This is a genomic window from Paracoccus sp. (in: a-proteobacteria) (genome assembly GCF_030538755.1).
Classification (GTDB): domain Bacteria; phylum Pseudomonadota; class Alphaproteobacteria; order Rhodobacterales; family Rhodobacteraceae; genus Paracoccus.
Genome location: NZ_JAUNTJ010000015.1, coordinates 1 through 52,910, shown reverse-complemented (window position 1 = coordinate 52,910; position 52,910 = coordinate 1). Strand labels below are relative to the sequence as shown.

68 protein-coding genes, 1 tRNA gene and 1 pseudogene (1 of these 70 running past the window's edge) are annotated in these 52,910 nt (G+C 63.3%); 41 read left to right on the top strand and 29 right to left on the bottom strand.

The annotated features are described in order from the left end of the window. On the bottom strand, nt 1-282 hold the beginning of the coding sequence (locus tag Q4G14_RS10465; protein WP_303361688.1) for a 4-aminobutyrate--2-oxoglutarate transaminase. Its footprint begins 987 nt before the window's first position; the window shows 282 of its 1,269 coding nt (coding positions 1-282); its start codon is at nt 280-282; the stop codon falls past the left edge of the window. 102 nt (nt 283-384) lie between these two features. Between Q4G14_RS10465 and Q4G14_RS10460 the strand changes: the two genes are divergently transcribed. The 9 genes from Q4G14_RS10460 (at nt 385) to Q4G14_RS10420 (ending at nt 8,023) form a co-directional block, all read left to right on the top strand. Then, nucleotides 385-1,116, top strand: a complete 732-nt coding sequence (locus tag Q4G14_RS10460) for a rhomboid family intramembrane serine protease (RefSeq protein WP_303361687.1) — start codon at nt 385-387, stop codon at nt 1,114-1,116. Nucleotides 1,117-1,156: 40 nt separating this feature from the next. Continuing rightward, entirely contained in the window at nt 1,157-1,726 is a 570-nt protein-coding gene (locus tag Q4G14_RS10455; protein ID WP_303361686.1) for a thymidine kinase, read from the top strand. A 53-nt stretch (nt 1,727-1,779) separates the two neighbouring features. Next, a complete protein-coding gene (locus Q4G14_RS10450; protein WP_303361685.1) occupies nt 1,780-2,457 on the top strand; it encodes a DUF2270 domain-containing protein in 678 nt (225 codons plus the stop codon). 134 nt (nt 2,458-2,591) lie between these two features. Next, the gene (locus Q4G14_RS10445) at nt 2,592-3,749 is read left to right on the top strand and encodes a D-alanyl-D-alanine carboxypeptidase family protein (RefSeq protein WP_303361684.1); all 1,158 of its coding nucleotides are present in this window, start codon (nt 2,592-2,594) and stop codon (nt 3,747-3,749) included. Then, on the top strand, nt 3,749-4,345 hold the full coding sequence (gene tmk / locus Q4G14_RS10440) for a dTMP kinase (RefSeq protein ID WP_303361683.1): 597 nt from the start codon (nt 3,749-3,751) through the stop codon (nt 4,343-4,345). Before Q4G14_RS10445 ends, tmk begins: the two co-directional genes overlap by 1 nt. Then, entirely contained in the window at nt 4,342-5,433 is a 1,092-nt protein-coding gene (locus Q4G14_RS10435) for a DNA polymerase III subunit delta' (protein WP_303361682.1), read from the top strand. The genes tmk and Q4G14_RS10435 overlap by 4 nt, the downstream gene beginning before the upstream one ends. Before the next feature lie 17 nt (nt 5,434-5,450). Continuing rightward, nucleotides 5,451-6,266, top strand: a complete 816-nt coding sequence (locus Q4G14_RS10430; protein ID WP_303361681.1) for a TatD family hydrolase — start codon at nt 5,451-5,453, stop codon at nt 6,264-6,266. Then, a complete protein-coding gene (locus Q4G14_RS10425) occupies nt 6,263-7,066 on the top strand; it encodes an MBL fold metallo-hydrolase (RefSeq protein WP_303361680.1) in 804 nt (267 codons plus the stop codon). The genes Q4G14_RS10430 and Q4G14_RS10425 overlap by 4 nt, the downstream gene beginning before the upstream one ends. Before the next feature lie 12 nt (nt 7,067-7,078). Beyond that, the gene (locus Q4G14_RS10420) at nt 7,079-8,023 is read left to right on the top strand and encodes an AEC family transporter (RefSeq protein ID WP_303361679.1); all 945 of its coding nucleotides are present in this window, start codon (nt 7,079-7,081) and stop codon (nt 8,021-8,023) included. 194 nt (nt 8,024-8,217) lie between these two features. Here the strand turns inward: Q4G14_RS10420 and Q4G14_RS15070 are convergent, their stop codons facing one another. Further along, nucleotides 8,218-8,349, bottom strand: coding sequence for a zinc-binding dehydrogenase (locus Q4G14_RS15070; protein ID WP_368661356.1), 132 nt, complete (start codon nt 8,347-8,349; stop codon nt 8,218-8,220). A 54-nt stretch (nt 8,350-8,403) separates the two neighbouring features. Further along, nucleotides 8,404-8,718: an alcohol dehydrogenase catalytic domain-containing protein gene (locus tag Q4G14_RS10415; RefSeq protein WP_303361678.1), complete on the bottom strand. Its 315-nt coding sequence runs from the start codon at nt 8,716-8,718 to the stop codon at nt 8,404-8,406. A gap of 67 nt (nt 8,719-8,785) precedes the next feature. On the opposite strand from Q4G14_RS10415, the gene Q4G14_RS10410 reads away from it, so the two are divergent. The 12 genes from Q4G14_RS10410 (at nt 8,786) to Q4G14_RS10355 (ending at nt 17,329) form a co-directional block, all read left to right on the top strand. Then, the gene (locus Q4G14_RS10410) at nt 8,786-9,184 is read left to right on the top strand and encodes a hypothetical protein (RefSeq protein ID WP_303361677.1); all 399 of its coding nucleotides are present in this window, start codon (nt 8,786-8,788) and stop codon (nt 9,182-9,184) included. After that, nucleotides 9,181-9,465 carry a hypothetical protein gene (locus Q4G14_RS10405; RefSeq protein WP_303361676.1) on the top strand — a complete coding sequence of 95 codons (285 nt, stop codon included), beginning with the start codon at nt 9,181-9,183 and terminating at the stop codon, nt 9,463-9,465. Before Q4G14_RS10410 ends, Q4G14_RS10405 begins: the two co-directional genes overlap by 4 nt. Beyond that, the gene (locus tag Q4G14_RS10400) at nt 9,462-9,728 is read left to right on the top strand and encodes a hypothetical protein (RefSeq protein ID WP_303361675.1); all 267 of its coding nucleotides are present in this window, start codon (nt 9,462-9,464) and stop codon (nt 9,726-9,728) included. Before Q4G14_RS10405 ends, Q4G14_RS10400 begins: the two co-directional genes overlap by 4 nt. A gap of 105 nt (nt 9,729-9,833) precedes the next feature. Further along, nucleotides 9,834-10,850, top strand: coding sequence for a bifunctional DNA primase/polymerase (locus tag Q4G14_RS10395; RefSeq protein WP_303361674.1), 1,017 nt, complete (start codon nt 9,834-9,836; stop codon nt 10,848-10,850). Between the two features lie 486 nt (nt 10,851-11,336). Beyond that, on the top strand, nt 11,337-11,789 hold the full coding sequence (locus Q4G14_RS10390) for a hypothetical protein (protein WP_303361673.1): 453 nt from the start codon (nt 11,337-11,339) through the stop codon (nt 11,787-11,789). A 179-nt stretch (nt 11,790-11,968) separates the two neighbouring features. Further along, on the top strand, nt 11,969-13,411 hold the full coding sequence (locus Q4G14_RS10385) for a terminase large subunit (RefSeq protein ID WP_303361672.1): 1,443 nt from the start codon (nt 11,969-11,971) through the stop codon (nt 13,409-13,411). Between the two features lie 50 nt (nt 13,412-13,461). Continuing rightward, nucleotides 13,462-13,728, top strand: coding sequence for an HNH endonuclease (locus Q4G14_RS10380; protein ID WP_303361671.1), 267 nt, complete (start codon nt 13,462-13,464; stop codon nt 13,726-13,728). Further along, nucleotides 13,721-14,953, top strand: a complete 1,233-nt coding sequence (locus Q4G14_RS10375; protein ID WP_303361670.1) for a phage major capsid protein — start codon at nt 13,721-13,723, stop codon at nt 14,951-14,953. Before Q4G14_RS10380 ends, Q4G14_RS10375 begins: the two co-directional genes overlap by 8 nt. Beyond that, nucleotides 14,950-15,546, top strand: a complete 597-nt coding sequence (locus Q4G14_RS10370; RefSeq protein ID WP_303361669.1) for an HK97 family phage prohead protease — start codon at nt 14,950-14,952, stop codon at nt 15,544-15,546. Before Q4G14_RS10375 ends, Q4G14_RS10370 begins: the two co-directional genes overlap by 4 nt. Further along, nucleotides 15,543-16,088, top strand: a complete 546-nt coding sequence (locus Q4G14_RS10365; protein WP_303361668.1) for a hypothetical protein — start codon at nt 15,543-15,545, stop codon at nt 16,086-16,088. The genes Q4G14_RS10370 and Q4G14_RS10365 overlap by 4 nt, the downstream gene beginning before the upstream one ends. Next, nucleotides 16,075-17,157, top strand: a complete 1,083-nt coding sequence (locus Q4G14_RS10360; protein ID WP_303361667.1) for a phage portal protein — start codon at nt 16,075-16,077, stop codon at nt 17,155-17,157. The genes Q4G14_RS10365 and Q4G14_RS10360 overlap by 14 nt, the downstream gene beginning before the upstream one ends. Then, the gene (locus tag Q4G14_RS10355; RefSeq protein WP_303361666.1) at nt 17,141-17,329 is read left to right on the top strand and encodes a YodC family protein; all 189 of its coding nucleotides are present in this window, start codon (nt 17,141-17,143) and stop codon (nt 17,327-17,329) included. Before Q4G14_RS10360 ends, Q4G14_RS10355 begins: the two co-directional genes overlap by 17 nt. Before the next feature lie 82 nt (nt 17,330-17,411). Here Q4G14_RS10355 and Q4G14_RS10350 read toward each other — a convergent pair whose 3' ends face one another. Next, entirely contained in the window at nt 17,412-17,633 is a 222-nt protein-coding gene (locus Q4G14_RS10350) for a hypothetical protein (RefSeq protein WP_303361665.1), read from the bottom strand. 6 nt (nt 17,634-17,639) lie between these two features. After that, nucleotides 17,640-17,975 carry an Arc family DNA-binding protein gene (locus Q4G14_RS10345; RefSeq protein ID WP_303361664.1) on the bottom strand — a complete coding sequence of 112 codons (336 nt, stop codon included), beginning with the start codon at nt 17,973-17,975 and terminating at the stop codon, nt 17,640-17,642. A 98-nt stretch (nt 17,976-18,073) separates the two neighbouring features. Here Q4G14_RS10345 and Q4G14_RS10340 point away from each other — a divergent pair, with 98 nt between their 5' ends. From Q4G14_RS10340 to Q4G14_RS10330, 3 genes are read left to right on the top strand one after another with little or no spacing between them, the layout of a single operon-like run. Continuing rightward, nucleotides 18,074-18,223, top strand: a complete 150-nt coding sequence (locus Q4G14_RS10340) for an Arc family DNA-binding protein (RefSeq protein WP_303361663.1) — start codon at nt 18,074-18,076, stop codon at nt 18,221-18,223. Further along, nucleotides 18,223-18,402, top strand: a complete 180-nt coding sequence (locus tag Q4G14_RS10335) for a hypothetical protein (RefSeq protein WP_303361662.1) — start codon at nt 18,223-18,225, stop codon at nt 18,400-18,402. The genes Q4G14_RS10340 and Q4G14_RS10335 overlap by 1 nt, the downstream gene beginning before the upstream one ends. Continuing rightward, the gene (locus Q4G14_RS10330) at nt 18,395-19,537 is read left to right on the top strand and encodes a tyrosine-type recombinase/integrase (RefSeq protein WP_303361661.1); all 1,143 of its coding nucleotides are present in this window, start codon (nt 18,395-18,397) and stop codon (nt 19,535-19,537) included. Before Q4G14_RS10335 ends, Q4G14_RS10330 begins: the two co-directional genes overlap by 8 nt. A gap of 12 nt (nt 19,538-19,549) precedes the next feature. Here the strand turns inward: Q4G14_RS10330 and Q4G14_RS10325 are convergent. Beyond that, nucleotides 19,550-19,626, bottom strand: a tRNA-Arg gene (locus Q4G14_RS10325). Between the two features lie 55 nt (nt 19,627-19,681). Further along, complete coding sequence (locus Q4G14_RS10320) at nt 19,682-21,106, bottom strand: HAMP domain-containing sensor histidine kinase (protein WP_303361660.1); 1,425 nt, start codon at nt 21,104-21,106, stop codon at nt 19,682-19,684. 247 nt (nt 21,107-21,353) lie between these two features. On the opposite strand from Q4G14_RS10320, the gene rpmH reads away from it, so the two are divergent. From rpmH to Q4G14_RS10265, 11 genes are all read left to right on the top strand, one after another. Further along, a complete protein-coding gene (rpmH, locus tag Q4G14_RS10315; RefSeq protein WP_042247969.1) occupies nt 21,354-21,488 on the top strand; it encodes a 50S ribosomal protein L34 in 135 nt (44 codons plus the stop codon). Nucleotides 21,489-21,526: 38 nt separating this feature from the next. Continuing rightward, the gene (rnpA, locus tag Q4G14_RS10310) at nt 21,527-21,925 is read left to right on the top strand and encodes a ribonuclease P protein component (protein ID WP_303361659.1); all 399 of its coding nucleotides are present in this window, start codon (nt 21,527-21,529) and stop codon (nt 21,923-21,925) included. Beyond that, nucleotides 21,922-22,155: a membrane protein insertion efficiency factor YidD gene (gene yidD, locus Q4G14_RS10305; RefSeq protein ID WP_303361658.1), complete on the top strand. Its 234-nt coding sequence runs from the start codon at nt 21,922-21,924 to the stop codon at nt 22,153-22,155. Before rnpA ends, yidD begins: the two co-directional genes overlap by 4 nt. Before the next feature lie 81 nt (nt 22,156-22,236). Further along, complete coding sequence (gene ttcA / locus Q4G14_RS10300; RefSeq protein ID WP_303361657.1) at nt 22,237-23,106, top strand: tRNA 2-thiocytidine(32) synthetase TtcA; 870 nt, start codon at nt 22,237-22,239, stop codon at nt 23,104-23,106. 65 nt (nt 23,107-23,171) lie between these two features. Next, nucleotides 23,172-24,470 (top strand): EAL domain-containing protein, encoded by a 1,299-nt coding sequence (locus Q4G14_RS10295; protein ID WP_303361656.1) that lies wholly within the window; start codon nt 23,172-23,174, stop codon nt 24,468-24,470. A 119-nt stretch (nt 24,471-24,589) separates the two neighbouring features. After that, on the top strand, nt 24,590-26,428 hold the full coding sequence (gene yidC, locus Q4G14_RS10290; protein ID WP_303361655.1) for a membrane protein insertase YidC: 1,839 nt from the start codon (nt 24,590-24,592) through the stop codon (nt 26,426-26,428). Next, nucleotides 26,425-27,171 carry an MOSC domain-containing protein gene (locus tag Q4G14_RS10285; protein ID WP_303361654.1) on the top strand — a complete coding sequence of 249 codons (747 nt, stop codon included), beginning with the start codon at nt 26,425-26,427 and terminating at the stop codon, nt 27,169-27,171. Before yidC ends, Q4G14_RS10285 begins: the two co-directional genes overlap by 4 nt. Next, nucleotides 27,168-27,818: a ribosome biogenesis GTP-binding protein YihA/YsxC gene (gene yihA, locus Q4G14_RS10280; protein WP_303361653.1), complete on the top strand. Its 651-nt coding sequence runs from the start codon at nt 27,168-27,170 to the stop codon at nt 27,816-27,818. The genes Q4G14_RS10285 and yihA overlap by 4 nt, the downstream gene beginning before the upstream one ends. Before the next feature lie 61 nt (nt 27,819-27,879). Beyond that, nucleotides 27,880-28,779 carry an acetylglutamate kinase gene (argB, locus tag Q4G14_RS10275; RefSeq protein ID WP_303361711.1) on the top strand — a complete coding sequence of 300 codons (900 nt, stop codon included), beginning with the start codon at nt 27,880-27,882 and terminating at the stop codon, nt 28,777-28,779. Continuing rightward, nucleotides 28,763-29,377, top strand: a complete 615-nt coding sequence (locus Q4G14_RS10270) for a ferredoxin (RefSeq protein ID WP_303361652.1) — start codon at nt 28,763-28,765, stop codon at nt 29,375-29,377. Before argB ends, Q4G14_RS10270 begins: the two co-directional genes overlap by 17 nt. Then, nucleotides 29,374-29,892: a histidine phosphatase family protein gene (locus Q4G14_RS10265; protein ID WP_303361651.1), complete on the top strand. Its 519-nt coding sequence runs from the start codon at nt 29,374-29,376 to the stop codon at nt 29,890-29,892. The genes Q4G14_RS10270 and Q4G14_RS10265 overlap by 4 nt, the downstream gene beginning before the upstream one ends. Nucleotides 29,893-29,967: 75 nt before the next feature. On the opposite strand, the gene Q4G14_RS10260 is transcribed toward Q4G14_RS10265, so the two are convergent. From Q4G14_RS10260 to Q4G14_RS10170, 19 genes are all read right to left on the bottom strand, one after another. Continuing rightward, nucleotides 29,968-30,756, bottom strand: coding sequence for an amino acid ABC transporter ATP-binding protein (locus Q4G14_RS10260; protein WP_303361650.1), 789 nt, complete (start codon nt 30,754-30,756; stop codon nt 29,968-29,970). A gap of 10 nt (nt 30,757-30,766) precedes the next feature. Continuing rightward, on the bottom strand, nt 30,767-32,221 hold the full coding sequence (locus Q4G14_RS10255; protein ID WP_303361649.1) for an amino acid ABC transporter permease: 1,455 nt from the start codon (nt 32,219-32,221) through the stop codon (nt 30,767-30,769). 1 nt (nt 32,222) lies between these two features. Beyond that, nucleotides 32,223-33,476 carry an amino acid ABC transporter permease gene (locus tag Q4G14_RS10250; protein WP_303361648.1) on the bottom strand — a complete coding sequence of 418 codons (1,254 nt, stop codon included), beginning with the start codon at nt 33,474-33,476 and terminating at the stop codon, nt 32,223-32,225. 109 nt (nt 33,477-33,585) lie between these two features. Then, a complete protein-coding gene (locus Q4G14_RS10245) occupies nt 33,586-34,593 on the bottom strand; it encodes an amino acid ABC transporter substrate-binding protein (RefSeq protein ID WP_303361710.1) in 1,008 nt (335 codons plus the stop codon). Nucleotides 34,594-34,749: 156 nt separating this feature from the next. Next, nucleotides 34,750-35,469, bottom strand: coding sequence for an ATP12 family chaperone protein (locus tag Q4G14_RS10240; RefSeq protein ID WP_303361647.1), 720 nt, complete (start codon nt 35,467-35,469; stop codon nt 34,750-34,752). Further along, nucleotides 35,466-36,122 carry an HAD-IA family hydrolase gene (locus Q4G14_RS10235; protein WP_303361646.1) on the bottom strand — a complete coding sequence of 219 codons (657 nt, stop codon included), beginning with the start codon at nt 36,120-36,122 and terminating at the stop codon, nt 35,466-35,468. The genes Q4G14_RS10240 and Q4G14_RS10235 overlap by 4 nt, the downstream gene beginning before the upstream one ends. Continuing rightward, entirely contained in the window at nt 36,119-37,183 is a 1,065-nt protein-coding gene (locus tag Q4G14_RS10230; RefSeq protein ID WP_303361645.1) for an RluA family pseudouridine synthase, read from the bottom strand. The genes Q4G14_RS10235 and Q4G14_RS10230 overlap by 4 nt, the downstream gene beginning before the upstream one ends. Further along, nucleotides 37,180-37,548 (bottom strand): fluoride efflux transporter CrcB, encoded by a 369-nt coding sequence (gene crcB, locus Q4G14_RS10225; protein ID WP_303361644.1) that lies wholly within the window; start codon nt 37,546-37,548, stop codon nt 37,180-37,182. Before crcB ends, Q4G14_RS10230 begins: the two co-directional genes overlap by 4 nt. A gap of 31 nt (nt 37,549-37,579) precedes the next feature. Continuing rightward, nucleotides 37,580-38,896 carry a replication-associated recombination protein A gene (locus tag Q4G14_RS10220; protein WP_303361643.1) on the bottom strand — a complete coding sequence of 439 codons (1,317 nt, stop codon included), beginning with the start codon at nt 38,894-38,896 and terminating at the stop codon, nt 37,580-37,582. 64 nt (nt 38,897-38,960) lie between these two features. Beyond that, nucleotides 38,961-39,551: an acyl-homoserine-lactone synthase gene (locus Q4G14_RS10215; RefSeq protein ID WP_303361642.1), complete on the bottom strand. Its 591-nt coding sequence runs from the start codon at nt 39,549-39,551 to the stop codon at nt 38,961-38,963. 52 nt (nt 39,552-39,603) lie between these two features. Further along, nucleotides 39,604-40,215 carry an autoinducer binding domain-containing protein gene (locus tag Q4G14_RS10210; protein WP_303361641.1) on the bottom strand — a complete coding sequence of 204 codons (612 nt, stop codon included), beginning with the start codon at nt 40,213-40,215 and terminating at the stop codon, nt 39,604-39,606. A 352-nt stretch (nt 40,216-40,567) separates the two neighbouring features. After that, nucleotides 40,568-40,993 (bottom strand): 50S ribosomal protein L17, encoded by a 426-nt coding sequence (rplQ, locus tag Q4G14_RS10205; RefSeq protein WP_303361640.1) that lies wholly within the window; start codon nt 40,991-40,993, stop codon nt 40,568-40,570. 111 nt (nt 40,994-41,104) lie between these two features. Beyond that, the gene (locus Q4G14_RS10200) at nt 41,105-42,121 is read right to left on the bottom strand and encodes a DNA-directed RNA polymerase subunit alpha (RefSeq protein WP_303361639.1); all 1,017 of its coding nucleotides are present in this window, start codon (nt 42,119-42,121) and stop codon (nt 41,105-41,107) included. A 120-nt stretch (nt 42,122-42,241) separates the two neighbouring features. Then, a complete protein-coding gene (gene rpsK / locus Q4G14_RS10195) occupies nt 42,242-42,631 on the bottom strand; it encodes a 30S ribosomal protein S11 (RefSeq protein ID WP_303361638.1) in 390 nt (129 codons plus the stop codon). A gap of 15 nt (nt 42,632-42,646) precedes the next feature. After that, nucleotides 42,647-43,015 (bottom strand): 30S ribosomal protein S13, encoded by a 369-nt coding sequence (rpsM, locus tag Q4G14_RS10190; protein WP_303361637.1) that lies wholly within the window; start codon nt 43,013-43,015, stop codon nt 42,647-42,649. A 177-nt stretch (nt 43,016-43,192) separates the two neighbouring features. Beyond that, nucleotides 43,193-43,843, bottom strand: coding sequence for an adenylate kinase (locus Q4G14_RS10185; protein ID WP_303361636.1), 651 nt, complete (start codon nt 43,841-43,843; stop codon nt 43,193-43,195). Nucleotides 43,844-43,885: 42 nt separating this feature from the next. Further along, on the bottom strand, nt 43,886-45,259 hold the full coding sequence (secY, locus tag Q4G14_RS10180; RefSeq protein ID WP_303361635.1) for a preprotein translocase subunit SecY: 1,374 nt from the start codon (nt 45,257-45,259) through the stop codon (nt 43,886-43,888). Nucleotides 45,260-45,364: 105 nt separating this feature from the next. After that, a complete protein-coding gene (gene rplO, locus Q4G14_RS10175; protein ID WP_303361634.1) occupies nt 45,365-45,844 on the bottom strand; it encodes a 50S ribosomal protein L15 in 480 nt (159 codons plus the stop codon). Between the two features lie 130 nt (nt 45,845-45,974). Then, the gene (locus Q4G14_RS10170) at nt 45,975-46,670 is read right to left on the bottom strand and encodes a hypothetical protein (RefSeq protein ID WP_303361633.1); all 696 of its coding nucleotides are present in this window, start codon (nt 46,668-46,670) and stop codon (nt 45,975-45,977) included. A gap of 141 nt (nt 46,671-46,811) precedes the next feature. Between Q4G14_RS10170 and Q4G14_RS10165 the strand changes: the two are divergent. Beyond that, nucleotides 46,812-47,932 (top strand): annotated as a pseudogene (locus Q4G14_RS10165) (IS3 family transposase). A 102-nt stretch (nt 47,933-48,034) separates the two neighbouring features. Here the strand turns inward: Q4G14_RS10165 and cobD are convergent. Further along, nucleotides 48,035-49,000 (bottom strand): threonine-phosphate decarboxylase CobD, encoded by a 966-nt coding sequence (cobD, locus tag Q4G14_RS10160; protein WP_303361632.1) that lies wholly within the window; start codon nt 48,998-49,000, stop codon nt 48,035-48,037. Between the two features lie 208 nt (nt 49,001-49,208). On the opposite strand from cobD, the gene Q4G14_RS10155 reads away from it, so the two are divergent. The 5 genes from Q4G14_RS10155 (at nt 49,209) to Q4G14_RS10135 (ending at nt 52,187) form a co-directional block, all read left to right on the top strand. After that, nucleotides 49,209-49,712: a YbjN domain-containing protein gene (locus tag Q4G14_RS10155; protein ID WP_303361631.1), complete on the top strand. Its 504-nt coding sequence runs from the start codon at nt 49,209-49,211 to the stop codon at nt 49,710-49,712. A 40-nt stretch (nt 49,713-49,752) separates the two neighbouring features. After that, the gene (gene proC / locus Q4G14_RS10150; protein WP_303361630.1) at nt 49,753-50,589 is read left to right on the top strand and encodes a pyrroline-5-carboxylate reductase; all 837 of its coding nucleotides are present in this window, start codon (nt 49,753-49,755) and stop codon (nt 50,587-50,589) included. 17 nt (nt 50,590-50,606) lie between these two features. Continuing rightward, entirely contained in the window at nt 50,607-50,936 is a 330-nt protein-coding gene (locus Q4G14_RS10145) for a tRNA-binding protein (protein ID WP_303361709.1), read from the top strand. After that, on the top strand, nt 50,936-51,886 hold the full coding sequence (locus Q4G14_RS10140) for a D-glycerate dehydrogenase (RefSeq protein WP_303361629.1): 951 nt from the start codon (nt 50,936-50,938) through the stop codon (nt 51,884-51,886). The genes Q4G14_RS10145 and Q4G14_RS10140 overlap by 1 nt, the downstream gene beginning before the upstream one ends. A gap of 94 nt (nt 51,887-51,980) precedes the next feature. Beyond that, nucleotides 51,981-52,187, top strand: coding sequence for a CsbD family protein (locus Q4G14_RS10135; protein ID WP_303361628.1), 207 nt, complete (start codon nt 51,981-51,983; stop codon nt 52,185-52,187). An 86-nt stretch (nt 52,188-52,273) separates the two neighbouring features. Here the strand turns inward: Q4G14_RS10135 and Q4G14_RS10130 are convergent, their stop codons facing one another. Beyond that, on the bottom strand, nt 52,274-52,660 hold the full coding sequence (locus Q4G14_RS10130) for a hypothetical protein (RefSeq protein WP_303361627.1): 387 nt from the start codon (nt 52,658-52,660) through the stop codon (nt 52,274-52,276). Then, nucleotides 52,657-52,910: hypothetical protein (locus Q4G14_RS10125; RefSeq protein WP_303361626.1), on the bottom strand; the 254-nt coding region annotated here is incomplete at its 5' end. The genes Q4G14_RS10125 and Q4G14_RS10130, both read right to left, overlap by 4 nt.

Here is a 52,910-nt window from a genome sequence, read left to right as displayed (position 1 = left end):
CACCAGATCGTTCAGCCGTTCCGCCAGCGCGACATAGTTTTCATAGGGCACGACCTGATGGCAGGTATGGGTAAAGCGATCCAGTTGCGCGTGCACGGCCTCGATCACGCGGGGGTGGCGATGGCCGGTGTTCACCACCGCAATCCCGGCGGCAAAGTCGATATAGCGGTTGCCCTCTTTATCCCAGATTTCAGCGTTTTCGGCGCGCTCGGCATAGATCTGCGTCGTCATCCCGACACCACGGGCGATGGCGGCGTTCTTGCGGTCTGTCATGCTTGTCATGGTGATCCCCTGATTCCTTGCCATCAGGCTAGTCAATGCGCGCGCCGCTTGCCAGATGCCGCGCCATCGGCCAGTGTGACGCAACCCGGTAAAAGGCCCTGCATGTTTCCGATCCGCGATCACAACCCGTCCGAACGCACGCCCTATGTCACCATCGGGCTGATCTTTGCCAATCTGGTGATGTTTCTGCTGACCATGCCCTGGGGTCTGAATGCCGAAGGGCTGTGGGTGTACGGCGCGCTCTATGCCGGGGCGGTGACTCAGGGCGACATGATGTGGGGGCTGCTGACGCATATGTTCCTGCATGCCGGGCTGATGCACTTTGCGGGCAACATGCTGTTTCTGTGGATTTTTGGCGACAATCTGGAAGATCAGCTTGGGCATCTGCCGTTTCTGGGCTTTTACCTGATCTGCGGGCTGGCCGCCGCCGCCGGGCAGATCAGCGCCGAACCCGGCAGCACGATCCCGATGGTCGGGGCCTCGGGCGCGATTGCCGGGGTGATGGGCGGCTATCTGCTGCTGTTTCCGCGCGCCAGGGTGGATGTGCTGGCGATCATCGTCATCATCGTCAAGGTGTTCACCCTGCCCGCCTGGGTCATGCTGGGTGTGTGGTTCGCGCTGCAACTGATGGGGGGCTATACGACGCCCGGCGACAGCGGCGGCGTGGCCTATTGGGCGCATAGCGGCGGCTTTGTGGCGGGGGCCTTGCTGACGCTGCCGGTGCTGCTGCGCAAGGGCGGTTCCCGGTTCTGGAGCCGCACCGACGGCCATCCGCCGCACGACCCGATCGACTATGGCCACCGCTCGCGCGTGCCGCAGATCCCGCGCCGCTAAGCCGCTGGACGCCGCCGCGCGGCCCGGTTAAGGCCGCGCCATGGCCAAGCTGTATTTCCACTATTCCACCATGAACGCGGGCAAAAGCACGCTGCTGCTGCAAGCGTCCTATAACTATCGCGAACGCGGCATGGACACGCTGCTGCTGACCGCCGCGCTGGACAACCGCGCCGGTCAGGGCCGCATCGCCAGCCGCATCGGCATTGCCGACGATGCGCTGACATTCGCCGCCGACACTGACCTGTTCGCCCTGATCGCCGCCCGCCCTGCCCCGGCCTGCATCTTTGTGGATGAGGCGCAATTTCTGAGCGCCGATCAGGTCTGGCAACTGGCGCGGGTGGCCGATGATCTGGGCATCCCGGTGATGTGCTATGGCCTGCGGGTGGATTTCCGCGGCCAGTTGTTCCCCGGCAGCGCCGCCCTGCTGGCTCTGGCCGACGACCTGCGCGAAGTGCGCACCATCTGCCACTGCGGCCGCAAGGCGACCATGGTGATCCGCAGGGGCGCGGATGGCGCGGCAATCACCCAGGGCGCGCAGGTGCAGGTCGGCGGCAACGAGACCTATGTTTCGCTGTGCCGCCGCCACTGGCGGCAGGCAACCGGCAGCTGAGCCGCTGGACAGGCCCCCGCCCCGGTGCAACAGTCGCAGGCGGGGGGACGGCCATGGATCACGACAAGGACGATACGCCGCGCAGCTTTACATCGGCCGAGCTTGGCTTTCTGGCGCATGTCTATCGGGGCGAGCTGTATCGCTCGACCCTGTGGCGCACCCGGCTGGATACGACGACGAACTGGTCGGTGGTCACGCTGGGGATCGCGCTGTCGATTTCCTTTTCCTCACCGCAGGCATCGCCCATTCCGCTGCTGCTGGTCGGGGTGCTGATCGTGCTGTTCCTGATGCTCGAGGCGCGGCGCTATCGTTACTTTAACGTCTGGCGGGCGCGGGCGCGCTGGATGGAAAAGCATATCGTCGCGCCGATGCTGGCCGACGGGAACCTGCATCTGGAACGCGGCTGGCAACAGACGCTGGCGCATGATTACCGGCAGCCGTCCTATCATGTCAGCGTCCGGGTGGCGGTGGGGCGGCGCATCCGGCGCAACTATCTGTGGATTCTGCTGATCCAGACCATCGCCTATCTGGGCAAGCTGCTGGTGCATCCGGCACCGCTGCGCAGCTTTGGGCAGTTGCTGGACCGCGCCGCCATCGGCCCGATTCCCGGCTGGCTGGTTCTGCTGCTGGGGGCGGTCTATTGCCTGTGCTGGGGCGGCTTTGCCCTGTGGAGCCGCACGACCGACCGTCAGCGCGCCCGGCTGCGCGGCGACAGTTCCGGCATGGGCTAGGGCACCGCAGCCGGGCCGATTAACGGTTTCGCAACCCGAACGGGTTATCACAATCCCGACCAGACCCCGTGCCATGCGTTGCGGCGCGGCAGGCCATCATGTAACCAGAATGCGGAATTGGCAAAGGACAACCTATGCGCGCGCTTTCGCTTCGCACCCTCGCACTACTGACCATGCTGCTGCCGGGCGCGGTCTCGGCACAGGCGTTCGACACCCATGCGGGCGCGGCCTGGGTCTATGACATGGCCACCGGCACCGTGCTGATGCAGAAAAATGCCCAGCAGGAACTGCCCCCCGCCAGCATGTCCAAGCTGATGACGCTGTATATGCTGTTCGAAGCGTTAGAGGAGGGGCGCGTTCAGATGGACACCCGCCTGCCCGTTTCCACCAAGGCGCGGCAGATGGGCGGATCGACCATGTTCCTGAACGAACGCGACCGCCCCACGGTTGAGGAGTTGATAAAGGGCATCATCGTCCTGTCGGGCAACGATGCCTGCGTGGTCATCGCCGAAGGTCTGGCCGGAACCGAGGATGCCTTTGCCCGGCAGATGAACGAACGTGGCCGCCAGATGGGGCTGACGCATTCGCATTTTACCAACTCGACCGGCTGGCCGGACCCGCAGCACCGCATGTCGATGGAGGATCTGGGCCATCTCGCCCAACGGCTGATCGAGGAATTTCCCCAGTATTACCACTATTTCGGCATCGCCGAATATGCGTTCGACAACCGCGCGCCGTCTAACCGGCGCAACCGCAACCCGCTGCTGGCGCTTGGCATGGGCGCTGACGGGCTGAAGACCGGCCACACGCAAGAGGCGGGCTATGGTCTGGTCGGATCGGCGGCGCAGGGCGACCGGCGGGTGATCTTTGTCATCAGCGGGCTGGACAGCGACCGCGCGCGGGCCGAAGAATCGGAACGCATCCTGAACTGGGCCTTCCGCCAGTTCACCATGCGCACCGTCGTGCCCGAGGGCGAACCCGTGGTGCAGGCCCCGGTCTGGCTGGGCACCGCCGGGCGCGTTTCACTGACTACGCAGCACGGGGTGCGGGTGCTGATTCCGGCGGGCGCGCAGGATGGCGTCCGGGCCGAGGCGGTGTATCAATCGCCCCTGAACGCCCCCGTCGCCAAGGGCGACCGCCTTGGCGAACTGGTCGTCACCGTCCCCGGCGCGGGCGAGGCGCGCACCCCGCTGATCGCCGCCGCCGATGTCCCCGAGGCCGGTTTCATGGGCCGGGTGCGTGGCGCGGCTCAGCGTCTGATGCAGCGCACCGTCGAGGCGACCGGCCGCTGATGTTCATCAGCTTTGAAGGCATCGACGGCTGCGGCAAGTCCACTCAGGCACGGCTGCTGGCGGATGCGCTGCGGGCCGAAGGGCGCGATGTGGTGCTGACGCGCGAACCCGGCGGCGCACCGGGGGCCGAGGAAATCCGCCGCCTGCTGGTGCAGGGTGCCGGCGAACGCTGGTCGGGCGAGACCGAGGCACTGCTGTTCACCGCCGCCCGCCGCGACCATCTGGAACGCACCATCCGCCCCGCGCTGGATGCCGGGCGCGTGGTTATCACCGACCGCTTTACCGACAGCACCCGCGTGTATCAGGGCGCGGCGCGTGGCGAATTGCGCGATCTGGTGGACCGCCTGCACGATCTGGCCATCGGTATCTGGCCCGACCGCACCTTCGTCATCGACATCGACCCGGCCACCGGCCTGTCGCGCGGCATGGCGCGGGGCGGGGTCGAGGATCGCTTTGAACGCCTTGGGCTGGCGTTTCAGGAAAAGCTGGCCTCCGGGTTTCGCGAACTGGCGGCGGCCCAGCCGGGGCGTGTCCGGCTGATCGACGGGCGCGGCACCCCCGAACAGGTGGCCGCCCGCGTCCGGGCCGCGCTATGAAGCTCGCCCCTGACGAGGATATTCCCGAACCCGACCGCGTGCCGGGTGCCCCGCATCCGCGCCACACGCCGCGCGTCATCGGGCAGGATGCTGCCATCGCCGATTTTCTGGCCTCGGCGGACAGCGGGCGGCTGCATCACGGCTGGCTGCTGACCGGGCCGCGCGGCGTGGGCAAGGCGACGCTGGCATGGGCCATCGCCCGCTGGCTGCTGGCCGATGGCGCGCCCGACCGGCTGGACATCCCCGCCGATGCCCCGGTGGCACGGCGGGTAAACGCGCTGTCGGAACCGGGGCTGATGCTGATCCGCCGCCCGTGGGACGACAAGGCCGGGCGGCTGCGCGCCGAAATCACCGTCGATGAAATCCGGCGGCTGCTGTCGTTTTTCCACCTGTCGGCGGCGGGCGGCGGGCGGCGCGTGGCCATCATCGACGCGGCCGACGACCTGAACACCGCCGCCGCCAACGCCCTGCTGAAAGTGCTGGAGGAACCGCCCAAAGACGGGCTGATCCTGCTGATCGCCCATCAGCCCGCGCGTCTGCTGCCCACGATCCGCTCTCGCTGCCGCGAACTGCGCCTGTCGCCCCTGCCGCCCGAGGCGATGGCGCAGGCCCTGACCGGGCTGGGCATCACCGGCGACACCGATTCGCTGGCCGCTCTGGCGCATGGTTCAGTCGGCGAGGCGCTGCGGCTGGCCGGGCAGGACGGGCTGGCGGTTTATCAGCAGATCGTGGACCTGTTCGCCACCCTGCCCCGGATGGATCGTGGCGCGGCGGGCAAGCTGGCCGAACTGGCCGCAAAGCGACCGGGGGCCGAGGGCGACCCCTTCGATCTGGTGATGACGCTGCTGGACCTGTTCCTGAACCGGCTGGCCCGCGCCGGGCTTTCAGGCCCGCCGCTGCCGCAGGCAGCCAAGGGCGAAGGCGCGCTGATGGCCCGCCTATCCCCCGACGCCGGGGCCGCGCGGGCATGGGCCGGGGCGCAGGCCGATCTGTCGCCCAAGGCGCGGGCAGGCAAGGCGGTGAACCTTGACCCTGCGGCGCTGGTGATGGATATGCTGATCCAGTTGGGGCATCGCGCCCCCACCTGATCTGCATGGACCTGACGATGACCGACGACCCGGCCCCGCATGGCGCGCCGCCCGCCCAGATCGTGGACAGCCATTGCCATCTGGACTTTCCCGACTTTGACGGCCAGCAGGCCGATCTGATCGCCCGCGCCCGCGCCGCCGGGGTGACGCGGATGGTCACGATCTGCACCCGGCTGCACAAGGAACCCGCCGTCCGCGCACTGGCCGAGGCGCATGACGGCCTGTTCTATGCCGCCGGCACGCATCCGATGTATGCCGCCGAGGAACCCTTGGCATCCGTTGACGAGCTGATCGCGCTGGCCGCGCATCCCAGGATGGTCGGCATCGGCGAAACCGGGCTGGATTATCACTATACCGCCGACAGCGCCGAAATTCAGGCCGTCAGCCTGCGCAACCATATCGCCGCCGCGCGCGAAACCCGGCTGCCGCTGATTATCCACGCCCGCGACGCCGACGACGATATGGCCCGCATCCTGACCGAAGAACACCGCAACGGCGCCTATTCCTGCGTGATGCACTGTTTCACCTCGGGCGCGGGGCTGGCGCGGGCGGCGCTGGATCTGGGGTTCTATCTGTCGATGTCGGGGATCGCGGCCTTTCCACGCTCGACCGGGTTGCGCGATATTTTCGCCGCCGCCCCGCCCGACCGTATCCTGCTGGAAACCGACGCGCCCTATCTGGCCCCGCCCCCCTTTCGTGGCAAACGGAACGAGCCGGCCTATGTCGCCCATACCGCCAGGGTCGGGGCAGAGCTGTTCGGGCTGAGCTATGACGAATTCGCGGCGCTGACCTCGGCCAATTTCGACCGGCTGTTCTGGAAGGCCGTGGCGTGATCCGGGCGACGATCCTTGGCTGTGGATCGTCGGGCGGGGTGCCGCGCCTTGGCGGACGCTGGGGCGAATGCGACCCTGCCAACCCCAAAAACCGCCGCCGCCGCTGTTCTCTGCTGGTGGAACGGGTAGCGGGGCACGGCACAACGCAGGTGCTGATCGACACCGGCCCCGATCTGGTGCCGCAACTGCATGATGCCGGGGTCGGGCGGCTGGATGGGGTGGTCTATACCCACGCCCATGCCGACCATATCCACGGCATAGATGACCTGCGCCAGATCGCCTATAACATGGGCGCGGTGGTGCCGGTCTGGGCCGATGAGCCCACCAGTCAGGCGCTGACCGCGCGCTTTGGCTATATCTTTGAAACGCCGCCGGGGTCGTTTTATCCGCCGGTCTGCGCGCTGAACCGGATCGCCGGGCCGGTCGCCATCGACGGCCCCGGCGGCGTGATCGAGCTGCACCCCTTCCGTGTCGCGCATGGCGAGATCGAGGCGCTTGGCTTTCGCATCGGCGAGCTGGTCTATCTGCCCGATGTGTCGGCCATCCCCGACGCCGCCTGGCCCGCGATCATGGGGGCCGAGGTGTTCATCTGCGATGCCCTGCGCCGCACGCCGCATCCCAGCCACGCGCATCTGGCACTGGCGCTGGAATGGATCGCCCGCTCTGGCGCGCCGCGCGGAGTGGTGACGAATATGCACATTGATCTGGATTACGACGCCGTTCAGGCCGAAACCCCGCCCAACATCCACCCCGCCTATGACGGCATGGTGATCGAGATCGCCTCTGGCCGGGATATTTAGACAAGAAAGCCCATGACCGCATTATTCACCGTCATCCTGCCCGTCTTTCTGGTCATCGGCTTTGGCTGGCTGGCCGCGTGGCGCGGCTGGTTCGGCGGCGAGGCGGTGGACGGGCTGATGCGCTTTGCCCAGAATTTCGCCGTGCCGGTGCTGCTGTTTGCATCCATGGCGCGGCTGGATCTGGGGTCCGAGTTTTCCGCCACGCTGCTGCTGTCCTTCTATATCGGCGCGCTGGCCAGCTATGCGGCGGGTTGGGCTGCGGCGCGGTTCATATTCCGCCGCCCGCCTGCCGATTGTGTCGCCATCGGCTTTGTCTGCCTGTTTTCCAACAGCCTGCTGCTGGGCGTGCCCATCACTGAACGCGCCTTTGGCAGCACCGCTCTGGCCGGGAACTGGGCCATTATCGCGCTGCATTCGCCGCTGCTTTATACCTTTGGCATCACGATGATGGAGTTCACGCGCGCCCGCGGTTCCGATCTGTCGGTGCCCCGCGTGGCGCTGCGCGCGCTGGAAGGCGTGCTCAGGACGCCGCTGGTCATCGGCATTCTGTCGGGGCTGGCGATGAACCTGCTGACGGATGCCGGGCTGGTGATGCCCGAAGGCTTTTGGGCGGCCGTGGACATGATCGCCCGCGCCGCCCTGCCCGCCGCGCTGTTCGGTCTGGGCGGGGTGCTGTTCCGCTATCGCCCCGAGGGCGATATGGGGCCGATCCTGACATGCTGTTTCTGCGCCCTGATCCTGCACCCCGCGATCACCTTTGGTCTGGCCAAGGCGATGGGGCTGGACATCGCCGGAATGCGTTCAGCGGTGATGACGGCGGCCATGGCACCGGGGGTGAACGCCTATCTGTTCGCCAATCTCTATGGCACAGCGCGTCGGGTCGCGGCCTCATCGGTGCTGGTGGCCACGGCGGGGTCGATGCTGACCATCTGGATGTGGCTCGAACTGCTGCCCTGACGTTGCCCCCAGCGGGACCGCTGCGCCCCACCAGAACGCCTTTCGACACCCTCTGGCCGCATAAGCGATTATATCTTGTGTCAGGCGGCAGCGATCCTTGGCGCACAGCGCAAGGGTTTTCATGCCTGACGGCCACGCAAAGCTGACCTCCCGCGCCGCAGGCACGGCGTCTGCCATGCGGGCATTGCCGCCGTTCAGCTGGATGGTGACGTCACGACCACGACCTTGCCGAACGGCTGCCCACTTTCCAGATAGGCGTGGGCATCGGCAATGTCATCCAGCGTAAAGCTGCGGTCGATCCGGGGGATGATCGCCCCAGCCGCAATACCGGCGGTAAGAAATCCATGCGCAGCGCAACCTTCAGCAGAAAGGGCATCGGCTCATTGCTGAGCGCACCGTGGATGACGATGCTGCCGCCCGGACAGGTGTCCGACCTGAAACCTGGAAACCCCGGCCCCTAGCGCCGTGACCCGCCCCACGGCCTCGAACCCGAGACGAGATGGCAGAACCGGTTTTTCGATATAGGTGTTGCGGCGAAACATGACATCCGCCCGGTTCAGCCCGATTGCCTGCACCTCGATGCCGACCTCTCCGGGGGCAGGCGGCTGTGCCGGAAGCCGGTCGATGCGCAGCACCTCTGGCCCGCCTATCGCATGAACCCGCACAACACGATTACCAGATTTCCCGATATCCATAGCCGCCCTGAGCCTTCACGAGTATTCAGTTGCAGCGTGAGCATAGCTCGCCCTCGACCGTCCATGGGTGCTGAACGTCAATCTGCCACCCCCGGCAGAAACGCCGCTTGGGTCAGAAATGCCTGAAAGACGACATATCGGGATAAATGGCGGACCCGGAGCGATTCGAACGCCCGACCCCCAGATTCGTAGTCTGTCCGTAGGCATTGATTCTGTTGAAAAAAAGCTACAACCGACCGTAGGGGAAAGCGTTTCCGTTCAAGGCGTTAAGAAACCTCTGCAAACCGAAATCGGCCAGCTTCCCGCCCTGAAAATGGTGTTAGATGAGGCCGATCAGCACATCATCCGCGACCTGATTCTTCTGGCTCTGGACGCGACCGACCCCGACACGCTGACGGCTGAAAACTTGGCCGAAGCCCGCCATGCGCTGATTGAGGCGCTGGATATTGTGGAGGGCGCGGCATGACCATAGCCCCCCACATCCGCGACAATCACACGCGAACCGATGACTGTATCAGCGTTCTTCAAGGGCTGGTGACGGCATTTGCCGCGCTGGAAGATATTGGAAGTGCATCGCAGCCGGGTTCCGACATGGCCAATGCGCGCAGCACGTTGATGAACTTGATCTGCGATCACGCCGAACAGCTTAGCCGCCTGCGCGACATGGAATGGTTCGGCTTGGGTGGCGTGGTTCGCCTGTCCGAGGCTGACGCGGCCCTAGCCCGTGGTGAAGGGGACGCGCAATGAGCCGGGAACTGGAAGCCTACATTGATGCCCGCCATGCCGAGGCCGTCCAGATAGAAGCTGTTGCGGTCGCGCTGGCCCATATGCTGTCAAGCGACCTTGGCCGATTGCCCGCCACGGCGGGGCTGGCACACGCTCTGGTAAGCATGATTGGCGATCTGGACAACAGGCTGGACTGCATGAACGTGGTGGCGGAGGGGCAAGAAACTGCTGCCGTTGCCTTTGCCGTGATGAACGCGGAGCCAGCCCGCCTTCGTGACCAATAAGAAATCCCCGTCCGGGGCGGCCGGCGGGGACTTCAAGAACACTGGTCGGTGTTCCTCTGATGTATCATGCCGCGCCGCCTTGGGCTACCCCCCAAGAGGCATAAAATGGGCATCTATCAAAAATTCGCCCCTGATTTTATCGACGCAGGCTTGCCGGTGTTTCCGGTGAATGCGCGTGAGAAGCGCCCGGCGGTCAAAGGCTGGCAGAACGTCAGCGCAAGACAATCGCGGGCATGGTGTTCGGCACCATCCCTTGCGGATGCTGACGGCATCGGCCTGCTGATGGGCAAGCCATCGGGTATCACGGAAATTGACGTGGATGCAGTCGGGGATTCTTGGATCAGCGCGGCGATAGAGCGGTTCGGGGAAACCCCGGTCATCATTCGCACCGCCAGCGGCAAAGGCAAGCTGTGGTATCGCCACAATGGTGAGCGGCGGCAAATCAGGCCATTCAAGGGCGAACCTATCGACATTCTGGGGGGCGGCTTCACGGTCGCCCCACCATCTTATCGGCTGGACCTTGGGGCATCCTATCGGTTCATCACCGGCGGGCTGGATGACCTGCACCGCCTGCCTGTTATCAGGGCCGCAGAGGGCTTTACCCGCGCCGCCGAGGCTGTCTTTCGCGGTGAACGCAATGATAGCCTGTGGCGCTATTGCATGGCGCAGGCGCGGTTCTGCGATGATGTGGAAGCCCTGATTGACGTGGCGGTGACATGGACCCGCGCCATGCCTGAACCGCTGGGGGCCGCAGAGGCTGAACGCTGCGCCCGTTCGGCATGGGGCTATGAAGTCGCGGGCAAGAACTTCCTTGGCCTGAAAAAGCCGCAAGTGACGGCGGCGGATAGGGTGATGGATGCGCTGATTGATGCACCTGACGCGCTGGTGCTGCTGCAAATGTTCCAACGCTGGCACGGCAATCGACCGTCATTCGCCATCGCCCCGCGTGCCATGAGCGAAGCAGGAAGCCCGCCGTGGCCGTGGAAGAAAATTGTGGCCGCCCGTGACGTGCTGCTTGAACGGGGGTTCATCGTGGAAGTCAGCGCACCGGAACGTGGCAAGCGGGCGGGGCGGTATCGTCTAGCGATATGTCCAGCCGGAAATGTCCAGATTTGGACATAATCATAATACATCCTTTTCCCCCTGCACCGGGACCATATTTGCTAAGGCTGGCCCGCGCGTATTCCGCCCGCCCCCGCCCCGTTCGCCGATACGCCGGGACGGAACCGGGAATGCCTTTGGCATAAGCGGCAAAAATGGTAAGCATTTCAAAAATAAGAAATAATTCCGAGTTGGTTAACCCCCCGGTTAACCCGTCAGTTAGCGAATAGGCTGCATCTGCTGCGGGGTTTGCGCACGATGTGCGGGGTTTCCGGGAAGGGTGCATCTGCTGCGGGGTGGGTCCAGATTTGGGCTTTCCTATGGTGCGGCGGTGAAAACCCGCTGGAAAATTCCAGAAACAGACACCCCGCAAGCGTCTGACACGAAACAAAAATCTGACGCACCTAATAGGTGTCCTATCAACGCGCCGCCGCACCGTGCGCGGCACTCACCCCAAGTTTGGGGTTAGCGTCGTTCGTCCGTAGCCCCCACGTAGCGGTCGGGGGAATGTCCAATGATTATGCCCATTTATGGGCATCTGCACCGTTTAACATTTGCGCGGCATTTCCCGTTATGTTAGAACATAACAAGAACATTGGGGTGGCAATGACAATCCGACATGCGCAGATGATAGACCGGCTGATGAACCGCTTTGGCGGGGCGGCTGTGCTGTCGCGCGTGGAGCAGGCCGAACCGGCCATGCCGTGGGAACCAGCCGGGGTTCCGCGCAGCTTCACGGTGCAGCTTGTCGAACTTGGCACTGATCTGGACTTGCAGGCGGGAACGCTGATTCAGGCGGGCGACCTTGTGGCGGCAATGAGGCCGCACCGGGATGTGACGCCGAAGGCGACAGACAAGGTGACGATTGGCGGGCGGACATTCAACATCGTATCGGTGCGCCAGATCCGCACGAACCCCGAAAGTGCCGCTCTCTACCACGTCTTGCATGGGCGGGCGTGATGGGAAGCGGCGAAATGGTCCCAATGGTTCAAGGGGTTGGGGGGGCGACCAACGCGGGGGGGAGTGTTCCTGTCTCTCTGCCGAAAAAAATCGGGAAAAGGGCATCGCGGCGGGCGTCTGCGGCCCTGCGGTTTCTGACGACGCTGCGCATTTCCGAAGGCAAGCTGGCGGGTAAAAAGATGCGCCTTGCCGGGTTTCAGCGGGACTTTGTGCGCGGGGCCTTGGCCGATGGCGTCATGGTGGGTGTTCTGTCTATCGGGCGCGGCAATGCCAAGACGGCGCTTTCTGCGGGGCTGGCCTTGGGCCATCTGGTGGGGGCATGGGACGATCAGCCCAAGCGCGAAATCCTGCTGGCCGCGCGGAATCGGGATCAGGCCCGGACGGCGTTCAATTTTCTGACCGGCTTCATTGAGGGCCTGCCCGAAGAAGAACAGGAACTGTTCACCATCCGGCGCGGGTCCAAGCTGGAAATTGAATATGACGGCAACGGCGGCGGTCTGGCCCGCTGCATCGCGGCTGACGGCAAGTCGATCTTGGGCGGCGCACCAACGCTGGCGATCATGGACGAACGCGCGGCTTGGGAACGCGAAAAGGGCGACAATCTGGAAAACGCGATCCTGTCGGGCTTGGGCAAGCGCGATGGCCGGGCGCTGATTATCTCGACCAGTGCGCCGGATGACACGAACACCTTTTCCCGCTGGCTGGACGAACCGCCGCCCGGCACTTTTGTTCAGGAACACCGCCCGGCCTTTGGCCTGCCTGCTGACGATCTGGACAGCCTGTTGCAAGCAAACCCCGGCGCGACCGAGGGCATCGGGTCAACGCCGGAATGGCTGGTCGCACAGGCGCGGCGGGCGATTGCGCGGGGTGGTTCGGCGCTGTCCAGTTTCCGCAACCTGAACCGGAACGAACGGGTCAGCATCGAGGACCGTTCCGTTCTGGTGACAGTGGATGAATGGCTGTCGAGTGAGGTTGCCCCGGCTGACCTGCCTGCCCGTGAAGGGCCGTGTGTCCTTGGGGTGGATCTGGGCGGTTCGCGCAGTATGTCGGCGGCGGCGTTCTATTGGCCGCAGACGGGCCGACTTGAGGCGGTTGGGGCGTTCCCCTGCACCCCCGGCTTAGCGGATCGTGGGGCTGCTGATGGTGTGTCGGGGCGCTATGTCGAGATGCACGAGCGGGGCGAGTTGTTCACCCTGGGCGATGCGACGGTGCCACCGGGGCCTTGGCTGGCCGAAATCGTGCGCCGTCTGGATGTGACCCCGGCCTGCATCGTGGGCGACCGCTTCCGCCACGCCGAGTTCACCGAGGCGCTGACCAAGGCGGGCTTGGGCCGGGTGCCGTTCATCTGGCGGGGGTTCGGCTGGAAAGACGGTTCCGAGGATGTGGAGCGGTTTCGCCGGTCGCTGTTTGACGGGCAGGTGAAGGGGGTTCCTTCGATCCTGCTGCGGTCTGCCATGTCTGACGCCATTGTTCTGATCGACCCGGCGCAGAACGCGAAATTGGCTAAGGGGCGCAGTCTGGGCCGGATTGATGCGGCTGCGGCGGCGGTTCTGGCGGTGGCGCAGGGCGCACGGATGATGGCCGCCCCTGATCGGAAGGGGGCGCGGTTCGCATGGGCGTGACACGGCATGGCGCATGGGTTTACCAAGACCGGCGATGGCAGGGCCTGCGCATGGCCGCCAAACGGCGTGACGGCTTTGCCTGCGTGAAGTGTACTTCGCGGTATCGGCTTGAGGTGGACCATATCCAGCCGGTGCGCGACCGGGCCGAACTGGCCTTCGATCTGACCAATCTTCAAACCCTTTGCGGGCCATGCCACGGCGCGAAAACCCGCATCGAGGCGGGGCATCCTGAATTGTCCCCCGAGCGCCGCAAATGGCGCGATTTGCTGCTGGACGTGCAGCCAAACCTATCAGGCAGTGAGGTAAAAAATGCTTGATTCTGTGAAAATCCAGCGGCGGCAATCGGAAATCCGCCAATCGCTGGCCGGTCTTGTGGGCAAGGACGCCCCGACCGATGACGAAACCCGCCAGATGGAGGCGCTGGACGCCGAATATCGGGCCAATGAAACCCGCTATCGCGCGGCGCTGATTGCCGAGGACAGCGAGCGGCGCGAAGCCGGGGCTGAACTGGAAACCCGTTCGGAACGCGAATGGTCTGACCTGATGGGCCGGTTCGAGTTGCGTCAGGTCGCCTTTGCTCTGGATGAAGGCCGGGCGCTGGATGGTGCCACGAAGGAGATCGTGGACGAAATGCGCAGCGCGGGCGGCTATCAGGGCATCCCGGTGCCCTATGCCGCGCTTGAAACCCGTTCGGGGGAAACCGTGTCGGGGGATGATCTGGTGAACCCTGTGGCGATCCGCCCGACGATTGACCGCATCTTTCCGGGCAGCGTTGCCGAGCGCATGGGCGTCCAGCGGATCCAGATTGCGCAAGGTTCGGTTGCCTTCCCGGTCGCAACGGCAGGTGCGGTGTTCGGATGGCAAACGGATGAACTGGCCAATGTCGGGGCTGCGAACCCCTACAAGACGACCGAACGCAGCCTGTCGCCTGACCATACCGGCGGCGCACAGATGGTTGTCAGCCGCAAGGCGCTGAAACAGTCGGGGCAGGGTCTGGAAGCGGCGATCCGGCGCGATCTGAACGCGGTGATTGCGACCGAACTTGACCGGGTTGTTATCAACGGCACGGGCGCATCGGGTCAGCCCAAGGGCATCATTCCGGGGGCATCGGATTATGGCATCACGGAAACCGATGTTGGCGCGGCGGCAAGCTGGGCGGCGTTCCGGGCCGAGGTCGTGGCCTTCATGGAAGCCAATGCGATCAGCGGCCCCGGCGCGGTCAATCTGGGCTTTGCCCCGGCGATTTGGGCGGCGCTGGATGATGCGCTGATTACCGGCACGGCTGTTTCCGAATGGGACCGGCTGGTGAAGCACGTGGGTTCCCCGGCGATCAGCAACACGATTCCGGCGGCAACCGCGCTGATGACGGCCAATGTGCAGGGCGTCGCACCGGGTTATCTGGGCCTTTATGGCGGGGTTGACCTGATCCGCGACCCCTACACCAAGGCCGCATCCGGGGCGCTGGTGCTGACCGGCCTTGTCACGGCGGATTTCACCGTGCCGCGCGGTCTGCAAACCCGCATCCTGACGGGGCTGGAATGATGGCTGGCCCCGTATTCAACGCGGGGCTTGAACTGCGGGCGGCGGGCGATGGATCCCGCCGCCTGACAGGCCGGTTCCCCTATAACAAGCGGGCGGTGATCCATTCGGGCGGCAAGGGGCAGAGGCCGCAAAAGGAACAATTTGCGCCCCGTGCGTTCGGCTTTGCTGTGGATGATCCCGACCGCGACATTCATTTGCTGGTGGGGCATAGCTTCGATCACCCGCTTGCCAGCAAAAAGGCGGGCAGCCTGATCCTGAATGATGGCGATGAGGCGCTGACGTTTCAGGCGATCCTTACCCCCGAAATCCAGCGGGCTTCGTGGGTGCAAGACTTTCTGGCTGCCTTTGCTGCTGGCCTGATTACCGGCATCAGCCCCGGCTTTCGGGTGGCACCTATCGACGGTGCCGAAAGCACCGAGGAAGAAGAGCCTTCGCTTGGCAAGGCGCTGATCCGCACCATTGCTGCGGCGGTGCTGTTTGAACTTTCGATGGTCACGCGCCCGGCTTATGGCGAGACCGAGGCCAGCTTACGCCATTTCCAGCCTGCCCCGGCGCGTGGGCTAATCCATCCCCTGAACAGGTGGCGGCTATGATCGAGACCCTGACCCAATTTGAAAGCCAGCCCGAAGGCAATAATGATCCGTGGCCCGCGCTTGAGGGGCTGTTCCAGCACGAATCCGAAGTGGCTTGGCAAAGGGTTGAACATTATACGGCTTGGCGGTTTGTGCCCCGCAACGTGTGCTGGCTGCTGGACAGCCAGGGCGGCGAATGGCACCCGCCCTTGCGCCCTTATCGTGATCTGACGGCGCGGCGGTGGACAGGTGACGGTTACGAGACCGTCCAGCTTGCCCGTGCGCCTGGTGGATGGCGCATCCCTGCTGGCCGCTATGAAATCAGTGCCGTTGTGGGTGATGGTATTGCGCCTGCTATCGTCTGCCGCGCTGTTCAACGTCTTGCCGAATATCTGCGCGACGCGGGCCAGCAACCCGCCGGGGTTCGGTCCTATTCCATCAATGCGGGCCAGCTTTCCGAAAGCCTGACCCTACACCCCAATGCCGAGGCGCGGGCCATGCAGGCATCGGGTGCGGCTGATCTGTTGCGCGGCTTTAGGAGGGTATCACATGGGCTTGATTGATCTGTTCTGGCGCAAGCCCGCGCCACCTGAAACCCGCGCCAGCGGCACCGGATACACGGCGCAGCTTATGGCGGCACGTAAAGCCTATATCGCGGGCGGCAGCCGAACGGCGGAACTGACCGCTACCGTTCAAAGTTGCGTCACGCTGTGGGAAAACGGGCTGTCGCTGGCCCATGTCGAGGGAACCGACCTGCTGACCCGGCAGGGTATGGCAATTGCGGCACGGGCCTTGGCGCTGCGTGGCGAAATCCTGTTCCTGATCCGTGACCGGCTGATTCCGGTGATCGACTGGGACTTGTCCACCCGCGACGGGCAACCCCGCGCTTATCGCGTCACCGTTCCCGAAGTCGGCGGGGGGTATTCTGAAACCGTGCTGGCCGCCGAGGTGCTGCATTTCCGCCTTGCTGCGGATCCCGGTGCGCCGTGGGCCGGGCAGCCGCCTTTGCGCCGGGCATCACTGACGGCGGGCCTGCTGGACGAGATCGAACGCGCATTGCCCGAAGTCTGGCAGAACGCGCCCTTGGGTTCGCTGGTGGTGCCGTTTCCCGAAAGTCAGGAAGTAGACCTTGAGGCGGTTGGGCGCAGCTTCACCGGACGGCGTGGCCGCGTCATGATGCGCGAATCGGTAAACGTGACGGCGGCGGGCGGGCTTGCGCCTGCAACCGACTGGCGGCCTGCCCAAACGACGCCCGACCTTGGCGGCATGGCCCCTGTCGCTACGCTGGGCGCGGCACGGGCGGCCATCTGCGGCGTGTTCGGGGTTCTGCCTGCCTTGCTGATCGAGGGCGCTCAAGGGCCGCTGGTGCGCGAGGCGCAACGCCATCTGGCACAATGGTTCCTGCAACCCATGGCGATGATGATGGCCGAAGAAGCCAGCGCGAAACTTGGCGGCCCGGTGATGATCGACGTGATGCGCCCACTGCAAGCCTTTGACAGCGGCAACCGCGCCCGTTCAGCGGCGGCGGTCATTTCCGCACTGGCAGAGGCCAAGGCCGCAGGGCTGGATGCGGGGCAAGTGGATGCGGCGCTGTCACTGGTGAATTGGGGGAAAGATGATGGAGCCGCTTAAGATCGGGGATGTGGTGCGCCTGAAATCCGGGGGGCCAAAGATGACGGTTGACGGGCAGGTGTCCACCGTGCGCGGTGCCCCATCGGGCCGCTGGTATTGCGTCTGGTTCGACGGGACCGAACGCCGGTCAGGCGAGTTTGCAAGCGAGGCGGTGGAGGCGTATCAGTCCTGATGGCGGACGACGTAGAGCATCAAGCCCCCGATAACCAGACCGGCGGCGGGCATCATCAGCATCATGAGCAGATCGAAGTTTGTCATCCTTCCAGCCCTTTCAGAATCCTTCTTGCAAGCAAATGTAAGGCGGCAGAGCCTGCAAAACAAGCAAGACTTCCCACAGCCAGCCGCCAGCCCGCGTTGGATGTTCCATAAGCTGCTGAAAACAAAGGTGCCAACCCGCCAACGGCAAAAATGGCAATCGCCAAACCGTTGATGAAGGTGGCCGTCAGCTTCGTTCGTTCATTCCGAATCAGGGTCATGGTTTTCTAGGTCCGTCGCATCAGGTCGAGCAGTTCCCGGTTTCTGTCCAAAAGATACAGTTGACGCTTGGTGATGGCGTCAAGTTGCTGGCCGCTAGTATCACCCATTTTTTCCATGCTATCTTGAATTTCAGCAAGGTTAGCTGTCATTTCCGAATAGTAACCTAGCCACATAGCTGCATCGTCTATGACTGGAGCTGGATATTTTTCTTCTAAGGCTGCCACAATTTCCGCGTTCATGCTGCGGTTGTTGTCTTCTGCAACCGCCTTAATGCGGTCACGCATCCCGTCAGGAAGGCGCAAAATAAACTGATCTGATGTTCGCCCGGTTTTCCCTGACATTGCGCCCCGCAAGTTTTACATATCACTGTGCGATCTTTGCTTGACAGTCAATAATATCCCGGTGATATGTGGAATCACGGTGATATTGGAGTCGTGCGATGAGCAACATGAAACAACTAGCCCTTCGAGTTCCCGCCGATGTAAAGGCGTGGCTGGAAGAACAAGCCGCGCGGAACGGTTCGTCGCAGAACAGTGAGGTTATCCGCGCCGTGCGCGAACGCATGGACAAGCAAGAGGCGGCGGACTGATGGCGACGTTCAGCGCCCCGAAGGTAAGGAAGGCGATCAAGCTGGCGCAGGATATGGGCTTGCCTGTTACTGGCTTTGAGGTGCTGCCTGATGGCGGTGTTCGCGTCCAGACGGCGCTTGAAAAGAAGAACGACGCCGACGCGGCCCTTGATGCATGGTTGGGGATGCAGAATGGCTAAGAAGAAGATCCCCGGTGTGAACACGTCACGCAAGCGGCTGGCTGATGGCACTGTTCGGGAATACTTCTATCATCGCGCCACGGGCGAACCTTTGCCGGGAACCTATGGCAGTGCCGAGTTTCTGGCCGCTTATGTCGAGGCCGAAAAGGTCAAGCCGAAGGATGTTGGCAATATCAACGCCCTGATTCGCGACTACCTGCAAAGCCTCAAGTTTGAGAAGAAGCGCGATTCAACGCAGCGCGAATACAAGCGGATGCTGCTTGAGATCGAAAAGCGGTTCGGTAAGTTGCCCGTCAAGGCGCTGGAAAGCCCCCGCATCCGTGGCGTGTTCATCGAGTATCAGGAAGAAATCGGGCGGGACCGACCGCGCGAAGCCGATAACCGGCTTTCGGTTCTGTCGGCGGTGCTGACCCACGCGGCGAGCAAAGGCAACATCAGGGAAAACCCGCTGAAAGGCTTTGAGCGCATCTATGACGCCGACCGTTCGGAAATGATCTGGACCGATGGCGATGTGGCAACCTTCATGCAGGCCGCGCCGCTGGAATTGCAACAAGCGATGATCTTGGCGATCCACACAGGGCAGCGATACGGCGACCTGATCCGGCTGCGCTGGGCTGATTATGATGGCACCAATGTGAGCCTGAAGCAGAACAAGACAAAGGCGCGTGTTACCATTCACGCATCGACAACCCTGCGCCTGATGCTGGACAGCATGGAGCGGCGCGGGCCTTATATCCTGACGCGAGACGATGGCCGCCCGTGGTTTACCGAAAAGAATGACAAAGAAATGGGGAAGCAATGGGCTGCGCACATGGTTGCCTGTGGCCTGCGCCCCACGAACTTTGCCGAGTTGGCCAAGACTGTCCAGCGTGAATATCTGCGCTTCAATGACCTGCGCGGCACGGCGGTGACGCTGCTATCCGAGGCGGGGAACGGTATCCCCCAGATTTGCGGGGTGACAGGCCACACGCTGGAAAGCGCCACCCGTATCATTGCGAAATATCTGGCCATGACGCCCGCCCTTTCTAAAGCGGCGATTGTGGCCTTCGAGAACAGCCCGGCAACAGCTTTTGCAAACCGGCTGCAAACCGTCGTGCGGGGCACGGCACAACCCAACCAGAAAGTGAAAGGATAACAATATGGTAAATGGCGGACCCGGAGCGATTCGAACGCCCGACCCCCAGATTCGTAGTCTGGTGCTCTATCCAGCTGAGCTACGGGTCCGCTGTAGGGGGGCTATCTAGAGACAGGTTCAGGGGGATGCAAGAGGAAAAACGAATTATTCTGCAACATCGCCGCCGCGCATAGGCAGGATTGTCATGTCGCGGGGGATTTGTATCACGAATTCAGTGCCTTCAGTATCGCTGCGGACCAGTGTCAACTGGCCTCCGTGGGCGCGGATCAGGTCGGCGGCGATGGACAGGCCCAAGCCGGTGCCGCCCTTGCGGGCCGAACCTGTGAAGGGCTGGAACAGGAATTCGCGGGCCTTGGCGGGCAGGCCGGGGCCGGTGTCGCCGACACGAATCCACCAGTCACGGTCGCTTTCACCCGCGCCGATTTCGATGGTGCCGCCGCTGCCTGTCCCCTCGATGGCCTGACGGGCATTGCGAATCAGGTTCGACAGCACCCGATACAATTGGTCGCGGTCGGCGCGGATCGACAGGCCGGGCGGGATGTCGGTCAGAAACTCGACCGGAGCGGCGGCACCTTCGCCCGCCAGAGCCTCGGCCTCGGTCACGTCACCGACCAGATGCGACAGGTTAAAGCGCGACAGCGAGGGCGCCGGTTCCTCGGCCCGGCCAAAGGCCAGCGTGGTTTCACACAGGTTAACCGCCCGGCTGATCGAGTTCACCAGCTTGGGCGCGGCACGGCGCACCTTGGGATCGGCGCTTTCCTCAAGCCGGTCGGCGAAAATCTGTGCGGTGGTCAGGATGTTGCGCAAATCATGGCTGATCTTGGCCACCGCCTGCCCCAGTTGCGCCATCCTCTCTTTCTGCTTCAGCGAAGATGTCACGGTCTTTTGCATGGCGGCCAGCGCGGTTTCGGCCTCGCCGATTTCGGCCAGCCGGGCGTTGGGGGTGATGACGTTGCGCGCATCCTCGGGCGCGGCGGCATAGGCGGTCATATGGCTGATGACACGGCGCATCGGCACCAGAATCAGCCGCTGCGCCGCAAGGTTCAGCAGCACCGCCGTCAGGATCGAGAAAGCCGCCGAAATCACCAGCATCCGCAGCGCATATTCGGCCATCGCCGTTTGCAGGGGGGCGGCGTTCAGCGTGATCTCGATCAGCTGCCCGGCCTGATTGACCGGCTCGCCGATGACGCGGATCACCCGCTCGCGGGTGTCGAACAACTGCCGGACGGCAGGCAGCATCCCGTTCCAGAACGTTGCGTCACGCAGGTCATAGGTCGCCGCGACCGGGCCGGGGATTTGCGATGATAGCACCAACTGGCGGATGTCATCGCGGCGCAGCACCACGTTATAGACCCCGGCATTTTGCAGCAATTCGGCTTCCAGATCGGCGGCAAGGTTCTGATCGCTGGCCAGAACGGCAAGGCTGGCAATCTGGGCACGTTCCAGCCGCGTTTCCATATCGTCCAGCCGAAAACCGGACAGCGCAGGCAACAGAATGAACAATTCGGCCAGCATGACGAAGATGATCGTCAGCGCAGCAAAACGGCCAGAAAGCGAATTCAGTCGCATCACGTCCCCGGTTCCGACACCCTCGGCGCCGTTTTGATGACATGGGCACAGGCGCGGTAACTGTCAAACAAATGTGTGCGGCTTGGGTTCCGTGGTCGGGCGCGGATTCAATGGTTGACTTGGGCAGCGGCCTGCCCTATCCAGCGGCCTTCTGTTAACCGGCGCGCCTGCGCGGGGATGGCCTGTGCCACCCTTCGTTCTGGTTTTGCGCCGCCCGCAACTCAGACGCAAGACCCGGAGTGAAACCATGAAGCGCACTTTCCAACCGTCGAACCTCGTTCGCGCGCGTCGTCACGGCTTTCGTGCCCGCATGGCCACCAAGGGCGGCCGGCTGGTGCTGAACCGTCGTCGCGCCAAGGGCCGCAAGCGCCTGTCGGCATAAGACCGGGCGGTTCGCCGCCCTGTCTGCTTGGCACGGATATGACGCCGCCCCTGCCCCATCCGAATACCGCGCCGCGGTCTGTGGATGACGGCGGGGCGGTTTTTTCCGTGCCTGAAACGCTGCGCAAGCGTGCGGATTTTCTGGCCGCGGCACGGGCGCGGCGTCAGGGCACGGCGGGCTTTTTGTTGCAGGCGCGGGATCGCGGCGATGACCTGCCCCCGCGCGTGGGCTTTACCTGTTCCAAGAAAATCGGCAACGCGGTGATGCGCAACCGGGCCAAGCGGCGGCTGCGGGCTGTGGCCCGGCAGGTGCTGCCGGGGGCGGCGCGCGCGGGCTGGGATTATGTGCTGATCGGCCGGCCTCAGGCGACGGCCAGCCGCGACTTTGCCGGTCTGCTGGGCGATCTGGAATACGCGCTGCACAAGGTGCATTCATGACGCCGCTGGCCCATATCGTCGCCCTGCCCGTGCGGGCCTACCGGCTGTTCGCCTCGCCCTGGGTCGGGCATGGCTGCCGGTTTCAGCCGACCTGTTCCGCCTATGCGATCGAGGCGCTGGAACGGCACGGCGGTTTTCGCGGCGGGTGGTTGATGCTGCGGCGGATCTGCCGCTGCCATCCGTGGGGCGGGCACGGCTTTGACCCGGTTCCGGGGGCGCGCGATGATTAGACGGCTGCTGCCCCTGCTGTTGGTGGCCGCTGCCGCCATCGCCCTGATTTTCCTGATCGTTTTCGTGCTGGAGCAGTTCTGATGCTGGACGATGCTGACGAGATTCACCCGCTGTTCGCCGGCGCCCCCTCCTCGACCGAGTTTCGCAAGCTGCGCAAACGTCTGGTCCGCGAAACCCGCGCCGCGGTCGACGATTTCGGCATGGTGCGGCCCGGCGATCGCTGGCTGATTTGCCTGTCGGGCGGCAAGGACAGCTATACCCTGCTGGCCATCCTGCACGAGCTGAAATGGCGCGGATTGCTGCCCGTCGATCTGCTGGCCTGCAATCTGGATCAGGGTCAGCCCGGCTTTCCCGCCACGGTTCTGCCCGAATTTCTGGCGGCCCGAGGGGTAGATCATCGGATCGAATATCAAGACACTTATTCCGTCGTGACCTCGAAAATTGCGCCCGGCGGCACGATGTGTTCGCTGTGTTCCCGGCTGCGGCGCGGCAATCTGTATCGCATCGCCCGCGAAGAGGGCTGTTCGGCTGTGGTTCTGGGGCATCACCGCGACGATATTCTGGAAACATTTTTCATGAATTTGTTCCACGGCGGGCGGCTGGCCACCATGCCGCCCAAGCTGCTGAACGAAGAAGGCGATCTGCTGGTTCTGCGTCCGCTGGCCTATGTGGCCGAGGCAGATTGCGACCGATTCGCACGGGCGATGAACTATCCGATTATTCCCTGCGATCTGTGCGGATCGCAGGAAGGGTTGCAGCGGATGCAGGTGAAAAAGCTGCTGGACGAATGGGAATCGCGCACGCCGGGGCGGCGTCAGGTGATGTTCCGGGCGCTGATGAACACCCGCCCGTCGCATCTTTTGGACCGCAATTTATTCAATTTCTCTGCATTAATTCCTCAGGATGCGGAAATAACGGGTATTCCTGACCTTCGATCTGGTGAACATTAACTGAACAGAAGGGAATCTGCGCTAACCCTTGTGGCAGTTGAGTCGAAGTCAGGATCGGATTGCGGATGACCAGTCAGCCCCCGTTTTATCAGCGCATCGCGCAACCCTTTTTGCGCATGATGCAGGGAACCCGTTCCCGCGACCGGCTGGCGCTGGTGCTGCGGCTGGAAAATGTTGAACTTCTGACCGAATATCTGGGCCACGCGGGCTTTGCCCATCTGCTGGTGCAACTGTCGATGCGCATGACCCGCGCCGTCCGCCCGAATGACCCGGTGCAGATTGCCGCGCCCGGCATCTTTACCGTGCTGCTGCACACCCGGTCCGAGGTTGAGGCCATGCGCATCGCACAGCGGTTGCAGGCCGGATGCCAGCAGCCGGTTCAGGCGAATGGCCGCGTGGTGACGCCGGTTCTGACCGGGGTTCTGATCGAAAACACCGGCGCGGGCCATGTCGCCAGCCACGACATGATCGGCTTTGCCCGCGACCGCCTGTCGGAAACCACGCCCGAAGAACTGGGGCGTATCGTGCTGATTCCGCATGATTATCACTGGCGCCGCCCCAGCCAGCCCTCGACCATCGCCGAGGCGGTGGCCGAAGGCCAGATCGAGGCGTATTTTCAGCCACAGGTCTGCTGCAATTCCGGCCGCATCACCGGGTTCGAGGCTTTGGCCCGCTGGAACCACCCGTCGCGCGGGCTGCTGGGGCCAGCGGCCTTCATGGCTGGCATGAACGATCTGGACCATGCCGCCCTGACGCATCAAATTCTGCGCCAGGCGCTGACCGCACTGCGCCGCTGGGATGCCGAAGGGCTGGACGTGCCCAGCGTCGCGCTGAACGTTTCATCCTCGGCGCTGTCGGATACGGGCTTTGCCGACATGGTGTTCTGGGAACTGGACCGACAGGAAATCGCGCCTTCGCGTCTGGTGCTGGAACTGCTGGAAAGCATCGGCCCGATCAACAGTTGCGAACGCACGCGCGAAAATCTGGCCCGCCTGGCCGAGGCAGGTTGCTGCATTGATATGGACGATTTCGGCACCGGCTATGCCAGCCTCGGGTCGATCCGTCACTTTGGCGTTCACCGGATCAAGATTGACCGCAGCTTTGTGGCGGAATGTCATGCAGACCCGGCGCAACAGCGGATGATTCTGGCCATTCTGGCACTGGCCGAACGTCTGGGCATTGCCACGCTGGCGGAAGGGGTCGAAACGCCGGAAGAACATTCCTTTCTGGCCCAGATCGGCGTCGATCAGGTGCAGGGCTATGTGATCGGCAGGCCGATGTCGGTTGACCGATGCTCGGAATTTATTGCGGGCTATCAGATCAAGCAGGGCGAGATTTCGGACTTGCTGCAACGCCGTGCCTGAATCAGCCGGGCGGGGCGGGGTTTTTCCTGCCCCGGCGGCTGGCAGCCCGGTTTCCGCTTGACCTTTCACAGCCCGTTCTGTTGAACCTGCGCCGGAATAACACAGACTTTGGTGGGGCAATGGAAGACAACAACCGCAATCTGATTCTGGCGACGGTGCTGTCGTTTCTTGTGATCGTGGTGTGGTACACGCTGTTCGCCCCCGAACCACCACCGCCCACAGCCCCCACCGAAACCGCCGTTGTTCAGGACAGCACCGGCGGCGTCACCGTTGCCGGCACGGCAACCGACACGGCAGGCACACCGGCCGCGCTGTCAGACCCTGCCAGCGCCGCTGGTCGGGTTGAGATCTCGTCGCAGTCGCTCAGCGGTTCGATCTCGCTGGCGGGCGGGCGGATTGATGACCTGCTGCTGCTGGATTACCGCGAAACGCTGGACGCCAATTCGCCGCATGTCCGGCTTTTGTCCCCGACATCCGGCCCGGATGCCACCGCCACGGCACCGGGCGTAGTGCCCACGAAACCCTATTATGCCGTTTATGGCTGGATGCCCGGCGCGGGCACCGATCCGGCCCTTGTGCCCGGCCCTGCCACGATCTGGCAGGTGGAATCGGGGGCTACGCTGTCGCCCGGCCAGCCGGTGACGCTGTTCTGGGACAATGGCGCAGGCCAGACCTTCCGCCGCACCTTTGAACTTGACGACCACTATATGTTCACGGTGTCGCAATCACTGGAAAACCGGGGCGATGCGGCATTCGCGGCGGCACCTTACGGCATTCTGGCCCGCCATGGCCGCCCCGACACGCAGAACTTTTTCGTGCTGCATGAAGGCGCGGTCGGGATGCAGGACGGCAAACTGGTCGAGTTGAAATACAAAGACATTGCCGGGCTGGACCTCGTGGACCGCGAGGGTCGCGCCCGCGTCCTGAACGTCGAGGAAAATGGCTGGATCGGCTTTACCGACAAATACTGGATGGCCACCTTGGCACCTGCGCCCGGCCAATCGTTCACCGCAGTGGTGAAATATGCCGAAGGGGCCGACATCTATCAAACCGAAGCACGCTATCCGATGCAGACGGTCATGCCCGGCACCACGGTCGCGGCGGCCAGCTATCTGTTTGCCGGCGCGAAAGAATGGGAAATCATCCGTTCCTATGAAACTGCGCCGGGGATTCAGCGGTTTGTCGATTCCATCGACTGGGGCTGGTTCTATTTCCTGACCAAGCCGATCTTCCGCCTGCTGCACTGGCTGCACGGCATGATCGGCAACATGGGCTGGGCGATCATCGCGCTGACCTTTATCCTTAAACTGCTGGTCTTCCCGCTGGCGCGGAAATCCTACATCTCGATGGCCAAGATGAAGGAGCTTCAGCCCGAGATGGAGGCGATCAAGGAACGCACCGGCGACGACCGGATGAAGTTCCAACAAGAGGTGATGGCCCTTTACAAGCGTGAAAAGGTCAACCCGGCGGCGGGCTGTCTGCCCATTCTGCTGCAAATCCCGATCTTTTTCAGCCTGTATAAAGTGATCTTCGTCACCATCGAGCTGCGTCATGCGCCGTGGATCGGCTGGCTGCGCGACCTGTCGGCGCCCGACCCATCCAGCCTGCTGAACCTGTTCGGCCTGCTGCCGTTCGCGGCCCCCGCACAGGGCACCATGCTGCATTCGCTGTCGCTGCCCGCCCTGGCAATCGCGCTTGGCGTCAGCATGTGGCTGCAACAAAAGCTGAACCCGGCACCCGCAGACCCGACGCAAAAGATGATCTTTGCGTGGATGCCGTGGGTATTCATGTTCATGCTGGGTGGCTTTGCCTCGGGGCTGGTGCTGTACTGGATCACCAACAACGTCATCACCATCATTCAGCAATATTCGATCATGTCGATGCACGGACACCGGCCCGATCTGTTCGGCAACATCAAATCCTCGATGCCGTCCCGTTCAAAAAAAGGCGGTAAATGACCGCGCGTCTGGCCCATATCCGCCGCCACCCGATCAAATCGCTTGGCGGCGAAGGGCTGGACAGTATTGCTCTGTCGGCGGCCCGGCGTCTGCCGGGCGACCGGGAATGGGCCGTTCTGACGGAAAATGGTGAACGGCATATCGACGGCGAACCTGACCGCTGGCTGCCCAAATCCTGTTTCGTCCGGGGCGCGGCAGCACTGGATTTGCAGGCGGTTCAGGGCGGCTGGCAAGGCGATCATATCGCGCTGACCCACCCGGACCGCCCCGACATCCAGCTTGATCCCGCCACCCAAGGCGCGCAGTTGATCGCGTGGCTGGCCCCGCTTTGGCCCGCCGACAAACCTGCGCCGACGCGGCTGGTGCGCGGTCCCGGTATCTGGACGGATGACCGGGCACCCTATGTTTCCATCCTGTCGCTGACCTCGCTGGCCGCGCTGTCGTCGGATCTGGGCAAACCGCTTGAGATCGAACGCTGGCGCGGTAATCTTTGGGTCGATGGCTGGGCGCCTTGGGCCGAACGTGACCTGATCGGCCAAACCATCCGCATCGGCCCGGTCGAGCTGCGGGTAGCGGAAAACATCGCCCGCTGCGTGGTTCCGGGCGCAAACCCCGCCACGGGCAAACAGGATGTGGATATGCTGTCAGAACTGTCTGCCCGCTATGGGCACACCGATTTCGGCATCTTTGCCGAGGTGGTCTCGGGCGGTAAAATCGCCATCGGCGACGAGGTAAGCATATGAAAGTCGCATTCCCCACCGCCCCTGACCCCGCGCCCGAAACGGCCGAGGCGGCGCGGTTGCTGTTTGCCGGCCCGGTCGATTTCCTCAAAGGTGTCGTCGCCATGAACGGCCTGCCCCCGGCAGACCGCCCCGAGGTGTGCTTTGCCGGGCGCAGTAATGTCGGGAAATCCAGCCTTATCAATGCCCTGACAGGGCGCAAGGGGTTGGCGCGGGCATCGAACACGCCGGGGCGGACGCAGGAAATCAACTATTTCACCCTGGGCGATCACAGCTATCTGGTGGACCTGCCGGGCTATGGCTTTGCCAAGGCGCCGGTCGCGGTGGTGGCCAAATGGCAGGCGCTGCTGAAATCATATCTGGCCGGTCGCCCGACCTTGCGCCGCGCCTTTTGCCTGATTGATTCGCGCCACGGCATCAAGCCGGTGGACCACGAAATCATGACCCTGCTGGATCGTTCCGCCGTGCCGTTTCAGGTCGTGCTGACCAAGGCCGACAAGATCGGCACCGCAGCCATCCCGCCCCTGCTGGCACAGGTCGAAGCCGAGCTGCAAAAACACCCCGCCGCCTTTCCTGAACTGGTGGTGACATCCTCAGACAAGGGGCAAGGGATCGCGACCCTGCGGGCGATCATCGCCGGTCTGGACTGACTGCGGCACACCGCCTAGGCTGGCACCGAAGATCAGGGGCTGACAGATGAGAAAGCAGGATATGAACCGCGACTGGACGACCACCGCCAAGACACTCTCCGAAGCTCTGCCCTATATGCAGCGCTATTCCGGCGCGGTGGTGGTGGTCAAGTTCGGCGGCAATGCCATGGGCGACGATGCGGCGATGGCCGAATTTGCCCGCGACGTCGTGCTGATGAAACAGGTCGGCATCCACCCGGTTGTCGTCCACGGCGGCGGCCCGATGATTAACGACCTGCTCAGCCGCCTGAACATCGAAAGCCATTTCGTGCGCGGCAAGCGCGTCACCACCAAAGAGGCGGTCGAGGTGGTCGAAATGGTCCTGTCCGGCCTTGTCAACAAGCGCATCGTTCAGGCCATCAACGACGAAGGCGGTCGCGCCGTCGGCATCTCGGGCAAGGATGACGACCTGATGGTCTGCGAGGTGGACGACCCCGAACTGGGCTTCGTCGGTCGCCCGATCGAGATGAACGTCCAGATCATCCGCGATCTTTACAGCGCCGGCATGATCCCCGTTATCGCCCCCGTTGCCACCGGCATGGAGGATAACGAAACCTTCAACGTCAACGGCGACACGGCGGCGGGCGCGATTGCCGGTGCGCTCAGGGCCGACCGGCTGCTGCTGCTGACCGATGTATCCGGCGTCAAGGATGCCTCGGGCGCGGTGGTAACGCAGATGCACCCCGAACAGGTGCGCGCGATGATCGCAGATGGCAGCATCGCGGGCGGGATGATCCCGAAAACGGAAACCGCGCTTAAAGCAATCGAAGAAGGCGTGCGCGCCGTGGTCATCCTCGATGGCCGGGTGCCGAACGCCTGCCTGCTGGAACTGTTCACCGAACACGGCGCGGGCAGCCTGATCCGCGAGACCGAGCCTCGGGTCAAGCCACGCGGATTGCGGCAAGGTGACAGCGGTCTCTGACCTGATCCCGCCCGCCGGGCTGTGCATCACGGGCCACGCCCCGGCTGATGGCGGCGCGGCGGTGCTGGTATCGCCGGATGAACCCGGCTTTTGGTCGCTGTTCACGGCATCGCCCGAATATGGCGACGGCCTGCCCGATCCGATGGATCGCTGGTCCAAGCGGATCATCGGCACATGGGCGGCGGAACTGGGCGTTCCTGCCGTATTCCCATCCGACGGGCCGCCCTACCCGCCATTCGCGGCATGGGCGCTTGCATCCGGGCGCTGCTTTTCTTCGCCGATAGGAATGCTGGTCCATGACCGGATGGGCCTGTTCATCAGCTTTCGCGGCGCACTGATTCTGCCACAACCACCGCCAGAATCACCTGCGCAGCCCTCGCCTTGTGCAAAATGCCATCAACCCTGCCTGACCGCCTGCCCCGCCGGTGCCTTTCGCCCGGCCTACGATACAAGGGCCTGCCACGCCCATCTGAACCAGATCGCGGGTCAGGATTGCCTTTCAATGGGTTGCATCGCTCGTCGCGCTTGCCCCATCAGCCAAGGCTGTGGCAGGCTACCGGAACAGTCGGCTTGGCATATGAGGGCCTTTCATCCATGACACCGCTTGGACATCGACGCCTGATCCTGACCCGCCACGCCAAATCGTCCTGGGACGATCCGGCGATGGAGGATCACGACCGCCCCCTTAACGACCGCGGGCGACGCTCGGCCCGCGCCCTTGGCGACTGGCTGGCCAGCCGTGGCTACGAACCCGAAGAGGTGCTTTGCTCATCCGCGCGGCGCACGCAGGAAACATGGGAACGCGTGGCGCTTGCCGCGATGGAGGTGCGCCCGCTGCTGCGCATCGAAAAAGGCCTGTATCACGCCAGCCCCGACAAAATGCTGTCGATCTTGCGCACGGCAACCCAACCAACGGTGATGATGCTGGGCCACAACCCCGGTATCGCCGAATTTGCCGCCATGCTGCCCGCCCGTCCGCCGCTGGACCCCGACTTCCGCCGCTATCCCACCGCTGCCACACTGGTGGTCGATTTCCAGACCGACAACTGGAACGACCTGCGCCCCGGCGACGGCAGCGTAATGGATTTTGTCCGCCTCGACGGGCGCTACTGATAATCTTTGGTCTGCAAATATCCCACGGGGGTCCGGGGGTGTGAAACCCCCGGCCATCGCGGGACGCAATCGGCATCAGTGCCCCAGGATCTGGCTCAGGAACAGTCGCGTTCGCTCGGATTGCGGGTTGTTAAAGAACTCATGCGGGGTGTTCTGTTCCACGATCTGCCCCTGATCCATAAAGATCACCCGATTCGCCACCGCCTGCGCAAAGCCCATTTCGTGGGTGACACAGATCATCGTCATGCCTTCCTGAGCCAGCTGGATCATCGTATCCAGCACCTCTTTAATCATCTCGGGGTCCAGCGCGCTGGTCGGTTCGTCGAACAGCATGATGCGCGGCTGCATACATAGCGAGCGGGCAATGGCGACCCGTTGTTGCTGACCGCCTGACAATTGCCCCGGATATTTCAGCGCCTGATCGGGGATCTTGACCTTGGACAGAAAGTGCATCGCCGTTTCCTCGGCCTGCTTTCTGGGCAGCTTTCGCACCCAGATCGGGGCCAGCGTGCAGTTTTCCAGAACCGTCAGATGCGGGAACAGGTTAAAATGCTGAAAGACCATCCCCACCTCGGACCGCACCTTGTCGATATTCTTCAGGTCGTTGGTCAGTTCGGTGCCATCCACGACGATGCGGCCCGACTGGTGTTCCTCCAGCCGGTTGATGCAGCGGATCAGCGTCGATTTCCCCGACCCGGACGGACCGGCGATCACGATGCGTTCGCCCTGATGCACGGTCAGATCAATGTCGCGCAGAACGTGAAAACTGCCATACCATTTGTTCATACGACTGATTTCAATGGCAATCTCGTCGGAAACCTGCATCTGGCTGTGGTCGATCTGGCGGGTGATGGCGTCGCTCATGGCGTGGTCCTCAGCGATGGTCGCGGGCAAGGTGGCGTTCCAGATACATGGAATAGCGCGACATGCCGAAACAGATGATGAAAAAGACGGCGCCGACAAAGATATACGGCTCCCAATAGATGCCCTTCCATTCGACATTGGCGCGAACGGCGTCGGACATGGATTTCAGCGGGTCATACAGCCCGACGAATGTGACCAGCGTGGTATCCTTGAACATGCCGATAAAGGTGGACACGATGCCGGGGATCGAGATTTTCAGCGCCTGCGGCAGAATAATCAGCCGCTGCGCCTTCCAGTAATCCAGCCCAAGCGCGTCGGCGGCCTCGTATTGGCCCTTGGGCAGCGCGGCCAGACCGCCGCGGATCACCTCGGCCATATAGGCGGCGGAAAACAGCGTCACCATGATGATGACCCGCAAGATGATATCAAAGCTCGTGCCGGGCGGCAGGAAATAGTTCAACAGCAGCGAGGCCACGAACAACAGCGTAATCAGCGGCACGCCGCGGATGAACTCGATGAACATCACCGCCAGCGACTTGACCAGAAACATGTCCGACCGCCGGGCCAGCGCAAGGACGATCCCCAGCGGCAGCGACATCACGATGCCAGCCACGCCGATGGTGATCGACAACAGAAAGCCGCCAAACAGTGTTGACCGCACCGCCGGGATCGACAGCGAGATCAGCCCCTCGGCATCCTCGGCCACGTCAGCGGCCAGAAACTGCCAGAACAGCAGCGCGGCCATGATCCCGGCAAGTGGCGCAAGCATCGGCAAGATGCGCCCGGCCAGCCACCAGACCAGCACGCCGACGCCGATCGCAACCGGCACCATCAGCGGCCCCCACAGCGAGCCGCCCCACAAAAACCACACGCCCAGAACCGGAAAAGCCGCTGAAAAGATCAGCAGCCAGACCGAGTGCCGTTCGGCCAGCAGCAGCGCGCCGAACATGGTGGCGGCGGCAAAGATCAGCCAAGGCATCGGCGCGGACAGCGCGATCATCGCCAACAGCGTGCCGACAGCCGCCACGGCCAGAACGCAGCGCCGGATCAGCCGCGATTCCGAAAACAGCACCGGGGCCAGGGCCACCAGCAGCAGGCCAAAGGTCATCGTCGGGCGCCAATACAGCGCGGGCGGGTAAAAGCCGAAGGTGTATTGGTTCCAACGCTCGCGGATGACGGCCCAGCAGGCGCCGCGCGCGCCCTCGCCCCAGGTGGCGGCGATGATCTGGCGGCATTCGGTCAGGCTGCTGGCGTTCCAGACGGAATGCGCCAGCCAGTCCCACGAACTGGCCACCAGATACCAGATGGCCAGCAGGCCCAGAACGGTCAGCGCGGAATTGACCGGGCCAGAGAACAGGTTCTCGCGCAGCCATTTGACCGCACCTGCCTGCTGCGTCGGCGGATCGGCGGGGGGCAGCATGGTGTCGCGGACAAAGGCGACGGTTTGGGCGTGTGTCTCGCTCATCTCACCGCTCCTTCAGGCGCACACGGGCGTTATAGATGTTCATCAAACCCGAGATCATCAGGCTCAGCGCCAGATAGATCAGCATCATCAGCACGATGGATTCCAGCTCGCGCCCGGTCTGGTTCAGCGTGGTGCCGCCCAACGTGCCGCGCAGGTCCATATAGCCGACCGCGATGGCCAGCGAGCTGTTCTTGGTCAGGTTCAGATACTGGCTGATAAGCGGCGGAATGATGACGCGCAGCGCCTGCGGCAGGATCACCAGTTGCATGGTGCGGTTGGGCCGCAGCCCCAGCGCATAGGCAGCCTCGGTCTGGCCCTTGCTGACGGCCATAATTCCCGCGCGCACGATTTCCGCAATGAACGCCGCCGTATACAGCGTCAGCGCCAGCCACAGCACGATCAGCGCGTTTTGCAAATTCATCCCGCCGGCAAAGTTAAAGCCGCGCAGTTCGGGGGCGTTCAGTTCGATGCCGAAATACCGGATCAACAGCAGCGACGGCACCACCATCACCGCAAGGTTGATCCACCACGTCACCGGGCGGCGGCCTGTCTGATCCTGCCGCGCCTGCGCCCGCCGGTTGATGGCGCGCCGCAGGAACCAGCCGCCGGTCAGCGCCGCCGCAAAGGCGATGACGGCCCAGCCAATGGTCACGCCGCCAAGGCTCAGACTGCCGGGATCGTTCGCCATCCCCAGCGCAGGCACCGCCGTATAGCGGTTGGTCAACGCCACACTATCGAACAGGATCATCGAGGCGATGGGATTGTCGCCACGAAAGGCATTGGGCGGCGGCAACAGCTCGGTGAAAATCGCCAGAATAATCAGAATCCACAGCAGCAGGGGCATGTTGCGGAAAATCTCGACATAGACGGTCATCAGCCGCGCGATCAGCCAGTTCCCCGACAGCCGCGCCACGCCCACGATCACCCCCAGCACGGTCGCCGCGATACAGCCCAGCACCGACACGATCAGCGTGTTGACCAGCCCGACCAGAGTGGCGCGGAAATGCGTGTCATCCGAGGTATAGGGGATCGGCACCTGCGGGACGTCATAGCCCGCCCGCTGCCACAGAAAGCCAAAGTTGAAATCCTTGTTCACGCGGGCAAGGTTGGCGATCGTATTCCCGATCAGCCACCACGCGAACAGCATAAACAGAATAAAAACAATCACCTGAAAGGTCATCGACCTGTAACGGCGATCATAGATCAACATGCTGGGCCGAAAGGGCTGGCGGCCCGGCCCCGGAAAATCGGTCATGTCTTTCCCCTGTTCCCGCCTGCGGGGCTTGGCGCCCTCTGAATCGGTGGCGGGTCTGTGCCAGAAAAAACGGGCGCAGGTTATGTCCTGCGCCCGTGTCGATCAGCCCTCAGCGGAACGGCATCGCATACATCAGCCCGCCCTGCGTCCATTGCGCGTTCAGCCCGCGCGCCAGCCCGATGGGGGTCTGTTCCCCGATGGTCGAGGCGAAAATCTCGCCATAGTTGCCACCGGCCTTGATCGCGCGCCGCGCCCATTCGGCATCCAGCCCGATCATCGCGCCCAGATTGTCGGTGGTGCCCAGCAGGCGCTGAACTTCGGGGTTGTTCGAATTCGCCGACAATTCGTCGATATTGGCCGAGGTGACGCCGTATTCCTCGGCGGCGATCAGCGCATACAGGGTCCAGCGCGCGATGTCGCCCCAGTTGTCATCGCCGTGCCGCACCGCCGGGCCAAGCGGCTCTTTCGAGATGATTTCCGGCAGGATGACATGATTTTCCGGGTCGGCAAAGGCCGCGCGAGTGGCGGCAAGGCCCGAAGCGTCGGTCGTATAGGCATCGCAGGCTCCTGCGATATACTGCTGTTCGCCCTCGGCATTGCTGTCGATGTTGACGGGCTGATAGCTCATGTTATTGGCGCGGAAATAATCGGCCAGATTCAGTTCGGTGGTGGTGCCGGTCTGGATGCAGACGGTCGCGCCGTCCAGTTCCTTGGCCGAGGTCACGCCCAGATCGCGGCGCACCATAAAGCCCTGCCCGTCGTAATAATTGACGCCGACGAAATCCAGCTTGAGGTCGGTATCGCGCGAAAACGTCCAGGTCGAGTTGCGCGCCAGCACGTCCACCTCGCCCGAGGACAGCGCGGTAAAGCGGGTCTGCCCGGTCGTCGGCACATAGCGCACCTTGTTGGCATCGCCCAGAACCGCAGCGGCCAGTGCCTTGCAAAAGGCCACGTCGAACCCCGACCAGTTGCCATTGGCATCGGGGGCGGCAAAGCCGGCCAGCCCGGTGTTGACGCCGCAAATCAGTTCGTCGCGCTGTTTCACCTGCGCCAGCGTATCGCCAGCCTGTGCAAATGCGCCGCCCGCAGTCAGGGCGACGGCTGCGGCGCTGCCCAGAAATACAGTTGCTTTCACGTTTTATCCTCTCTGTTGGTCACATGTGCAGGCGCGGGGTTTGCCCCCGTTTCCTGTGTCAGCCCAGGCGGGCATCCGGTTGCATTAGGCAACATTGTGCCGATACACCCAAGCCCGTCAAGAAAGTTGATCCCGCGATCAGGTCGGCCGCGACAAATGCCAAAGCCGTTCCGCCACCAGCATCGCAGCGCGGCGGTTTTCGGCGGCTTCGTCTGCCTCGGCGTCGCGGCCCCAGGCCTGGGCTTGAAATTCCTCATCAATCCGCGACAGATCATGCGCCTGTTGCGCATCCAGACGGCCCCGGATCACCGCCAGCCCCAGCACAAGCGAGCCGGGCAAAGTCACCAGATCGTGCAGCGCCGTCAGGCCAAAAGCATCCAGCGCCGCGACTTCGGCGTGCAGACGCAGCAAAGATGCCTGATCTTGCGGCACCGGGATAACGCCATGCGTGATCTTCAGCGGCGCGCCCAGTTCACTGGCGGACCAGTCAACCAGCGGATCCCAACCCTCGGCCTGCTGCTGGACCAACATCTCGGGCTGTTCAGCGCGATAGCACAGCAGGTCGGTGCCGCCATAATCGGCCAGCATCTGCGCCACGGCGTGAAACTGCGGCTGCACCTTTTCGATGGCCGAATTGGCGGCGCGGGTCAGCGGCATCCGGTCGGGCCGGATGATGTCGTCCTGCGCGTCCCACTCATCGGCGATGGCCTGCGCCAAAGCTTGTGTAGGCAGGATCAGCGGCAGCTTGCCGGGGGTGCGCAGCGGCTTGCCGTCCAGCGCGACCTCCCATCCTTGGGCATCCTCGGCGGGGCGGATGCTGGCCGCCTTCCAGAAACGCCGCACTTTCCATTCGCTCATGCCGCCCATCCTTCTATCGCGCGGGTCAGGCTGGCGAAGTCGGCCTCGACCCGCTGCGCACCCGCATCGCGCAGCGCGGTGGCGGGGTGATAGCCCCAGCCGACGCCCCAGCCCGCCACCCCGGCGGCCCGCGCCATTTCCATGTCAAAGCTGGTGTCGCCGATCATCAGCGCCGCATCAGGTCGCACCCCGCCGTCATCCAGCGCCGCCATCAGCATGGCCGGATGCGGTTTCGAGGGGTGAAAATCCGCCGTTTGCAGGCTGATGAACCGCTGCGTCAGACCATGCGCCGCCAGCACCGCATCCAGCCCGCGCCGCGATTTCCCCGTGGCCACGGCCAGCAACAGATCATCGCGCGCCGCCAGCGCATCCAGACAATCGCGCGCACCGGGATAGAGCGGTGGCTCGTTCCCGACGCGGTTGGTCATATAGGCGTGCTTGTAGCCATCGACGACGGCGGCCTGCACCTGCGGCGCGGCGTCGGGCAGCAGGGCCGCCACCGCCTGCGGCAGCGACAGCCCGACGATGGACAGCACCGTTTCGCGCGGCAGATGCGGCACCCCGGCCAGATCAAAGGCGTAATTCATCGCCTGAACGATCAGCGCCTGACTGTCCACCAGCGTGCCATCGACATCGAACACAACCAGCTTCATGGGGTTTCCTCCTCGAACGGGTCGGCGGGCACATCGTTTTCATGCCAGCCCAGCGACGCCCAAGTGCGCCGCATATGGTCGGGCAAGGGCGCGGTCAGGGTGATGCGGCGTTTGGTGATCGGGTGGTCGAACGACAGGCTGCGGGCGTGCAGATGCAGCTTGCGGCTGATGTCTCCGCCCAGTTGCGCGCCCCAGCCGTCGCCCAGATTTTCCTGACCCGAGCCGCCATATTTCCCGTCGCCAACAATGGGATGCCCGATTTCCGCCATATGCGCGCGCAACTGATGCGTGCGCCCCGTCACCGGCACCAGCGCGCACCAGCTGGCCCGTGTGCCCAGGGCATCCAGCACCGCATAATCGGTGGTCGCGCGCTTGGCCCCTTCGGTCGCGTCAATGTCGCGGGGGTGGACGGCGATCATCTTTTCACCCTCGCCGCCCCGGCCACGCCCCGGCGCCTTGACCAGACCAAAGCGGATCGTGCCCATGCGCGGGTTGGGCACACCTGCGACGGCGGCCCAGTAAATCTTGCGCGTGGTGCGGTGGCGGAACGCCTCGGACAAGGCGCGGGCGATGCGGTCGGTGCGCGCCAGCAGCAGCACGCCGGACGTGTCCTTGTCCAGCCGATGCACCAGCTTGGGCCGGTCCTTATAGCCGAACATCAGCGCCGGCGTCAGCCCGTCCACATGCCGCCCCCCCTGCCCCGAGCCGCCCTGCGAGGGCAGGCCCGGCGGCTTGTTCAGCGCGATGATATGATCGTCACGCCACAGCACGGCGGCCTGAATCATCTCGGCATCGCTTTGCGGCACACGCGCGGCGGCGGGTTTTGCGGCTGCGGGCACGGGCGCGGCAGCGGCGTCGGGCAAGGGCGGCACGCGCACCTCTTGCCCGGCGGCGATGCGGTCGCCCGCCTTGACCCGCCCGCCATCGACGCGCAACTGCCCGGTGCGGCACCATTTTTCCACCGCGCCCTGCGTCAGTTGCGGAAAGCGTTTCTTCAGCCAGCGGTCCAGCCGTTGATCGCCATCCTCGTCACCGACGCGGATCATCTGAACACCGCTCATGCGAATAGTCCCCTTCCCAAAGCCAGCCCGCCGATCACCGCCACCAGCGACAACCCGACCGAAGCGGCGACATAGCCCGCCGCCGCCACGCCCTGCCCGCGTTCGATCAGGGTCAGCGTATCCAGCGAAAAGGCCGAAAACGTGGTAAACCCGCCCAGAAACCCGGTCAGCAGCAAGGGCGCATGGTCGCTGCCCCCGCGATGCGCCAGCGCGGCGGCCAGCAGGCCCATCGCAAAGCTGCCCAGCACATTGACGATCAGCGTCGCCAGCGGCAGGCCACCCGCGCCCACCAGCCGCCCGACCGAATAGCGCGCGACCGAGCCAACCGCCCCGCCAATCGCCACCTGAAGAAAAGGGTTCATCATCAGCGTTTCCTGTGACGCGCCCGGCGCAAAGTCAACCGCCACGCCGCGCACGTTGCTGAACGAACCAGTCCAGCCGCTTTTTCAACTCGCGCTCAAAGCCGCGTTCGACGGGGGTGTAAAGCACGGGGCGCTTCATGCCGTCAGGGAAGTAATTCTGCCCGCTAAAGCCGTCCTCGGCGTCGTGGTCATAGGCATAGCCCGCGCCGTAACCCTGTTCCTTCATCATGCTGGTCGGCGCGTTCAGAATATGCGCCGGAGGCATCAGGCTGCCGGTCTTGCGCGCCTGTTCGCGCGCGGCCTTATAGGCGACATAGGCCGCGTTCGATTTCGGTGCCAGCGCCAGATAGACCACCGCCTGCGCCAGCGCCAACTCGCCCTCGGGTGAACCAAGCCGTTCATAAGTGGCCCAGGCGTCCAGACAATGCCGCTGCGCCGCAGGGTCGGCCAGCCCGATATCCTCGACCGCCATGCGGGTGATGCGCCGCGCCAGATAGCGGGGGTCTTCGCCGCCCTCCAGCATCCGGGCCAGCCAATACAGCGCCGCATCCGGGTCGGACCCGCGCACCGACTTGTGCAAGGCGCTGATAAGGTTGTAATGCTCATCCCCCGATTTGTCGTATTTCGCCGCCCGCCGCATCAGCCGCTGCGCCAAGGCCGGTGGGGTCAGCGGCGCATCCAGCCGCCACGCCGCAACCTGCTCGATCAGGTTCAGCATCGCGCGGCCATCGCCATCGGCCATTTCCAACAGCCGGTCGCGCGCCTCGGCGGTCAGCGGCAGCTTGCGCCCCAGTTCCCGCTCGGCCCGCTGCGCCAACAGCTCCAGATCGGCCAGCGACAGCCGTTCCAGCACGATCACCTGCGAACGCGACAAAAGCGCGGCATTCAGTTCAAATGAGGGGTTTTCCGTGGTGGCACCGACCAGAACAATCGTGCCATCCTCCATATGCGGCAGGAAACCGTCCTGCTGCGCCTTGTTGAAACGGTGGATCTCGTCCACGAACAACAGTGTGCCACGGCCCTGATCGCGCCGCAGACGCGCGGCGTCGAAAATCTTGCGCAACTCGGGCACGCCGGTGAATATCGCGCTGATCTGCACAAAGGCCAGATCGGTCTTGTCCGCCAAAAGACGGGCAATCGTCGTTTTGCCAACGCCGGGCGGCCCCCATAAAATCAGCGAGGTCAGGCTGCGCGCGGAAAGCATGGCCCCCAGCGGACCATCAGGCCCCAGAACCTTTTGCTGCCCGATGATGTCGCCCAGCGATTGCGGGCGAATACGGTCAGCCAAAGGGCGATGCGCCGCAGGTTTCGGCGGCGTAGGGTCGGGAAGGGAATCGAAAAGATCGGCCATAGCAGGGGCAGCTTACGCGCCCTGCCCGGCCGATCCTATCCCCCGCGAATGCTCGGATGGCGGTTCAGTGCATCTTGGGCGTCAGGTTGATCGACACGCACTGAAATTCGCCGTCGTCGATCCACAGCTTGCGACCGATCGCCTCGGCTTCCAGCCCGCAGCGGCCATACCAACGCTCCCAATTGCCGGCGGTCAGCGCGATCAGGCGCGTGGCCCCCAACTCGCGGGCGCATTGGGTCATCGCCTCGACCATGCGGAAATGCACCTTGCGGCGCATCGACTGCGGCACGGCGTGGTTCACGAACACGCGGGTGCATTCCCATGTGTTGGGTTCGACCGGGGCCGCATCGAACAGCAGATCCTGCGGAATCGACCCGCCCAGAATGCCCTTTTGCGCATCGCGGATCATATAGGAATAGACCCCGCAGCGTGCGGTCGTGGGCGTCAGGCGAAAGCCGCCCAGAACCTGATTCATGTCGTGGACGGCGATCCAGCGACTTTGCGGCGTGTCATACTGATCGAACTCCATGCCCTCGGCCTCGGGCAAGTCCCAGTTCTTTTGCACGATAAAGCTTTGTTTGCGCGCGCGAAACAGGTTCGCGAAAAGCTCTCCATGGTTGTGTAAGTTGGAAAAAGAAAGGGTTGTGGTTTGCATCGGTCACTCCTGGGGTTGGAACCCAAGGCGAAAGCGGCGAGGCCGACACTGATTACAACAGGCGATAATCCCTGGCCCGCTGAAGCGCCTCTGCTGTGGTTCGGGCCATCAGGCGTTCCCGAACCGAAATCAGCCTGGCTTTGAAGGCGCTTTCAGTAATGCCAAGTTTGGCTGCTGCTGCTGCGTGTCGATCCCCGTCGGCAATACACCTGAGGGCGTCTTTCTGAGCCTTGGTCAGGCTCGCCGGCGGCTCCGATATTTCGTGGAGCCGACGTATCGTCGCCGAAATCTCGGCAATTTCGTCATCCGAAAATTCGCGGTCGCTGCGGGCAAAGCTGGCGATGGTCCGCGAGGTGATCGGGCCGTAAGAGGTGGTCAGCCCAAAGGCCAGCCCATGATCCGCCGCATCCTTGAGAATGCTGAACGGGTCAGGAATTGGCAACGCCGACCAGCGGCAGGCGCCGGTCGTGGAAAAACCCCAGGCAATCGTCGGATCGCGCAGCGCATAGGCGTTGGCGGAATAGAAATCCGACCACTCCTCGGGATAGGTGGTTTGCTGAATCAGCGGCGCTGCAAAGCGGATATGCAGGCCGATATAAAAGCCTTTGGGCGAAAGACGGCCCAGTTTTTGCAGACCGGCCGTGATGTCAGCGCGTTGGGACATTGCTTCTTTTCGTCAAATAGAGACCGCTTCGTTCAACTGCAAAGATAGACATCACAACCTGCCCTTGCCAGCACAAACATCGGTTCAGAACAGATGCTTAACGTGCAAATACCAGAATCTCGGCGGGTTTGCGCCACCGGATTTCAGCTTTTTGCCCAAGTCGAAAATGAAACCACGCAATCATCGGGGCTTAGCCGGAACAGCCTGCACGGCGCACAAAGTGGGTAAAAACCCGCCAAGGCATGACGGCATCACCTCTGCCACAACCGCATAGTGTTAACCTCGTTTTAACCGGCAGCAAAAAGCCCACCCGGTTGGCCGGGCGGGCTTTGCGAATCAACTGGCGACAGGATCAGTTGTCGCCGTCCACCACGTCTTCCGCCTCGGTGCGGGCACGGTCGGCAGCACCTTTGGCGGCCGGGTCGCGGTCAACCAGTTCGATGATCGCCATCGGCGCCATGTCGCCGTAACGGAAACCGGCTTTCAGAATGCGGACATAACCGCCCTGACGCTCTTTATAGCGGCCGCCCAGTTCGTCGAACAGCTTGGCGACATGGCCATCCTGTTTCAGTTGGGCAGCGGCCTGACGGCGTGCGTGCAGATCGCCGCGTTTCGCCAGCGTAATCAGCTTTTCAACGATGGGGCGCAGTTCTTTGGCCTTGGGCAGAGTCGTCTTGATCTGCTCATGCTCGATCAGCGAGCCGGCCATATTGGCGAACAGCGCCTTGCGGTGTTCGTGGGTGCGGTTCAGTCGGCGATAGCCGCGGGCGTGACGCATGGTAATCTCCTATTAACGTCTTTTGCTTTGTCCGGCAGCCCATGCGTGCGGGCCGCTCTCCTTGGGGCGGGATGCCCGGTTGCGGCGGGGCCGGAACCCCGCCGCGAAAGATCAGAACTGGTCGTCGAAACGCTTGGCCAGATCTTCAATGTTTTCCGGCGGCCAATCGACCACATCCATACCCAGATGCAGGCCCATGCCAGACAGCACTTCCTTGATTTCGTTCAAGGATTTGCGGCCAAAGTTCGGGGTGCGCAGCATCTCGGCTTCGGTTTTCTGGATCAGGTCGCCGATGTAGACGATGTTGTCGTTCTTCAGGCAGTTGGCCGAACGGACCGACAGTTCCAGCTCGTCCACCTTTTTCAGCAGGCGCGGATCGAATTCCAGACCGTCATCGGCATCGGCACGGCTGGCCGATTCCGGCTCGTCAAAGTTGACGAAGACCGACAGCTGATCCTGAATGATGCGCGCGGCATAGGCCACCGCATCTTCCGGCGTCAGCGAGCCATCGGTTTCAACCTTCATCGTCAGCTTGTCATAGTCCAGAACCTGACCTTCGCGGGTCGGGGTGACTTCATAGCTGACGCGCTTGACCGGCGAAAAGATTGCGTCGATCGGGATCAGACCGATGGGCGCATCCTCGGGGCGGTTCTTGTCAGCGGCGACATAGCCCTTGCCGTTGCTCACGGTCAGTTCCATGTTCACCTCTGCCCCGTCGTCCAGGTGGCAGATCACGTGATCGCGGTTCAGGATGGTGATCCCGGCGGTTTCGGAAATGTCGCCCGCCTTGACGACGCCCGGCCCCTTGGCGGACAGCGACAGGCGTTTCACGCCGTCCACGTCCATCTTGAGCGTGACGCCCTTCAGGTTCAGAACGATGTCGGTCACATCCTCGCGCACGCCGGCGACCGAGGAAAACTCGTGCAGCACATTGTCGATCTGCACGCTGGTGATGGCCGCGCCTTGCAGCGACGACATCAGCACGCGGCGCAGTGCGTTGCCCAGCGTCAGGCCAAAACCCCGCTCCAGCGGTTCCGCAACCACGGTCGCGGTGCGGGTCGCATCAGCGCCCGGCTTCACGTCAAGCTGGTTCGGCTTGATAAGTTCGGCCCAATTTTTGTGGATCATGCGTCTGCCTCCATTCCTGTTTCCGTTCCATGACCAAGACCGGAAACGCCCGAGGGGATAAATGACGAAAACCCGACCCGCACGGCGGCACCGCGCAGGTCGGATCGTGATACATGCGGGTCAGACCCGGCGGCGCTTGGGCGGACGGCAGCCGTTATGCGCAATCGGGGTCACGTCACGGATCGCCGTAATGTTGAAACCAACAGCGGCCAGCGCGCGCAGTGCCGATTCACGGCCCGAGCCGGGGCCTTGCACTTCGACTTCCAGCGTGCGGACGCCATGTTCCTGCGCCTTGCGGCCAGCATCTTCGGCGGCCATCTGCGCGGCATACGGCGTCGATTTACGCGAGCCTTTAAAGCCCATGGTGCCAGCCGACGACCAGGAAATCGCGTTGCCCTGAACGTCCGAGATCAGAACCTTGGTGTTGTTGAAGCTGGAATTCACATGCGCCACGCCAGCGGCGATGTTCTTGGAAACCTTGCGCTTCGTGCGACGGGTATCGCGTGCCATATCTGGTTCCCTCCCTTACTTCTTCTTGCCGGCGATGGGTTTCGCCGGACCTTTGCGGGTGCGGGCGTTGGTGTGGGTCCGCTGACCGCGCACCGGCAGACCGCGGCGGTGACGCAGGCCGCGATACGAGCCCAAGTCCATCATCCGTTTGATGTTCATCTGGGTTTCGCGGCGCAGATCGCCTTCCACCGTCAGATTGGCGTCGATGTATTCACGGATTTGCAGAACTTCGGCATCCGACAGTTCGTTCACGCGGCGGGTGGCGTCGATGCCAACAGCTTCGCAGATCTGGCCCGCAAAATGCGAACCAATGCCGTGGATATAGGTCAGGGCGATGGGGACACGTTTCCCCGTCGGAATGTTTACGCCAGCAATACGAGCCACGCGCTATCCTTCTCTTGTTGCGGTTCCGTTGCACCGGAACCTTTTTTCACAACGGAAAGCCCGAAAGCCAAGCCTTCGGGCCGGTTTATGGGCCACCCGTGATTCGGGTGATTCTCTTGCGAGATGTAGCCGGATAAGCGCCTGCGCCGGAAAGATCAACCCCGGCGCAGCGTTTCATCACAGCCCGTCCAGCACCAGGGCCATCTGGCGGCTGACCTCGCCAATTTCGGCCAGGCCATCGACGGTGTGCAGATCGCCCTTGGCATAATAATAGCCGATCAGAGGCGAGGTTTTCTTGTAATATTCCAGCAGCCGGGTTTTCAGGCTGTCCTCGTTATCATCGGCGCGACGGCGCAGGTCCGTTGACCCACAGGCATCGCAGGTGCCTTCCTTGGCGGGCGGCTTGGTTTCATCGTGGTAAACCTCGCCACAGTTGCCGCAGGTAAAGCGCCCGGTGATCCGCCGCACCAGCGCGGCATCATCCACCTGCATTTCGATCACGGCATCCAGTTTCTGCCCGACCTCATCCAGCAGCACGCCAAGCGCATCGGCCTGCGGCAGCGTGCGCGGGAAGCCATCAAAGATGAACCCCTGCCCGCCACCAGCCAGCTTTTCGCGGATCAGGCCGATGACGATTTCATCCGTCACCAACTCGCCCCGATCCATGACGTCGGCCACGCGCTTGCCCATCTCGGTGCCCGAAGTGCGGGCCTCGCGCAGCATATCGCCGGTGGACAGCTGCACCATGCCGCGTTCCTCGACCAGCTTGCGCGCCTGCGTCCCCTTCCCCGCGCCGGGTGGTCCCAGCAGAATGATATTTACGGTCATGGCGTCTGTCCCCCTCATATTGCCAAAGCCGTCAGGCTGTATTTATCGCCGTGCAGGTGCCCGCCGCGGCTTGCCAGTAGCCCCCGCGCCCCGTTTGCCGCGAAGCTGCGACTTCTCGATCAGACCCTCATACTGATGCGCAAGCAAGTGGCTTTGCACCTGATTGATCGTGTCCATCGTCACCGACACCACGATCAGCACCGAGGTGCCGCCGAAGTAGAACGGCACCGCCCACTGGCTGCGCAGCACCTCGGGCAGCAGACAGACCGCCGCCAGATAGCCCGAGCCGATCACCAGAATGCGGTTAACAACGTAATCCAGATATTCTTCGGTCCGCTTGCCCGGACGAATGCCGGGAATAAAGCCGCCCTGATTTTTCAGGTTGTCGGCCACATCATCGGATTTGAAGCTGACGTTCTGCGTATAGAAATAGCTGAAGAACACGATCATCGCCGCGAAGAACAGCAGATACAGCGGCTGACCCGGCCCGAAATAGGCCAGAATCCACCCCATCACGCCATCGGCCTGATGACCCGAAAAGGTCGAAATCGTCACCGGCAGCAGCAGCAGCGAGCTGGCAAAGATCGCGGGGATGACGCCCGCCGGGTTCACCTTGACCGGCAGATGCGACGACTGGCCGTCATACATTTTCATGCCGACCTGACGGCGCGGATACTGGATATGAATCTTGCGCAGCGCCCGCTCCATGAACACCACAAAGGCAATCACGGCCACAACCATTACGAGCACGCCCAGAATAACCGGCGTCGAGAGCACGCCCGACTTGCCCTGAGCAAAGAAATTCGCCAGCGCCGCCGGAATTTCCGCGATAATGCCGACAAAGATAATCAGCGAGATGCCGTTGCCGATGCCACGCGCGGTGATCTGTTCACCCAGCCACATCAGGAACATGGTGCCGCCGACCAGCGTAATCACCACGCTGGCCTGAAAGAACAGGCCCGGATCATGGGCCAGATTGCCTGCCTCAAGGCTGCGGGCCAGACCGTAAGCCTGAAACAGCGCCAGCGCGACGGTGCCATAACGGGTGTATTGGTTGATCTTTTTGCGCCCGGCCTCACCCTCTTTCTTGAGCTGTTCCAGCGAAGGAACCATCGAGGCCAGCAGCTGCACGATGATCGAGGCCGAGATATACGGCATGATCCCCAGCGCGAACACGCCCATCCGCGACAGCGCGCCGCCGGTGAACATCGACAGGATGCCGCCAATGCCGGTCTGCGCCTGCTCCATGAAGTTGCGCAGCGCGGCACCGTCGATCCCCGGAACGGGGATATAGGTGCCCAGACGATAGATGATGAGCAGCCCGATCGTGAACCAGATCCGCTGGCGAAGTTCCGTGGCCTTGCCGAGCGCACTCCAAGAGAGGTTCGCGGCCATCTGTTCTGCGGCTGACGCCATTTATGCCTCTTGTCATGACAGCGCCGCCGGATCGTTCCCGACCCCGCGGCGCATAGGGAAAACCTTGGCAGCTATCTATTGGCTGCGCGACGCTGGTTCAACCGATTATTCCGCGGCTTCCACGGCGGGGGTGGTGACGGTCACTTTGCCGCCGGCCTTTTCCACCGCCTCGACCGCCGCTTTGGACGCACCGGCAACGGTCAGGTTCAGCGCGGCTTTCAGCTCGCCCTTGGCCAGCAGGCGCACGCCGTCCAGCTTGCGGCGCACAACGCCCGAAGCAACCAGCGCATCTTCGGTCACGTCGGCCTTGGCATCCAGCTTGCCCGAATCGATGAAGGTCTGAAGCTGACCCAGATTCACGATCGCGAATTTCTTGGCGTTCGGTTTGGTAAAGCCGCGCTTGGGCAGGCGGCGATACAGCGGCATCTGACCGCCTTCGTAGCCGTTCAGCGCAACACCCGAACGCGAAGTCTGCCCCTTGATACCACGACCGGCGGTTTTACCCTTGCCGGAACCGGGACCACGCGCCACGCGCTTTTTCTTGCGGTTCGCGCCTTCGTTGTCGCGGATTTCATGCAGTTTCATATCGCTTCTCCTTTGCCGGACACGCCCCCGAAGCGATATGGGCGGACACGGCGTTTCTTGTTTGTGAAATGCGGCCATTCGGGCCACCGGCGGTTCCTAACGAAACCATGCTGCGCGGTCAAGCCAGCCGTTAAAATTCAAGCCATGTTCCCAGCTTGATCGCCCGTTCGCCCTGCCCCGACAGCGGCTGGATTGCCCCCAGCTCCAGCTTGGCCGGGCCAGCCAGATCGCGAACGACCGAAACCGCCAGCCTGGACGAAAAGCCCGAATCGTCGCGATGTTCCAGCCGTAACTGGTTGATAACCATCCACGAAGTATCAAGCCGCAGGCCAGCGGTCAGGTTCAGCTTTGCCATTGTTTCGGGCGTCAGATACGGCCCGCCATTTGCGGCAATGTCCCATTCCTCGCGCAGCTTGCCCGTTATCCCCAGCCGCGAATCGGCCGACAACCAGCCGCCCTGTGCGATGCCCTGAAAGCCGCGCCCCCAGGACGCGCCCAACTGCCCATGCGGCAACCAGTGTTCGCCGCGCCGGATCACCCCGCTGCCCGCCATGACCGACCAGCGATGGCGCGCCGAATCGTCGCCAAAGGCGTGCTGCATCCAGACCAGCACCGTCTGTTCGCCGCGCGTGTGCCCCAGTTCCACCCCCAAGGTGCGCCGCGCGCTCAGCCCATATTCGGCGTAAAGCCCGGTATGATGGTTGTTGTCGCGATCACGTTCCGCCGACAGCGACAGAAACACCCCGCCGGGTTCACGCGGCCACGCCCCCGCCAGCACCTGAGCGGGCAGAAAAAGACAGGCAATGATAAGAAAGATCCGGGTCAAGACAGTCACATTTACAGCTCTGCGATGAGCTTCGGCGCAAAACGTTAAATACAGGTTAACGGCACTGCTGAATTATTTCGGCCAATGATCTGCAGCCGGTTTTGTGGCCACGAAGATAAGATCGTGCCCAGGGAACTGGAGATCGGAGATGGGAGACGGAAGTTCACGAAGGAGTTCAAGTTTGAGGCTGTGAAGCTGGTGACAGAGCGGGGGCGCAGGCAGCCCGTGATCTGGATCTTGCCGAGAGCGTGCTGCGGCGATGGATGCGGGAGACCTCGACGGCGCCCGTGACGGCATTTCCCGGCAATGGCCAGCAGCGTGCCGGGTTGGCAGAGATCGCAGCCCTGAAGAAAGAGGTCGCCAGGCTCAAGGCAGGGCGTGACATCCTGAAAAAGGCCGCAACATGAGATTCGCCTTCATCGCAAAGCACCGGCATATCTGGCCGGTCAGCTGGATGTGCGAGGTTCCAGAGGTCTCGCGCCCGGGCTTCCATGCATGGCTCAATCGCCCTCTCAGCGACCGCGCGATCCTTGATGCGAAGCTCGTTGCGGCCATCGATACGCGCGTCAAGGCCAGCGACCGGACTTATGGCGCCCGCCGGGTCTGGCACGATGTCCTCGAAGAAGGGCTGATCTGCGGCCTCCATCGGATCGAGCGGCTGATGCGCCAGAACGCATTGAAAGCACGCCCCAAACGGCGCGGAAAGCCTGGGGACTACGGCGAACGACCGGTCATCGCCGATAACATCCTCGACCGGGATTTCGAAGCGGATCGTCCAGACCAGAAGTGGCTGGCCGACTTCACCTGCATCTGGACCGCCCGGGGCTGGCTGTATGTGGCGGTCGTGCCGGACCTGTTCTCTCGCCGTGTGGTCGGCTGGTCGATGAAGGCCGAGAGGGATCCGCGCTGGTCATGGATGCCCCGATGATGGCCGTCTGGCGCCGCGGCAAGGCGGACGCGCTGCTGCATCACGCGGACCGGGGATCGCAATACACCAGCGAGCAGTTCCAGCGCCTGCCGGCAGACAACGGCATCACCTGCCCCATGAGCCGGGCTGGAAACGTCTGGGACAATTCGGCCATGGAGAGCTTCTTTTCGTCGCTGAAAATCGAACGGACCGACCGAAAGGTCTATCGGACCCGCGACGAAGCCCGCGCGGACGCGTTCGACGACATGAGCGCTTCTACAATCCGCGCAGACGGCATTCAAAACCGGGCTACATCAGCCCCATGGAATTCGAGGACCGCGCTATGCTGGCTTGAACTGCTGTCCACGAAACCGGCTGCAGGTCAGCAGGCGCTGCCCTGCGGACGATCAGCCATGGCTTCCTGTTTGCCCAAATACGCACCTTGGGGCGATACGGATCACGCCCCGCGAAACGCCGCCACGACCCGATCCCATTCGTCGCGCCCACCCGGAATGCCCATCCGCAACCATCGCGGCGAATAGGGAAACACCCGCGTCCAGATTTGCGCTCGCGCCAGCCACTCTTGTGCGGCGACCGCATCGGGCGTCTCATACAGGCGGAACAGATGCGTGCCGCCCACCACCTGCCAGCCCGCGCGCAGCGCCAGCGCATCCAGCCGCAAGGTCGCCTCGGACAGATAAACCACAGCATCATCCGCCCAGGCCCGGTCAGCCAGCGCGCGCGCCCCGATCTCCAGCGCCGGGCCGTTCACCGCCCAAGGCCCTGCTGCCTCGGCCAAAGCCGCCAGCCGGTCGGGCGCGGTGATAACGAAACCCAGACGCAGCCCGGCCAGCCCCCAGAACTTGCCGAAACTGCGCAGCACCGTGACATTGGACAAACCCAGCCCCGCCACCGACAGATCAGGGCGCGGATCGGCGAAACTTTCGTCCACCACCAGATGCCCGACCCGGCCGGCCAGATCCGCCACCGCATCGGGCAACCATTCGCGCCCGTCGGGATTGTTCGGATTCACGATCACCGCCAGATCGACACCGGCCATCGCATCCGGCCCGGCGACCTGATCCACCACCCAGCCCGCCGCGCGCAGGCTGGCGCCATGTTCGTTATAGCTGGGCCACAGCACCGCGGCCCGCCCCGCCTGCCCCTGACGCGGCAGCAACTGGATCGCGGCAGAGGCCCCCGCCACCGGCAGAACCCGCGCCGGATCGCAGCCAAACCACCCCGCCGCCGCCGTGATCAGCCGCTGGCGCGCAGCCTCGACCGGCAGAGCCTGCCACACCTGCGGCGGCAGATCGCCGACCGGATAGGCGCAGCGATTGATCCCCGTGGACAGGTCGATCCAACCCGCCCCGCCAAACCGCGCCATGGCCGCGTCGATATTTCCACCGTGATCGCGCTGCATTCCGTTCCCCTGCCTGCCCGCCGCCTTGTGACAGGCAAAGCCGCACAGGTCCACAGGCACAAAAGACTGGCACAAAAGGTTAATGAAAAATTGCTTTACACGCGAAGGCTTCACCCGCAGGATAGGTGCCAAGTGTCGCGGGCCATCGGCGTGACGGCGCAAAAAAGGGACGGAGAAAACTCCGCCCGCTATGAGGCAGTGAAAAAATATGGCGAAGATCCATCACTTCATCCGCGAGGATGAAATCCATCCTATTGATGTTGCAGAAACAGTCGTCTCGGCACGCGACTGGAGCTTTGACCGCATCGCTCAGGACCAGATCACGACCGAGGTGCAGGGCCAGTGGCGCACCTATTCGCTGACGCTGGCATGGTCGCCGCGCGATCACGTTCTGCGGCTGATCTGCACCTTTGACATGGACCCTCCGGCCAAGCGCCTGCCTGCCGTGTATGAAACGCTGAATCTGGCCAACGATCAGGTCTGGGACGGCAATTTCACCTATTGGCCGGGGCAAAAGCTGATGGTCTGGCGCTATGGTCTGGTGCTGGGGCATGATGCGCAGGCCGCGCCGGAACAGATCGACACCATCGTCAACAGCGCCATCACCGCCTGCGAGCGGTTTTACCCCAGCTTTCAGTTGACCGCATGGGGCAATGCCGAGCCTCTGGCGGCGCTGGACATCGCCATGGGCGAAGCCTACGGACGGGCCTGAGGGGCTGGCGAACCGGCCCCGGACAGGGGAAGGGGGACAGATGCCACAGGAGACATCCACCAATGATCTGGCGCGGCTGAACGCGCGCGGGCTGGTGCTGGCCGGCTGCGGCCGGATGGGCGGCGCGATGCTGCGCGGCTGGCTGCAAGGCGGGCTGGATGCGGGCGCGGTCACGGTGATCGACCCGAACATCGGGGATGAATGGCAGGGCAAGGGGCTGCGCCTGAACGCGCCGCTGCCTGCCGACCCCGCCGTTCTGGTGATCGCGGTCAAGCCGCAGATGATGGGCAATGTGCTGCCCGAACTGGCGGCCATCCGGGGCACGACCGTTCTGTCGGTCGCCGCTGGCACCACCATCGCACAATTTGAAAAACATTTCCACGATAGCGCGATCGTGCGCGTCATGCCCAATACCCCCGCCGCCATCGGTCAGGGGATTTCGGCCATTATCGGCAATGCCCGCGCCACGGAATCCGATCTGCAACTGGCCGAAATGCTGATGGGCGCGGTCGGTCAGGTGGTGCGGCTGGACAGCGAATCGCAGATGGATGCCGTCACCGGCCTGTCGGGCAGCGGCCCCGCCTATGTGTTCCACCTGATTGAAACGATGGCCGCCGCAGGCGTCGCGCAGGGCCTTGCCCCCGATCTGGCGTTGAATCTGGCCCGCGCCACCGTTGCAGGCGCGGGCGCGCTGGCGATGCAGAGCGGCACGGACCCCGCCATCCTGCGCGAAAACGTCACCTCGCCCGGCGGCACCACTGCCGCCGGCCTGCGTGAACTGATGGACCCCGACCACGGCCTGCCGCCACTGATGGCGCGCACCATTGCCGCCGCGACCGCTCGGGGGAAAGAACTGGGAAAGGAACCGGGCCAGTGACAGACAACCTGACACCCATCGCCAGCTTTGACGATTTCAGCCGCATCGACATCCGCGTGGGCACCATCACCCGCACCGAACCCTTCCCCGAGGCGCGCAAGCCCGCGATCAAGCTGTGGATCGACCTTGGCCCCTTGGGCGAGCGCAAATCCAGCGCACAGATCACCCGGCATTACGAACCCGGCTCGCTGATCGGCAAGCAGGTGCTGTGCGTGGCCAACTTTGCCCCGCGCCAGATCGGGCCGTTCCGATCCGAAGTGCTGGTGCTGGGCCTGCCCGATTCCAGCGGCGAGGTGGTGCTGATCGGGCCGGATCAGGCGGTCCCCGATGGCGGGCGGATGTTCTGATGCGTGTGCTTGTCACCCGCCGCCTGACCGATGCCGCGATGGATGCGATCCGCGCCCGGTTCGAAACCGACCTTGCCGACAGCGGCCCGCTTGACCCGGCGGCGGCGGCGCGCGCTTTGGCCGAATATGACGCGATCCTGCCCACCCTGGGCGATCAGTTCAGCGCCGCCGCATTCGCAGGCGGCAGCCCGCGTTGCAAGCTGCTGGCGAATTTCGGCGTGGGTTACAACCACATCGACATCACCGCCGCCCGCGCCGCCGGGGTCTCTGTCACCAACACCCCCGACGCCGTGACCGAGGCGACCGCCGACATCGCGCTGACCCTGCTGCTGATGGCCGCACGCCGCGCGGGCGAGGGCGAACGGCTGGTCCGCGCGGGCCAGTGGCGCGGCTGGACACCGACGCAACTGCTGGGGACTCATGTCACCGGCAAGACCGTGGGCATCATCGGCATGGGGCGCATCGGCAAGGCCATCGCCGCGCGCTGCCATTTCGGCTTTGGCATGCAGGTGCTGTTCTTTAACCGCAGCCAGATCTCTGCGCCCGGCGTTCCGGCGCGGCAGGTGGATGATCTGCACCAGATGCTGCGCACCTGCGACTTTGCGGTGCTGGCCGTGCCCGGCGGTGCGGCGACACGGCATCTGATCGGCGCGGCAGAGCTGGACGCGCTTGGCCCGCACGGGTTTCTGATAAACATCGCGCGGGGGGACGTGGTGGATGAAGCCGCGCTGATCGCCGCGCTGCAATCGGGCCGCATCGCGGGCGCGGGGCTGGACGTTTACGAACATGAACCCGCCGTGCCGCAGGCGCTGACCGTGCTGGATAACGTCACCCTGCTGCCGCACCTTGGCACCGCGGCCGAAGACGTGCGCACCGCCATGGCCATGCGCGCGCTGGACAATCTGACCGCTCTGGCTCAGGGACGCCCTCTGCCCGATCTGGTGAACTGATCTTAACCTTTGTTACCTTGCAACCTTTTCAGGAACCCTGCGCGGCCCCGCGTGTTGTGTCCGCGAACGACCATTGAAACCGAAAGGATCAGTTATGAACTGGGATATCATTCAGGGCAAATGGAAGCAGCTCAAGGGCAACGTCCGCGAAAAGTGGGGCGAACTGACCGACGACGAATATGACAAGATCGCCGGCAACAAGGACCAGCTGGCTGGCAAGTTGCAGGAAAAATACGGCTGGACCAAGAACGAAGCCGAAAAAGAGGTCGATGACTTCTTCAAGGATCACGACAAGGCCTGATCGCCTTGCATCACGGCCTGACGGGGCGCCCATTGCGGCGCCCCTTTTCATGCGCGGCGGCTTGACCGGGGCGGCGCAGTTGCTAGTCAGATATAGTCCCCATGCTGGAGTGACTTGAGGAAATCATCCCACTCTCCCAGGACGCGAACATCACCCTCATCGCCAATATCAGGGGCGGATATAAAGGAAATTTTCTCGCCCTCCACGAGAAAGCCAAACTGGGTCCCGCCACCATCTGACGCAAAAAAATGGTACTTTTCAGGATACGCTTCAAAATTAGGCGCTCTGAATTCCAACACTTCAGATTTTGTCCAGACAGCCAGATACCCCTCACCTAACCAACCCTCGGCGCCAGAAAAGTGCCTATAAAATTGGTTGAGTTCAAAGTCATGACCAAGCTCCGGCCATAGTTCCGGTTCGTCGTCGCCGTGCTCGGCGGGACGCTTGTTCGGAATAAGGTCAAAAAGGCTCATCGTTCCAGATCCTTTTGCAAACGATTCCACCATGACGTTACTTCCGATCTATGGGTGCCTCGAGGCAGATAGACCTTGTTCGCGGGGGCGGTTGGACTACCACCGTATTTCACCGGCACAATCTCATGAATTTCATAGCCCTCTGGAACGACACCTTGGCGGCGCAATTGGGCATTCGCGTTGTTCGCCTGCCGCCTAGGCTCAGGACCCGTTGATTTTGGTCGGCCTGCGTGATTCACGGCTCCGAACA

What these genes read in the sequence shown, in the direction of transcription:
- Q4G14_RS10260 (WP_303361650.1), bottom strand. Translation starts at nt 30,756, where the DNA reads ATGAGCGACGCCATCACCCGCCAGATCGACCACAGCCAGATGCAGGTT.
- rplO (WP_303361634.1), bottom strand. Translation starts at nt 45,844, where the DNA reads ATGAAACTGCATGAAATCCGCGACAACGAAGGCGCGAACCGCAAGAAA.
- proC (WP_303361630.1), top strand. Translation starts at nt 49,753, where the DNA reads ATGCCACAGGAGACATCCACCAATGATCTGGCGCGGCTGAACGCGCGC.
- rnpA (WP_303361659.1), top strand. Translation starts at nt 21,527, where the DNA reads ATGACGCCGCCCCTGCCCCATCCGAATACCGCGCCGCGGTCTGTGGAT.
- Q4G14_RS10395 (WP_303361674.1), top strand. Translation starts at nt 9,834, where the DNA reads ATGGGCATCTATCAAAAATTCGCCCCTGATTTTATCGACGCAGGCTTG.
- Q4G14_RS10130 (WP_303361627.1), bottom strand. Translation starts at nt 52,660, where the DNA reads ATGAGCCTTTTTGACCTTATTCCGAACAAGCGTCCCGCCGAGCACGGC.
- cobD (WP_303361632.1), bottom strand. Translation starts at nt 49,000, where the DNA reads ATGCAGCGCGATCACGGTGGAAATATCGACGCGGCCATGGCGCGGTTT.
- Q4G14_RS10360 (WP_303361667.1), top strand. Translation starts at nt 16,075, where the DNA reads ATGGGCTTGATTGATCTGTTCTGGCGCAAGCCCGCGCCACCTGAAACC.
- Q4G14_RS10140 (WP_303361629.1), top strand. Translation starts at nt 50,936, where the DNA reads ATGCGTGTGCTTGTCACCCGCCGCCTGACCGATGCCGCGATGGATGCG.
- Q4G14_RS10200 (WP_303361639.1), bottom strand. Translation starts at nt 42,121, where the DNA reads ATGATCCACAAAAATTGGGCCGAACTTATCAAGCCGAACCAGCTTGAC.
- ttcA (WP_303361657.1), top strand. Translation starts at nt 22,237, where the DNA reads ATGCTGGACGATGCTGACGAGATTCACCCGCTGTTCGCCGGCGCCCCC.
- Q4G14_RS10365 (WP_303361668.1), top strand. Translation starts at nt 15,543, where the DNA reads ATGATCGAGACCCTGACCCAATTTGAAAGCCAGCCCGAAGGCAATAAT.
- Q4G14_RS10455 (WP_303361686.1), top strand. Translation starts at nt 1,157, where the DNA reads ATGGCCAAGCTGTATTTCCACTATTCCACCATGAACGCGGGCAAAAGC.
- Q4G14_RS10340 (WP_303361663.1), top strand. Translation starts at nt 18,074, where the DNA reads ATGAGCAACATGAAACAACTAGCCCTTCGAGTTCCCGCCGATGTAAAG.
- Q4G14_RS10390 (WP_303361673.1), top strand. Translation starts at nt 11,337, where the DNA reads ATGTCCAATGATTATGCCCATTTATGGGCATCTGCACCGTTTAACATT.
- Q4G14_RS10355 (WP_303361666.1), top strand. Translation starts at nt 17,141, where the DNA reads ATGATGGAGCCGCTTAAGATCGGGGATGTGGTGCGCCTGAAATCCGGG.
- Q4G14_RS10330 (WP_303361661.1), top strand. Translation starts at nt 18,395, where the DNA reads ATGGCTAAGAAGAAGATCCCCGGTGTGAACACGTCACGCAAGCGGCTG.
- Q4G14_RS10210 (WP_303361641.1), bottom strand. Translation starts at nt 40,215, where the DNA reads ATGTCCCAACGCGCTGACATCACGGCCGGTCTGCAAAAACTGGGCCGT.
- Q4G14_RS10405 (WP_303361676.1), top strand. Translation starts at nt 9,181, where the DNA reads ATGACCATAGCCCCCCACATCCGCGACAATCACACGCGAACCGATGAC.
- Q4G14_RS10215 (WP_303361642.1), bottom strand. Translation starts at nt 39,551, where the DNA reads ATGCAAACCACAACCCTTTCTTTTTCCAACTTACACAACCATGGAGAG.
- Q4G14_RS10380 (WP_303361671.1), top strand. Translation starts at nt 13,462, where the DNA reads ATGGCCGCCAAACGGCGTGACGGCTTTGCCTGCGTGAAGTGTACTTCG.
- rpsK (WP_303361638.1), bottom strand. Translation starts at nt 42,631, where the DNA reads ATGGCACGCGATACCCGTCGCACGAAGCGCAAGGTTTCCAAGAACATC.
- rplQ (WP_303361640.1), bottom strand. Translation starts at nt 40,993, where the DNA reads ATGCGTCACGCCCGCGGCTATCGCCGACTGAACCGCACCCACGAACAC.
- Q4G14_RS10460 (WP_303361687.1), top strand. Translation starts at nt 385, where the DNA reads ATGTTTCCGATCCGCGATCACAACCCGTCCGAACGCACGCCCTATGTC.
- Q4G14_RS10415 (WP_303361678.1), bottom strand. Translation starts at nt 8,718, where the DNA reads ATGGATATCGGGAAATCTGGTAATCGTGTTGTGCGGGTTCATGCGATA.
- tmk (WP_303361683.1), top strand. Translation starts at nt 3,749, where the DNA reads ATGTTCATCAGCTTTGAAGGCATCGACGGCTGCGGCAAGTCCACTCAG.
- Q4G14_RS10240 (WP_303361647.1), bottom strand. Translation starts at nt 35,469, where the DNA reads ATGAGCGAATGGAAAGTGCGGCGTTTCTGGAAGGCGGCCAGCATCCGC.
- yidC (WP_303361655.1), top strand. Translation starts at nt 24,590, where the DNA reads ATGGAAGACAACAACCGCAATCTGATTCTGGCGACGGTGCTGTCGTTT.
- Q4G14_RS10430 (WP_303361681.1), top strand. Translation starts at nt 5,451, where the DNA reads ATGACCGACGACCCGGCCCCGCATGGCGCGCCGCCCGCCCAGATCGTG.
- secY (WP_303361635.1), bottom strand. Translation starts at nt 45,259, where the DNA reads ATGGCGTCAGCCGCAGAACAGATGGCCGCGAACCTCTCTTGGAGTGCG.
- Q4G14_RS10400 (WP_303361675.1), top strand. Translation starts at nt 9,462, where the DNA reads ATGAGCCGGGAACTGGAAGCCTACATTGATGCCCGCCATGCCGAGGCC.
- Q4G14_RS10350 (WP_303361665.1), bottom strand. Translation starts at nt 17,633, where the DNA reads ATGACCCTGATTCGGAATGAACGAACGAAGCTGACGGCCACCTTCATC.
- Q4G14_RS10295 (WP_303361656.1), top strand. Translation starts at nt 23,172, where the DNA reads ATGACCAGTCAGCCCCCGTTTTATCAGCGCATCGCGCAACCCTTTTTG.
- Q4G14_RS10285 (WP_303361654.1), top strand. Translation starts at nt 26,425, where the DNA reads ATGACCGCGCGTCTGGCCCATATCCGCCGCCACCCGATCAAATCGCTT.
- Q4G14_RS10255 (WP_303361649.1), bottom strand. Translation starts at nt 32,221, where the DNA reads ATGAGCGAGACACACGCCCAAACCGTCGCCTTTGTCCGCGACACCATG.
- Q4G14_RS10385 (WP_303361672.1), top strand. Translation starts at nt 11,969, where the DNA reads ATGCGCCTTGCCGGGTTTCAGCGGGACTTTGTGCGCGGGGCCTTGGCC.
- argB (WP_303361711.1), top strand. Translation starts at nt 27,880, where the DNA reads ATGAACCGCGACTGGACGACCACCGCCAAGACACTCTCCGAAGCTCTG.
- Q4G14_RS10450 (WP_303361685.1), top strand. Translation starts at nt 1,780, where the DNA reads ATGGATCACGACAAGGACGATACGCCGCGCAGCTTTACATCGGCCGAG.
- Q4G14_RS10155 (WP_303361631.1), top strand. Translation starts at nt 49,209, where the DNA reads ATGGCGAAGATCCATCACTTCATCCGCGAGGATGAAATCCATCCTATT.
- Q4G14_RS10445 (WP_303361684.1), top strand. Translation starts at nt 2,592, where the DNA reads ATGCGCGCGCTTTCGCTTCGCACCCTCGCACTACTGACCATGCTGCTG.
- rpmH (WP_042247969.1), top strand. Translation starts at nt 21,354, where the DNA reads ATGAAGCGCACTTTCCAACCGTCGAACCTCGTTCGCGCGCGTCGTCAC.
- Q4G14_RS10320 (WP_303361660.1), bottom strand. Translation starts at nt 21,106, where the DNA reads ATGCGACTGAATTCGCTTTCTGGCCGTTTTGCTGCGCTGACGATCATC.
- Q4G14_RS10135 (WP_303361628.1), top strand. Translation starts at nt 51,981, where the DNA reads ATGAACTGGGATATCATTCAGGGCAAATGGAAGCAGCTCAAGGGCAAC.
- Q4G14_RS10375 (WP_303361670.1), top strand. Translation starts at nt 13,721, where the DNA reads ATGCTTGATTCTGTGAAAATCCAGCGGCGGCAATCGGAAATCCGCCAA.
- crcB (WP_303361644.1), bottom strand. Translation starts at nt 37,548, where the DNA reads ATGATGAACCCTTTTCTTCAGGTGGCGATTGGCGGGGCGGTTGGCTCG.
- Q4G14_RS10265 (WP_303361651.1), top strand. Translation starts at nt 29,374, where the DNA reads ATGACACCGCTTGGACATCGACGCCTGATCCTGACCCGCCACGCCAAA.
- Q4G14_RS10370 (WP_303361669.1), top strand. Translation starts at nt 14,950, where the DNA reads ATGATGGCTGGCCCCGTATTCAACGCGGGGCTTGAACTGCGGGCGGCG.
- yidD (WP_303361658.1), top strand. Translation starts at nt 21,922, where the DNA reads ATGACGCCGCTGGCCCATATCGTCGCCCTGCCCGTGCGGGCCTACCGG.
- Q4G14_RS10435 (WP_303361682.1), top strand. Translation starts at nt 4,342, where the DNA reads ATGAAGCTCGCCCCTGACGAGGATATTCCCGAACCCGACCGCGTGCCG.
- Q4G14_RS10250 (WP_303361648.1), bottom strand. Translation starts at nt 33,476, where the DNA reads ATGACCGATTTTCCGGGGCCGGGCCGCCAGCCCTTTCGGCCCAGCATG.
- yihA (WP_303361653.1), top strand. Translation starts at nt 27,168, where the DNA reads ATGAAAGTCGCATTCCCCACCGCCCCTGACCCCGCGCCCGAAACGGCC.
- Q4G14_RS10185 (WP_303361636.1), bottom strand. Translation starts at nt 43,843, where the DNA reads ATGACCGTAAATATCATTCTGCTGGGACCACCCGGCGCGGGGAAGGGG.
- Q4G14_RS10420 (WP_303361679.1), top strand. Translation starts at nt 7,079, where the DNA reads ATGACCGCATTATTCACCGTCATCCTGCCCGTCTTTCTGGTCATCGGC.
- Q4G14_RS10230 (WP_303361645.1), bottom strand. Translation starts at nt 37,183, where the DNA reads ATGAGCGGTGTTCAGATGATCCGCGTCGGTGACGAGGATGGCGATCAA.
- Q4G14_RS10220 (WP_303361643.1), bottom strand. Translation starts at nt 38,896, where the DNA reads ATGGCCGATCTTTTCGATTCCCTTCCCGACCCTACGCCGCCGAAACCT.
- Q4G14_RS10345 (WP_303361664.1), bottom strand. Translation starts at nt 17,975, where the DNA reads ATGTCAGGGAAAACCGGGCGAACATCAGATCAGTTTATTTTGCGCCTT.
- Q4G14_RS10235 (WP_303361646.1), bottom strand. Translation starts at nt 36,122, where the DNA reads ATGAAGCTGGTTGTGTTCGATGTCGATGGCACGCTGGTGGACAGTCAG.
- Q4G14_RS10335 (WP_303361662.1), top strand. Translation starts at nt 18,223, where the DNA reads ATGGCGACGTTCAGCGCCCCGAAGGTAAGGAAGGCGATCAAGCTGGCG.